The organism is Methylocucumis oryzae (assembly GCF_000963695.1).
In the GTDB taxonomy this organism is placed as follows: Bacteria; Pseudomonadota; Gammaproteobacteria; order Methylococcales; family Methylomonadaceae; genus Methylovulum; species Methylovulum oryzae.
Map to the genome: position 1 here is coordinate 1 of NZ_LAJX01000059.1, position 47,155 is coordinate 47,155.

Consider the following 47,155-nt stretch of genomic DNA (forward strand, 5'->3'; position numbering starts at 1 on the left):
GGACAATACCAAGCCGGGACAGGGTGTTTAGAGCGCAGGTGTCGGCAGCAGGGATGCTGCCGCCAAGCCTACAGGGATGTATTTACGGCGTCCTGCGCTCTGAATGCCCTGTCCCGGCTTAAGTGGGTAGCCCCGAAAACGCGCAACGTGTTCATAGATTGACGGCATAAGAAGTGCGCCTTATTCCAGCTAGGCGCACTCTGTTGATAATTTAGCTTAACAAAAACAACTATCGAGGTTAAAAACGCTGAAATTTGCTAGCATCAGTGATTGCTTTGGCGCGTGTATTTTTACTGTCATTCAAGGCAACTGTTGTGGAGCTGTTATTTCGAAATGCCACTCTAGGGTCAGCACCTGCAATATCTGACATATCCACTTTAAAAAACTCCATCATTACTTGCAATTGTTCTGACTGAGCTGTCATTTGCTCAGCGGTTGCCGCTAACTCTTCACTCGCAGCGGCATTCTGCTGTGTTACATTACTCATATGATGCATTGCCGTTGCAACCTGACCAGCACCGGATGCTTGTTCCTGAGATGCTGCGGTAATCTCTTGCACTAAATCAGATGTTCTGCCAATACTGGGTACAATTTCATTCAATAAGCGCCCTGCTCGCTCAGCGGTACTCACACTGCTGCTCGCTAACTCGCTGATTTCTTGCGCTGCTATTTGGCTGCGCTCAGCTAACTTGCGCACTTCTGCCGCGACTACCGCAAAGCCTTTACCGTGGTCACCGGCTCGCGCCGCTTCAATTGCAGCATTTAACGCTAACATATTAGTTTGGTAAGCAATATCATCAATAATACCTATCCTCTCCGCAATTTGCTTCATCGCCTCAACAGTCAGTTTTACTGCATCACCACCTTCAACCGCTTCATCTCTTGCCTTGGTCGCAATGCGATCAGTAATTTGCGCACTCTCCGCATTTTGGTTAATGCTAGCGCTCATTTGCTCAATACTTGCACTGGTTTCTTCTACGTTGGAAGCTTGCTCACTCGCCGCCTGAGATAAAGACTGCGCAGTTACCCTAACTTGCTCAGCGGCATTAGCTAACTGACTGGCAGCGCTCATCACCTCGCCAATCGTGCTAGATAATCTATGGGCAGTATTATTGGCCGCCTGCCGCAATTGTTCGAGCTGGCCTTGATAAACTTGAGCAATAGTCTGCGTCATATCGCCTTGCTCCATTGCCAATAAAACCCGTTTAACTTCATTTAACGGACCAATGACGGCATCTAGCGTATTATTCACCCCTTCAACAATCTTTCTAAAGTCACCTTGATGTTGATTCACTTCAGCTCTTGTTTCCAAATGCCCTGCAACGGCTGCCTCAGCTAATCTATTAGCATCACAAACTAATAAGTTTACGGCATCAATTGCTTGATTTAAGCTAATAATTAAAGTGTTGAAATCGCCATTATATGTTTCGGTAATTTTAGCGGGGATTTGTCCGCGTGAAATTCGCTGCACATAATCAGCGGCGACGCTTAATGGGCCAATAACGGCATCTAATGTATTATTAACGCCTTCAACAATTTTTCTAAAATCACCTTGATGACGGCTTACATCAGCGCGAGTATCTAAACGGCCTGCAACGGCAGCATCCGAAAGTCGATTTGCATCGCTGACTAACAAATTCACCGCATCAATTGCTTGATTTAAATTGATTTTTAACGTATTAAAATCACCGTTATAGTCATCGGTAATTTTGGGCGGTATTTGCCCTTGAGCAATGCGCGCAACATAATCAGCAGCCACATTTAACGGCGCAATCACAGCATCTAGCGTCGAATTAATGCCTTCAGAAATGGTTTTCAAAAAGCCACTTTTACCCGTTAAATCAATACGTCTCGCTAATTGACCTTTCACAGCCGCATCAATGATATGGTTAATTTCCTGTTCGGCTAAAATTTGTTCGGTGACTTCCTCCCATTCCACTGCCGAGCCTATATACCTTTGCTCATTGCTAAAGACTGGGTTAATCGTCAAATGTAAGTGGTGACCTGCAATTTCTAACTCAGCTTTATGCGTGTTATGTTGACGGGACATCTCTGTCAATATACGTTTTTGATGCTCTGGATGACGATGAAATTGATCAATCGAACTTCCGATTAAATTATCAACATTAAACGTCGGTAATTCTTTGCGTATATCTACTTCGGCATTACGCAACATAGTAGTCACGGCATGATTCATATAAATGATAGTGCGTTCGGCATCGGCAATCATAACGCCCGTTGACACATTATTCAGCGCATTAACAATACGGGTACTCTCAATACCAATACGATTGGATTCGGTCATATTAGCTAATAAATTCATCTGCATGGCATTTAGGCTATGCAATAACGTGCCAAACTCACCACCTTGATGAATATTAAAGCGATTATCGAGCTTGCCCTCAGCCATCCATTTGAACGTGGATAACGCTAAATTTAAAGACTGCAAAATATAGCGCATTAATCCCCAAAAAATGACCGCCAAAATAGCTAAAGCCACAGCAGCAATCATCAACTGTTGTTGCATGGTTGCCTGCCGAACCTCATAAGACTGCTGATTGTTTTCATGAGTTTGCTTATCTGCCAACTGCATCGCATTGGCTAAAGACGCAGAAATCGTTTGCTTAAATACATCTAATTCATCATCAATCGCACTAATTTCAGACATCGGTGCTTTTTTATCTAATGCAGGGAATAGCTTGTTATCAACCCTATCGATAAAACCGTTCAAGGCGTCAACGCCTTGCTTAAGGCTTGCTTGTTCTTCAGCAGATGTATTTAGCGCCAATAACGCTTGAGCATTACGCTTAGCCTCATCTCGTGATTTCGACCAGTGTTGTTTGAGCTGCTCGGTGTAGCCATTGATAATGCCATCAGCGGCAATACTGTATAACTGGTCACCTAAATGAGCGTATTTAGAAATCGTTAGCGTATTTGCGGCGTTTATTAAAACCTGCTCTTGAATATCGCCTAAACGTTGGCCTGCTAACTGAGCGCTTGTCATCAATGCCACAACTAATAACACAACAAACGTAGATGTCGCTAATAACCGAGTCTTTAATGAAAATTGATTAATAATGCTGGCTAAACGGGCAACACCGTGAATTTTAAAAGGGTTAGCAATACGTTTAGCTTTTAAATCAGCATATAACCGTGCAGCCTCATCAACTTGATGGCGTTGTGGTTTGGTACGCACTGATAAGTAACCAACAATCTGTTGGTTTTTAGTCACGGGCGTAATATTAGCTTCAACCCAATAAAAATCACCTGATTTTGCCCGATTTTTAACAATAGCACGCCAGGTTTTACCGGCTTGAATGGTCTGCCATAAATCAATATAGGCTTCCTCAGGCATATCAGGGTGTCGCACAATATTATGCGGTTGACCTATTAATTCTTGTTCTGAAAAGCCTGAGATTTTTATAAATGCCGGATTAGCGCTAGTGATAATGCCTTGTAAATCCGTCGTCGAAACTAAAATCTCGCCATCAGGAAAAGGGATTTCATTTTGTGTGATAGGTAAATTAATTTGCATAGAAAGAAGTTCTTAATACTAAAAATGAAAACAAAAAACTGATGGCGTTCAGCTACCAAACATCAACTATTCGGCTACGCACTTAAGACGGGACACTTTTAAGTTTAGCCAGTAGCGCTAAACCGTCATTCGAGCATGGATTGCCGAGATGACGTTGTTCTCACTTGACTGTCTCGTTCTAAATAGAGCCGAAAAGTCAACATAAAAATTACTATATTAGCATTTTATTAATTCGGCTAAAGTTCAGCATAACAAATAACTAACGAAAATAAAAACATATAATTTATGAGATTTTTTATTATATTCAATCTGTTAAGTTAATGTGACCTAACCATAAATACGCCCTCTTTCATACTTACATACTCAGTGATTTACTTGTCTAAACGACAAAAAACCCAAAAAGACTGATTCACTTTATGATTGATTGGCTTTTCCCCCTCCTCCGGCCACCCGCTTAAGAGGGGACAGTCAAGTGAGAACATCGTCATCTCGGCTCGGCAACCTGCTTAAAGCTTTGCACCCATGGCATCGGAAATGTCAGCCACTGTTGATACCCAGGCGTTAGCTACTGCTATAACGTAACAAAAACCGCTATAATGGCCTACACACTCTTACCAACCGTTGCCCATGAACTTAAGGGAAAACCAAATCGAACAAAGCTTAATTGCTAAGCTCACCGACCTTAAATACACTTACCGCCCCGACATCGGTAACCGCGAAACACTGGAACAAAAATTTCCGCAACAAAGTTGAGGCGCTAAACCGCGTACATCTGACTGATGCCGAATTTGCCCGTCTGCGCGACGGTTGCATCACCGCTGACGTGTTTACCGCTGCCAAAACGCTACGCGAACGTAACACGTTTATCCGTGAAGACGGTACACCGCTACATTATGAGCTGGTTAACCTCAAAGACTGGTGCAAAAACGACTTTGAAGTCATCAACCAGCTACGCATCAACACCGACAACAGCCACCACCGTTACGACGTGATTTTGCTTATCAACGGCGTGCCCGTGGTGCAAATCGAACTAAAAACCCTCCAGGTCAGCCCGCGCCGTGCGATGGAGCAAATTGTCGCTTACAAAAACGACCCCGGCAACGGTTACACCCACACCCTGCTGTGTTTTATGCAGTTGTTCATTGTCAGCAATGAAAGCAATACCTGGTATTTTGCCAACAACCACAACCAGCACTTCAGCTTTAATGCCGAAGAGCGCTTTTTACCCATTTACCAACTGGCAAATGAAGACAACCACAAAATTGCCCACCTGCACGATTTTGCCGACACCTTTCTGGCTAAATGTACGCTAGGCCAAATAATTAGCCGCTACATGGTGCTGGTCGCCAGCGAGCAAAAGCTGATGATTATGCGCCCGTACCAAATTTATGCGGTCAAGGCGATTGTCGATTGTATCCACCAAAACCGAGGCAATGGCTACATCTGGCACACCACCGGCAGCGGTAAAACGCTCACTTCGTTTAAGGCTTCTACCTTACTCAAAGACAACCCGGACATTGAAAAATGCTTGTTTGTCGTTGACCGCAAAGATCTGGACCGCCAAACCCGCGAGGAATTTAACCGCTTTCAGGAAGGCTGCGTTGAAGAAAACACCAATACCGAAACTCTGGTGCGGCGCATGTTATCGGAAGACTACGCCGACAAAGTGATCGTCACCACCATTCAAAAGCTGGGGCTTGCGCTCGACGAAAACAGCAAGCGCAACCAAAACCACAAAGCCAAAGGCAAACAGACCTATAAAGAACGGCTAGATCCTTTGCGCGACAAGCGCATCGTCTTTATTTTCGACGAATGCCACCGTTCACAATTTGGCGAGAATCACAAAGCCATTAAAGCCTTCTTTCCTAAAGCGCAACTGTTTGGCTTTACCGGCACGCCGATTTTTGAGGACAACGCCAGCTATCAACAAATAGAAGGCACAGTCGGCTCACTCAAAACTACCGAAGACATTTTCGAGAAAGAATTACACGCCTACACCATCACCAACGCCATTGATGATCAAAACGTGCTGGGCTTTCACATTGATTATTTCGGCAAAGACGATAAAGCGCGGAAAAAGCCCAAAAAAGGCGAAACACCACCACCCGAAGCGGTTATCAAAGCGATTTTGCAAAAACATGACCACGCGACCGGTTCACGCCGTTTTAACGCGATTTTAGCGACCGCCTCCATTAACGACGCCATTGAATACTTTGAAAAATTCAAACTCATTCAGGCGCAAATGCAGGCCGAAGAGGACAGTTTTCAGCCCCTGAATATCGCCTGTGTGTTTTCGCCACCGGCAGAAGGCAACAAGGACGTTCAGCAAATACAAGAAGATTTGCCCACAGAAAAAGCCGACAACCAAGAGCAGCCCGAACAGAAAAAAGCCGCGTTAATGGCGATTATTGCCGACTATAACCGCCAATACGGAACCAATCACAGCATTAACGATTTCGACCTTTACTATCAGGATGTACAGCAGCGCATTAAAGACCACAAATATTCTAATCAGGATTACCCGCGCAAGCACAAAATCGACATTGTGATTGTGGTGGATATGTTGCTCACCGGCTTTGATTCCAAATACCTCAACACCCTGTACGTTGATAAAAATCTCAAATATCACGGCTTAATTCAGGCTTTTTCGCGCACCAATCGCGTGCTGAACGATAGCAAGCCTTGGGGCAATATCTTGGATTTTCGCTATCAGGAAGAAGCGGTTGATGAAGCGATTCGGTTGTTTTCCGGCAAAGACCAAAACCGCGCCAAAGAAATCTGGCTAGTTGACCCTGCGCCGGTCGTGGTCGATAAACTCAAAGCCGCCGTCGGCAAACTCGAAACCTTTATGAAATCGCAAGGGCTGGACTGTGCGCCGGAGCAAGTAGCAAACCTTAAAGGCGATAATGCCCGCGCCGAGTTTATCAACCACTTTAAGGAAGTGCAGCGGCTGAAAACCCAGCTCGACCAATACACCGACCTTGGCGACAGCCTGCAAACCGAAGTTGTCCAGCTTCTGCCGGAAGACACTTTACGCGCCTTTAAGGGCATGTATTTGGATACCGCGCAACGCTTGAAAGAGCAGCAAAACAAAGGCGGCGATGACGGCGGCACGGTGCAGCAATTGGATTTTGAATTTGTGCTGTTTGCTTCGGCGGTGATTGATTACGATTACATCATGGGCTTAATTGCGAAATCGACCCAAGCCGCCGGTAAACAGAAGATGACCCGCCAGCAGTTGATTGACCTGATTAGTTCCAGCGCGAATTTGATGGACGAGCGCGACGACATTATTGCCTATATCAACAGCCTGAAAGTGGGCGAATCCTTAAACGAAAACGCCATACGCGACGGCTATCAAGCCTTTAAAGCTGCTAAATCGGCGCAGGATTTGGCGGATATTGCGCAAAAGCACGACTTGCCCGCGCAAGCCCTGCAAACCTTTGTGGATGGAATTATGAGCCGGATGATTTTTGACGGGGAGCAATTGAGTGATTTATTCGCGCCGCAGGAGTTGGGCTGGAAAGCCCGCAAGCAAGCAGAGGAAGTGTTAATGGCGGATTTGTTGCCGATGTTGAAAAAACTGGCGCAAGGACGCGAAATTTCTGGGTTAGCGGCGTATGAATAAGCCACCTGCAAACACTGAGCAAACCTTTAACGAGTTGCTGCAACACATCCAGCAGGCGCGGCACAAGATTTTTACCCAAGCCAACACTACATTGATTGAGTTGTATTGGCTGGTGGGCAGAACCATCAGCCATAAAGTGCAAAGTGAAGCGTGGGGGAAAGGCGTTGTCAGCGAATTGGCCCGCTATATTGCGCAACATGCCCCGGACATTAAAGGCTTTAGCGATAAAAACCTGTGGCGTATGAAGCAGTTTTACGAGATTTATCAGGCGGATGAAAAACTCGCCACACTGTGGCGAGAATTGTCATGGAGTCATAACCGCCTCATCATGACACTAAAAGCCAGAGAAGCGCGGGCGTTCTATCTTAATCTGGCGGTTCAAGAAAGGCTTAGCGTGAGAGATTTGGAGCGCCAAATTAATACCGCTTATTTTGAGCGCAGCAAGATGAGCGCAAAACTCTCACCAGTGGCGAGAGAATTACACCCGACTATTGAGCAGAGCTTTAAAGACCAGTACATATTGGAATTTTTGGGTTTGCCGGAAACCCATAGCGAAAACGACCTGCAACGCGCTTTAATCCAGCACATGAAGGCGTTTATTTTGGAGCTGGGCAGCGATTTTATTTTTGTGGGTGAACAATTCCGCCTGCAAGTGGGCAATCAGGATTTTTATATTGATTTACTGTTTTTTCATCGCGGTTTAGCGGCGTTGGTGGCGTTTGAGTTGAAGATTGGCAAATTCTCACCAGAACACATGGGGCAGTTGAGTTTTTATTTGGAGGCGCTGGACAGGGATGTGAAGAAGCCGCACGAAAACCCCAGCATTGGCGTGTTGTTGTGCCACGATAAAGATGATGAAGTGGTGGAATATGCGTTGTCGCGCCATTTATCGCCGACCTTAATTGCGCAATATCAGTTGCAATTGCCGGATAAAGCCTTGATACAAGCCAAGTTGCATGAGTTGCTGGCGCAGGAATGGGAGAGGGATAAGTGAGTAAGCAAGCAAAAAAAGGCTGTGTGCCGGTGTTGCGGTTTCCTGAGTTTCGGGAGGCGGGGGAGTGGAAAGATGAATGTATTTTAAATATTGCTTCAATGAAAGCTAGAATTGGCTGGCAAAATTTAAGACAAGATGAACACTTAAATACCGGTGAATATTTTTTGATAACAGGCACTGATTTTGTATTTGATAGAATTGATTGGCTACACGCAAAATTCGTTAGCTATGAAAGATATATACAAGACCAAAATATCATTCTTAAGGAAGGAGATATTCTTATAACTAAAGATGGTAGTATTGGAAAGGTTGCTTATGTGGATAATATTCAAGATAAAAGAGCAACTCTAAATAACGGAATTTTTAGGATTAGGATAGAAAATGAAAATTCAAAATTTATTTTTTATACCTTTTTGAGTTCAAGATTTAAAATCTTTTTAGATAAATTATCAGGCGGTTCTTCGATTGTTCATTTATATCAAAAAGATTTTGAAAAATATGAAATAGCATATCCAACTATTGGAGAACAACAAAAAATCGCCGCCTGCCTGTCCTCGCTGGATGAACTGATAACAGCCCAAGCCCAAAAACTCGAAGCCCTCAAAACCCACAAAAAAGGCCTGATGCAGCAGCTTTTCCCCGCAGAAGGCGAAACCGTGCCTAAACTGCGCTTTCCTGAGTTTCGGGAGGCGGGGGAGTGGGAAGTTAAAAAAGTTGGTGATGTTTGTGATTTCATCGTACCAGGAAGAAATAAGCCGATTGAATTTAATGGTGATATTCCTTGGATTACCACTCCTGATATAGAACAAAATGGAGTAGTTATTTTTTTCAAAAAAAAATCTGAATATAACAAAAGAAGAGGCAAAAAATATTGGCTCTAAAATAGTTCCTAAGAATTCTATTATTATTTCATGTACAGGAGAATTGGGATTAGTGGCTATTGCAGGTATTGATTTGATTATAAATCAACAGTTACACGCTTTTATTTCTAATGATAATATTGATTTTAGATTTCTTCTTTATTCTTTAACAATGCAAAAGCCATATATGGAAAAAATTGCAACTAAAACAGCCGTTCCATATATGAGCAAAGATAGCTGTAATTCAATTCCAATTATTATGCCTGGAATTTTAGAACAACAAAAAATCGCCGCCTGCCTGTCTTCGCTAGATGAACTGATCACCGCCCAATCCCAAAAACTCGAAGCCCTCAAAACCCACAAAAAAGGCTTAATGCAGCAGCTTTTTCCGGCTGTGGATGAGGTGAACGCATGAACGCATTAACCTCCTTTCACAGTGACATAAAAAACATACTCGAACAGGCACGGCACAAAGCCCGTTCAGCCGTGAATGCCGCCATGGTCGAAGCCTATTGGTTGATTGGTCAGCGCATTGTCGAAGAAGAACAACGCGGACAACACAAAGCCCAATACGGCAAACGGCTCATTGAAGACCTATCGACCGCTTTAACCAGCGATTTCGGCAAAGGATTTTCCTACGCCAATCTGTATAACTGCCGCCTTTTCTACCAAAAAATTTCCCGAACAGGCGATTCTCTACACACTGTGTAGAGAATTAGGCTGGAGCCATTTGCGCTTGATTATGCGGCTTGAATCGCCTGAAGCCATTGAATACTACTGCAAAGAAACCCGCGAACAGCAATGGACGGTGCGCCAACTGGAACGCAATATCAAAAGCCACAGCTACCAACGCTTGCTTGCCACACAAACCGAACCGTCAAAACTGTCCGGCGATTCGCTGCATCTGGAGTTTATCAAAGACCCCTATATGTTGGAATTTCTGCAATTACCCGAAACCGGCCAGTTGAAGGAAAGCAAACTGGAACAGGCCATTATCAACGAATTACAAAAATTTCTGCTGGAACTGGGCAAAGGTTTCAGCTTTGTGGCGCGGCAGATGCGTATCAGCACCGAAACCAGCCATTTTTATATCGACTTGGTTTTTTACAATTATCTGCTCAAGTGTTTTGTCATTATTGATCTAAAAACCAACAAGCTCAGCCATCAGGATATTGGGCAAATGGATATGTATGTGCGCATGTTTGACGATCTTAAACGCGGCGAAGACGACAATCCCACCATAGGCATTATTCTTTGCGACAGTAAGGACGAAACCATCGTCAAATATTCCGTACTGGAAGGCAGCCAGCAGCTTTTCGCTTCAAAGTATCAGCGGGTATTGCCTACTGAAGAAGAATTGATTGCCGAGCTTGCGCGGGAAAAACGTTTTGATTAGCACGCAAAAATGAAGGCGGCATAATGACTGACACAGAAATGCGTAGCTATGGAGGACACGCCATGACCGTAAACGAACTTTTATCCTCCGTGACAACTCTTTCCCACGCCGAAAAAATTCCGGCTGGTGCAAATCGTCTTACAACAACTGGCAGAGGAGGAGGGCATCGTTGCCCAGCCAGCCAATGACTTCGACCCGCGTCAATATTTTGGTATTGCCCATCACACTCGGCAAGCTGTAGATGATTATCTGGCTTCCGCCCGTGAAAGTTGGAATTGATAAGCAAACAAGAGGAATTAACCAATGGAAGCGATTCGTGAAATTCAAACGATAGAAAATGGCGAAGTCCATCTTCAATTGCCTAAACAGTTCTGGGGGCAAAAAGTTGAAATTATCGTTCTTGCCCTGCCGCAACTGGACACACCTTCGCCGGTTCAAAAAAAGAGTTTACGCGGAGCCTTGAAACACTATGCCAATCCTGAACTCATGGCGAAAGAACAAGACGCATGGCAAGAAGCAGCGAGTGAAAAACATGAGCATGGTTGATGCCAATATCATCTTGCGCTACCTCTTGGACGACCATGCGGAATTATCGCCGAAGGCAGCGGAAATCCTTGAACAACAAACCGTGACCTTACCGATAGAGGCGGCGTGTGAAGTGGTGTATGTGCTGCAAAAAGTCTATACAGTTGACCGAAAAACCATTCAGCAACAATTGACGGATTTACTCAATGAAGCACTGGTGACGATGAATAAGCCCGACGTTTTTCTAAAAGCACTCGAATACTACAGCACCAGCAGTCTCGATTTTGTCGATACCGTGCTCTGTGCCTACCACACCGTAGAAAAACAAGAAATTTTCACTTTCGATAACAAACTCAATCAATTTATTCGACGCGCCGACCCATCAGCAGACACTCTATGACCGATCAACAACTCAATCAACTGGGCAGCACACTTTGGAAAATCGCCGATGACCTGCGCGGCGCATGAACGCCGACGACTTCCGCGACTATATGCTGTCGTTCCTGTTTTTGCGCTACCTGTCGGACAACTACGAAACCGCCGCGCAAAAAGAATTGGGGGCGGATTACCCACAACTGGCGGACGATGACAAACGTGCGCCGCTGTCGGTCTGGTATGCAGAAAATGCCGCTGATGCGGCGGAATTTGAAAAACAAATGCGCCGCAAAGTGCATTATGTGATTGAGCCGCAGCACCTTTGGAGCAGTATCGCCGAACTGGCCAGAACCCAGCATGACAACTTACTGCGCACCTTGGAACAAGGCTTCAAATACATTGAAAACCAAAGCTTTGAAAGCACCTTTCAAGGGCTGTTTTCGGAAATTAACCTCAATTCTGAAAAACTGGGCAAAAACTACCCCGAACGCAACGCCAAGCTGTGCACCATCATCAGCAAAATCGCCCAAGGCATTGCCGGATTCTCAACCAATACCGATACACTAGGCGATGCCTACGAATACCTGATCGGCCAGTTTGCCGCCGGTTCCGGCAAAAAAAGCCGGTGAGTTCTACACGCCGCAACAAATCTCCACGATTCTGTCCTCTATCGTCAGCCTCGACAGCCAAGAACCCGCCACCGGCAAAAAGACCAAACTCGACAAAGTGCTGGATTTTGCTTGCGGTTCGGGTTCGTTGCTTTTGAATGTGCGCAAACAGCTTGGAGCGCATGGCATCGGCAAAATTTACGGCCAAGAATCCAATATCACCACTTACAACTTAGCCCGCATGAACATGCTGCTGCATGGCGTGAAAGACTCAGAGTTTGAAATTCATCACGGCGATTCATTGGCTAACGATTGGGATATTCTCAAAGAAATGAATCCGGCTAAAAAACTGCAATTTGATGCGGTAGTCGCTAATCCACCGTTTAGTTACCGCTGGGAGCCTAGCGAAGCCTTGGCCGAAGATTTTCGTTTTAAAAGCTATGGCCTAGCACCAAAATCAGCCGCCGATTTTGCCTTTCTGTTGCACGGTTTCCATTTTTTAAGCGACCAGGGCACGATGGCGATTATTTTGCCGCACGGGGTTTTATTTCGAGGGGGGAGCGAGGAGCGTATCCGCACAAAGCTGCTAAAAGACGGGCATATCGACACCGTGATTGGCCTGCCTGCCAATCTGTTTTTCTCGACGGGCATCCCTGTTTGTATTCTGGTGTTGAAAAAATGCAAAAAACCCGATGACGTGCTGTTTATCAACGCCAGCGAACAGTTTGAAAAAGGTAAGCGACAAAACCGGTTACTGCCAGAGCATATAACCAAGATTGTTGAGACCTATCAATTCCGCAACGAAGAAGCCCGCTATTCCCGCCGCGTTACGATGGCTGAAATCGAACAAAACGATTTCAACCTGAATATTTCGCGTTATGTCAGTACCGCGCAAACAGAAGTCCAAATTGATTTACCAGCGGTGAATGCGGAGTTGTTAGCACTAGAACAAATCATTGCTGACGCTACCCAGCGGCATAATCAATTTTTAATCGAGCTAGGTTTAGCAACGTTGCCTTAAAACCTGCTCAATAAGGCTTTATCCAATACCTCCCCTACCCCTAACTCTCCATTAAAAAACCGCCGCGCCAGTTCGGTATCTGGCTCAGCAGTCGGTGTGATGCCAGGATAGGTTTTAACGATATAGTCGGTTAATTGTTCAATCGTGCTGTAATCGAAAATTATCGCCGTGTTCATGTTGAGTTTTAAGACTTGATTGACCTGCTTGATAAAACCTACGCCTAAGATGGAATCTAAGCCGTAATCAGAAAACGGGATATGGTTTTCTAAGCTGGTTAACGGTGCTTTGAGCGCTTCGCTGAGCGCTTGTTTTATGGCGCTTTGTATAGTTTGAGCAGCATTGTCTTGAGCCTGTACCGTGTTAGGTTTTATGGTCGTTGTTGCTACCGATTCAACGCAGGTGGCAACCGACTTTTGGGGAGTGCACGTCACCAAGCCATCGCTGGTTGCCGCGATGATTTGTTGGCCTAAACGATGTGCCGATTCAGCCGGGAAATACACAGCGCGAAAACCTAGGCTGAGCAGTTGTTGCCGCCAAGCGTTAGGTGTTAAGCCTGGACTGCCGCTCATGCGCAGCTCAGCATCTTGATATAACCACCAACCTTTTAATAAGCCAAAGGTTAAATGCGATAACCAGTTGGTATCGCTGATTTCGTTTAGCAATAACACACCACCTTGATTTAATAACGCTTTTGCATGGCTTAATACTGAGCGAATATCACCGGTGGCATGTAAGACATTAGCCGCAATAACCACATCGTAATGCCCTAATACAAAATCTTGCGTATCGGGTGCTTGTTCTATATTGAGCAAGGCGTAGCGCATAAACGGATGTTGACCGTAATGCTGTTGACCGTGGTGTAAAAAGGCTTTGGAAATATCGGTATACGCATATTGCTCAATATTATCGTAATAAGGCGATAAACGGTTTAACACCATCGCTGTCGTGCCACCGGTTCCGGCTCCGATTTCTAAAATACGCAGAGGACGATTAGAGTTAACCGCTAGCCGTTGTTGAATAAAGGCTTCCGCGCTATCCGCTAACACAGCATTAAAATAATCCACGCGTTGATTTTTTTGATAAATACCAGCGACTTTTTCGGTTGAACCGTTAGGAAATAATACATCCGTTGCCGGTACTTGCCCGGTTAACACGGCAGGTAAGGCGGTTAAGCAATCATCTAATAACAACGCTAAGGCCCTTGTTTCTGCGTTATTGATGAAATAGGCTTTTTCTGTCTGCCAGGTTGGCCAGGCATTAAGGCAGGCGTGTTGGCCTAATTCCGTCAAACGATAACCAGGTTGTTCGTAATGGATTAACCCGGCCTGGTCTAACATGGTCAGGGTTTGCTGCCACCAGCGTTGGTATAACGCATCACGGTGTAAACTGGCTGAATTAAGCACTTCAATACGCGCCAGCACTGCCCGCGCTAACAGGTTTAATAGTTTGGCTTGATCGGGATTATTCAATATTGTCGCCAGCTCTGGCTTTGGCTGTTGGGCGAGTGCTTGTACCGCTTCAGCAAAGCCAGTCTTGCTTTGGGTTAATCCATCAGCTAATCGAATTTGTTGTTGCAACGGGACAGGCATCATCGCGCGCACGGGTTCTGAAGCATTTAAGCATAACAGTTGCCTGCACACGCCTTGGCGTAATAACGCGGTAAAACGTTCTAACGCAGTAAAACCTTGCTCATCGCTAAGCGAGTTAATCGCATAATCCAACGGCCATTCTTCTAACGACGATTGCCAAAAGCCCCAGTTAATCGCACCGACCGGTGGTGTCGCTGACGTCAACTGGGCGGCGGCATGAACAAAACTATCGGCAAAGGTAATACCGGCCGCATACGCCGATAACTGCGCGGCACCTGAAAACGAGAACGCTTGTCCCGATGAAAAATACACTAAAAAGTCTGACACTAATGGCGCAAACGTTTGATAGAAGTTAACCACGCCTTGCGTTTTAACGGTTAGTATTTGGTTAAATTGTGCTTCGCTAGTGTGCGCAATAGAGTTGTCAAAATCGAAAACAATGCCGGAAAACATCGCGCCGTTAATATGGGGATATTGTTGCTGTATCGTTTGTAAGGCCGTCGATAATGACGCTAAATCATTGGCATCGGCTTGTACATAGTATGGCGGTGTCGCAAATGCGTTAAGCTGTGCTTGCAGTTTGCTATCGCTTTCAGGTCTACGTCCTAGCCATATAACCTTGGCTTGATAACGTTGTTGCAATAAACGCGTGATGACTCGACCTACCGTGCCAGCACCGCCTAAAATAACGTAGACACCCTCTGTTATTAAGCCTGTTTCTAAAACATTTGTTGTATTCACTTCCCTGTAACCTGGATACCGGCAATCCATTAATGCCAGGGATGGCATGTAGTAGAGCAACGCAGGAGCAGTTGCCGAACCGGTATGACGACTTGTTTCAGCAATACGGGAAAATAGCATAGGCGTAATGGTTTGCGCATAACGACCACCGCCCCACAGTTTAACCACATCGCCTCTATCGGTGCTCGGCTCAGCGATGACTCGCCGCCATAACGCAGAATCGGTTAAATCCTCAGCGCTTAAGTCAATATTACGCACATGAAAACGATGCTCGCTTTGCGCCAATGCATAAGCTAAGCCTGTAATACCGCCCGCCGTGGGATTAACCAACGTAGGGTGCGCTTTGCGCACCGTTTCGTAAGAATTAACAACGTGCCCGTCTAAACGATAATGGTCTAAGCTGAGTACATAACACGCGATTGCTGATGGTGTTGCAATGGCTTTGAAACGCCTTTAACAGCCTTAACAACTGTATTTCATAACCTTGAGTCGCTGCGGCATAACACTGAGTTAACGATACAAGCGTAGTATCTAGCGCGATAAAATACACCGTAGCAAAACCTTGGGTTTGGCTTAATGCTTGGGTAAACGCTAAAGGCTGGTCAACGTCACAATAGATTTCATCAGCGTGTAGCGCGGGTTGTTCACCAAAACCCAGCACCAACTTAACCGGTTGCACCGTCATGCCTAAGCGCTGATAGCATAAATAAAGCGCATCTGCGTAATGTCTGGCACTGGCCGGATAAACCAACAGTAATGATGACGGTATCGCGAGATTAGTTTGGTCTAGCGCGGGTAACCGTTGCCAACCGGGCAAGTAGCTCACTTTATCCCAATCTGTCTCTACGTTACTCTCGTTCCCACGCTCCGCGTGGGAATGCAGACCTAACGGCTTTATAGTTTGAGACCCAGAGCTTGGCAGCTTCCCCCAATAACGCTCTTTAGCAAACGGATAAACCGGTACACCATAGCCTAAGCTTTTAGGTTTAACAGCATAGAGGGCATCCCAATCTATGCGGTTACCCGCCACCCACAACCCGGCTAACGAGGCCAAAACTTTGTTCGCCGTTAATCGAGCGAGATACTCTTGCCCTTCTTCGGTATCCGTCACTAATTGCGTGTGCTTATCGACTACACCGGTCCAGACATGGCGTGAAACTTGACCCATTAAAAAATCATTGACTGCGTTAATCGCTGCACTAGGCGTATCCGCCAACACCGCTAGTCTATGCGACATCGCTTCACGTCCGGTTTGTAAACGATAACTTAAGCGTGTTAAATCTAGGGTTGGGTTTTGTTGTAAATACGCGATTAGACTTTCTGCATAAGCCTGTAAGCGTGGCGCTTGTTTGGCTGACAACACCAGTAACACAGGCTCCACGCTATTCTGAACTGCGGTATCGTTATTAAATTCTTGCAACACCAGATGCGCATTCGTACCACTAAAGCCAAACGAATTAATGACGGCGAATCTAGGGCTATCCGTTGGCTCAGGCCAATCTTGTAGCGTTGTGTTGATATAAAACGGCGTATCCTCTAAGGTAATATGCTCATTAAGCTGGCTAAAATGCAGCGTCGGCGGTAATTGTTTATGGGTTAAGGCAAGTACCAATTTAGTGACACCGGCAATACCTGCCGCCAACAACGAATGACCGATATTGCTTTTCACGGTGCTTAATGCGCAATAATGCCGCTCAGCGGTTAAGTCCTTAAACGACTCGGTTAACGCTTCGATTTCAATAGGATCGCCTAGCGCAGTCCCGGTGCCATGCGCCTCAACCAGTTGTATCTGCGCTGGATTAATATGAAAACGCTGATACACCTGTTGTTGTAAACGAGTTTGCGCAATGGCATTCGGTGCAGTCATGCCATTAGAACGGCCATCATGATTCACCGCCCAACCTTTTATCACAGCATAGACCGCATCACCATCAGCGAGCGCATCGCTTAAGCGTTTCAATAACACTGCGCCGACGCCTTCACCGGGGACAAAGCCATCGGCACGTTGGTCGAAACTAAAACAACGGCCTTGCGCGGAAAACACATTAGCCGCTGTGCCCATCGCGTAAAATCTTGGGTCTAAAATAATGCTGACACCACCGGCTAAGGCTAAATCACAGTTACCCAATATTAAATTGTCACAAGCCGTTGCAATGGCCACTAACGACGAAGAACACGCCGTATCTAATGCCATGCTAGGGCCTTGTAAATTGAGTAAATAAGAAATACGCGAGGCTAAAAATGCCGTTGCGCCACCGGTCAACTGCTGCACACCATTGGCATTATCCGCCGTTAATCCCGCGTAATTATTTTCGGCACACCCTACGAACACACCGCAGCGGCTACCTGATAAGCTAGACGGCACAATGCCAGCATCTTCTAAACAATGCCAACAGGTTTGTAAAAACAAGCGTTGCTGCGGGTCCATTAACTCAGCTTCGCGCGGCGAGATATTAAAGAAAAATGGGTCAAAACAATCTATGTCGTCTAACGCGCCCATCCACTTACAATTACTCTTGCCCGGCGTCGTCCCGCTTGGGTCGTAATAATCCGAAACATTCCAGCGATTAGCCGGTATTTCCGTCACGCAATCCAGCCCTGCGGCGATATTACGCCAGAATTGTTCTACATTAGCCGCTTTAGGATACTGTCCGGCAATGCCTATGATGGCAATCGCATCTAGCGCATTATCAGACTGGATTTTACTGGCTGGCTTAGGCTGAGCGTGTGGTTCTGGCGCTGGCTCAACGGTATTAGCTTTTACTTGCTTGCTCTGTTGTGGCTCACATGTCCCCAAACTTTCACAAACAGCAGCCGCTGGTAGCGGCTTCAGTTTTGTGACTAACGTGCTTAAATGCTGAGCAAATAGATTAAGGCTAGGATATTTATAAATCTCGGTCGCTTTTAAGCTTAAGCCATATTCGCTATTAATCTTAGTCACCCACATCACGCCGCTAATCGAATTTAAGCCTAAATCATTAAATTGGCTGTCATCATCCATTTGCGTAGGGCTTAATTGCAATTCATCGGCTAAGGTTTGCCGCAACCAATCGCGTATAGGTTTTAGCTGTTTTTCCACACTAGGCAAGACCTGAGTGGTGCTTGGCAGGGATGTTGGCAGCATGGATACTGCCATCAAGCCCTCAGGGATGAGTTCACGGCGACCCCAACAAGCATTACCCAGGTCTGCCTTTAAGTTATTTTCAACCCCAGGCAAGACCTGGGTGGTGCTTGGCGGGGATGTTGGCAGCAGGGATGCTGCCATCAAGCCCTCAGGGATGAGTTCACGGCGACCCCGACAAGCATCGCCCAGGTCTGCCTTAACCAACGGCTTCACCGCCACAATCCCAACATGCTCAAACCCCGCCAACGGCGTGTTTTTAACCTCAGCAAAAAGCTCCGAACCTTCATAGCCCACGCGCTCTATGCTAAAACCCGCCGCCAAACATTCCCGGCTTAAAATCTCAGTATCTAACGGATTAACCGATTTAGGCCCTTGCCGGGCTTGTTCGGTATTTAACAAGCTGTGTACATCGGCAATAAATCCCGGCCATGCTTCGCCTTGCGCTTTGCGTTGTAGATACACTGGCGCATTCACATGCCAATAACCCACATAAGGCGTATCAGTAATGATAAACACCTTACCGCCTGGTTTTAGCCAATGATACATTTTGCTTAAAGTTAACTGTATCGCGTCAGGCGTTAAAAAAGTGCAAGACACGGCTGGCATGAATCGCAGTAAAACGTTCTGGCGCAAAATCCACATCGGGTAACACGCCGACTTGTGTGTTGAAACGAGCTTGCAACAGTGGATTAATGCGCTGGCTTAATAATGCTAAATGCTGAGCTTCCATATCAACGGCTAACACCGTCGCGCCTTGCTCTAGCGCGGCGATAGTCGCAATACCATAGGCGCAACCGATGTCTAAGACTTCGCCGCCGCATTGCCCAGCGTAGCTAGCAAACTCTTTGGAATACGATAATAACGTTTCCAGCATATAGCCGGTGCGGTTTAACGTTGCTACCAAACCATGCACAGGCTCTGGCAATGCCGCTTTTAGCTTGGTGAGCACATCATCATGCTTAAGCACCGATTCTGGCTGTGTGCTTACCTCAGTTAACACGCTTAAGCGAATAGCATTGGGTTTGCTTAACGGTATGGATAACTTAGCGTCAGGTTTTGCCGTTATTAAGTCGTCTAGCCAATAACGCTCTTTAGCAAACGGATACGTCGTTACGCTAATGCGTTTAGGTTGACGCGGATACAGCGCGCGCCAATCGAGCTCCCCGCCCTTTACCCAATGCTGGCATAGCGCTGCAGCATCTTGATGAGTAACACGCGTTTGGACGCCAACACCGGATTTCACACAGCCTCGAAACAGTAAATCCGTGCTTAATGAAGAGGCATTCACAAATGCCGTCAACTTGGCTAAAACGTCTGTCAGAGTGCTTGCCGTAAACGCTAAACGCTCCGCCATAGCACTTCTACCCGTTTGTAACGTAAATGCTAAATCAGCGAGCTGTACAGCCGAATCGGTCGTTATTTGTTGCTGAACCCATACCGCTAACTGCTTGGCATAGCTATGCAACGCATCAGCAGTTCGTGCGGATAAGACAATAATAGCCGGGGCAAGCACGACTGAATCGCTAGGCTGAGCGATATACTCTTCCAGCACAATATGCGCATTAACGCCACCAAAGCCAAACGAGCTAACGCCAGCCCGTCTAGGCTGGTTATCAACTGTTTGCCAAGGCTGGTTTTGATTTAATAAATAAAACGGGCTGTTGGTTAAATCCAGCATGGGATTAACCGTGGTGTTATGCAAATTGCCGATTAAGGTTTTATGTTTAAACTGCAATAAGGTTTTAATCACCCCTGCCACACCGGCGGCCATTTCCAAATGCCCGATATGGGTTTTAACCGCGCCTAACGCACAGCCAGCGTTTTCCTGCCAATCCGTGTCGGTTTTTAACGCATTAAACGCCGCTTTCATCGCGTTAATTTCAATCGGGTCGCCTAATTCGGTACCCGTACCGTGAGTTTCAATAAAACTTACCGTGTTAATATCAACACCGGCTTTACGGTAAGCGGTTTTTAATAACTCGGCTTGTGCTTTAGGGTTAGGCGCTGTTAATGAATTAGCGCGACCACCGTGGTTATGCGCAGTCGCTCTGATAACGCCTAACACGCCATCGCCATCAAGCTCCGCTTGGCTAAGCCGTTTTAACACCAGAATGCCTATGCCTTCGCCCCGCACATAGCCATTGGCTTGGTTAGAAAAGGTTTTACAACGTCCATCTGGGCTTAACATACCGGCTTTGCTAAAGCTAATATGCAGCTCTGGCCCTAAAATCAAATTAACGCCACCGGCAATAGCCAAATCGCATTCGCCACTTTCTAGCGCTTGCACGGCTTTATGAATAGCGACTAACGACGACGAACATGCCGTTTCTATCGCCTCGCTAGGGCCATGCAAATTAAGATGATAGCTAATCCGGTTAGGACCTAACGACGCAATTAACCCCGTTGAGCCGTAGCTATCGGCATGTTCTTGTCTTAGCTTATCGGCATAGGCGCTGTTCGCCGTACCGATAAATAACCCCGTGTTCGTACCGGAAAGCGAAGCCGGATCGTAACCGGCATCTTCTAACGCCTGCCAAACCGCTTGCATAAGTAAACGCTGCTGCGGGTCCATTAGCTTGGCTTCTTTCGGTGAAATACCGAAAAACAACGCATCAAATTGCTCAACATCGTTGATAAAACCACCCCATTTAATATGGGTTTTACCTGGCTCAGTGATAGGGTCACCGTACAAGCTGCGCCAATCCCAACGCTCTGGCGGAATTTCGCTAATAGCATCGACGCCGTTGACTAAATTTTGCCAATACTGCTCAATCGTATCGGCTTTAGGAAACTTACCTGTCATGCCGATAACGGCGATAGATTGTTCGGGAAGTTGTAGGTGCGGATTTATCCGCACAGTGCGAATGAATTCGCAGCTACAATCAGAAACAAGTTGCTGTTCGGCAACAGGCTCAGCGTTTAACTGAGAAAATTGCTGTCCATGCTGAGCAAATAAATACTGGCTTAATTCAGCTACGGTGGTGTATTCAAAAAACAGCGTAGGCGTTAGCATTAAGCCATACGCCTGATTAATCGCATTAGCAAATTCGGTAAATGCAATGGAATCAAAACCGTATTGATTAAACTCGGTATAGGCGTCTAAATCCTCTGCGTCGACTTTTAACAGTTCGGAGATTATCAATAAAAGCGCTTGTTCAAGCGACGCCGTATTTAATTGCTCACCCATACCCCCAACCTCCACCTTATCAGAGGATGGAGTTTGTCCATCTCTGATCGGCTCCTTCTCCGGGTAAGGCGAAGGCTGAGGTGGGGTTATGGCGCTGATTAAGTCAGCATCAGCATGGTTTAATACCATCGCTCTAGCCACACCTGATGCGAGTAAGCGATAAAAAGCCGTTAAACCCGCTTCGGTGGTTAAGCCTTGACGATTAAACTGACCTGCCGTCACCGTCACGTGCATACCACCGTCTTGCCATAACGGCCAATTAACACTCAAGGTTTGGCCTTGGCGTAACCCTTGACGGCAAAGCTGTTGCCGATCATCGGCAAACGCATCTAAAAAGCCATTCGCCGCCGCATAACCGGCTTGGCCGATATTGCCTAGTACCGATGCGACCGATGAAAACAACACAAAGAAATCCAGCGTTAGACCTTGCGTAGCCTGGTCTAAATACTGCGTACCAGCCACTTTAGCGGCGAACACGTCGGTTAACTCGGCGGGTGTTAAATTTAGTAATAACCTATCTTTTAACACGCCAGCGCTATGAATCACGCCGTTTAATTGACCGTAACACTGGATAATATGGCTTATTAACTGTTTTACAGCGGTAGAATTAGCCATATCAACGCGTTGATAATCCATGACCACTGTGTTCGTGGTTACTAAATCTTGGATGCTCGCCTGTTGCTCAGCGCTTAACTCGCTTCGGCCTGCCAACACCAGTGTCACTTGCTTAACATGACGCAGGATTTCTTTGGCAAACAATTGCCCTAAACCACCGGCACCGCCGGTAATTAAATAAACGCCGCGTTCACGCCAAGGTATAGCATAGCTTTCAGGCAATGCTAAACGCTGCCACGCAACGGTATGCGCAAGCGGTTGTTGATGCTGAATCAAACTATGTTGTGGATAACACGCACCCACTTTAAGTTTTTCAGCGATTTGACTTAGGCTATCTTCACGCGCAACGACCAGCAATTGCGCCTGATAACGCGGATATTCCAGCGTTAAGGTTTTAAACAGTGCCGCTAAGCCGGTTAATAACGCCGTTTCGGTGCTATGGCTTAGCAACACTTGCACAAACACGGTTTGTTGTTGCGCTAGGCGAGTAAAGCGTTGCAATTGCTGGAGTAAAACCGTTGCAACGGATTGATACGCGGTTACGCTATCCGGGTTAGTGTTTTGCCAATAATATTCCTCGGCTAACCCAAATTGGCTTAAAGCGGCTTGCTCAACCTCGTTAAAACCGTAAGCAATTAGGAGATTGGGCAGCACCGGTGTATTTAGACTTAACTCCAACGCTTGTTGATAAGGCGTAAATAACAAGGCGTCGTCTTTAGGCTTAGCGGGTTGTGGTAATGGACGCGGCATAAAACCACGCACAGCAAGTAAAACCGCACCCTCGTTATCGCATAAGTCTATATCGTATTGGCTTTGTTTAGCCGTGTTAGGCGTTTGGTTGGGTCGTAAGCTGGGTCTTAGCCAGGCCCAACTCTGTCCATTACAAGGCGTTGATATAATGATTTTTTCTACTGAGAACGGTAATAACGGCGTAGCGGCTTGCTCCAGTGCGGCAAAACCGGTTAAGGCTTGCCAAGCGGAATCTAACACGCCAGGATGCACTTTTCCGTATGTCTCAGTGATGACGGTATTAGGCAAAGCAATTTCGGCTAAGACCTGCTCATCACTAATAGCCAGTTGCACAATGCCTTGATGACTTGGCCCATACGCTAAGCCTAAAGCTTGAAACGCTCGATAACACGCTGCACCGCTACGCAGCTCGCGCACTGTTTGGCTTTTTATCGCGTTTAGCGGTATCGCTGCCAAAGCCTGCGGCTCATCGCTAATAAGTCCTTGGCAATAAACGGTTTCTGGCGCGTCAGCTTTGAAAACCATAAAACTCTGAGCATTATCAGAGCCGCGCGTTAATTTAATCACTAACTCAACCGGTTGCGTGACGATTAAAGGCCGTAACCATACGACATTGCGTAATACTGATGCGCCGGTAGCGGCGGTGACGAACGCAATATAAGCCGCACCCGGTAGAACCGGCTGACCTAGGACATAATGGTCGCGTAAACAGGCTTCATCGCCTGATAACACAATACGATACTCGCTAGCGCTTGCGGCCGGTTTTGGCTCTGACGACGTGTTTTCTGTTACCCAATAGCGTTCCTCTGCAAACGGGTATGACGGTAAATGTAAACGTTTAGGTTTTTGTTGCTGCTGATAAAGTCCTGACCAATCGAGTTCAGCACCGTTAACCCAAGCCGTTAATAACTCGTGGATAGTATGCGTGGAATCGGCTTTAAGCTTAGGAGCACCGCTAAGACCCACAGAGTTGGCTTGTGCGTAGTAAATCCCTGGTCCAGCGTGTTCAAAGCTGTGGGTAAACGCGGTGAGCTTAGCAACCAAGTCTGCCATGGTTTCCGCGACAATGCCTAAGCGCTGAGCTAGCGCCACCCTACCCGTTTGCAGTGTGTAAGCCAACGCCGTTAAGTGCTGATTATCAAGCTGTTCGCGCTGAATATGCGCGATTAAGCGTTGTACTAAGACCAACAAATTAGCCTGTTTACGCGCTGATAACACGATAGCTACCGGCGTTATCGCCAGCGACGGTTTTTCTATAGCTGCGTAATGTTCTAACACCAGATGCGCATTCGCCCCGCCAACGCCAAAACCGCTGACGCCCGCCCGCAACGGTTGACCTTCGGCGGCATACCAAGCACAGGTCTCGCGCACAGGATAAAATGCACTAGCCTCTAAGCGTAAATACGGATTTAACTGCTGTAACTGCGGATTACCAGGGATAGTTTTTGCCTTCATCATCAACAACACTTTAATGACGCTGGCAATACCCGCTGCCGATTCTAAATGGCCGATATTGGCTTTCACTGAGCCTAACGCACAAGACGGCTCAGCCGGTTTAGCTAAACCTTGTTGTTGATAAAGTTGGTTAAACGCGCTGACTAACCCTTCGACTTCAATAGGGTCGCCTAAAGCTGTACCGGTACCATGCGCTTCGATATAACTCACGCTGTTAATAGGCACACCGGCACGTTGGTAGGCCGAGATTAATAACGCGTGTTGCGCTAAGGGGTTCGGGGCCGTAGGCGATGTCGCTCTACCTCCGTGGTTTTCCGCACTGCCGCGAATCACCGCATAAATTGCATCACCATCGGCTTCTGCTTGGGCCAGCCGTTTTAACACGATGGCCCCTACGCCCTCGCCTCGGCCAAAACCATCCGCTTTGGCATCAAAGGTTTTACAACACCCATCAGGGCTTAACATACCTGCTTGTTGAGCAAGTTGGGTAACTGTCGGTGTTAAGATTAAATTAACCCCACCTGCTATCGCCAGCTCAGCATGGCCTAGACGTAAACAATCAACGGCTCTATGAATTGCAATTAATGAGCTAGAACAGGCTGTATCTATCGCCTCGCTAGGCCCAGTAAAATTCAATAAATACGAAACCCGATTCGCCACGGCAAAATTAAACACCATATCGGGCTTATGTTTATCCTGTTGCGCCTCGGTTAATAACTCCTGATAATCGCGCGTGGTAACGCCAACGAACACACCGGTATGACTGCCTGATAAGCCTGCTACCGAGTACCCCGCATCTTCTAACGCAGCCCACGTGCTTTGTAAAAACAATCTAAGTTGTGGGTCTAATAACGCTGCTTCGCGTGGTGATACGCCAAAGAGTAAAGGGTCAAAACAAGCCACATTGTCGATAAAACCGCCCAGTTTAATGAGGTTTTCATCGTCGCTTTGCCACCAAGCCGTGCGGTCTTTGGGTACTTCGCGAATACACACCTTTTGGTCTATTAACAATTGCCAAAACTCATTAACATCGTCAGCGCCGGGGAAACGCCCGCTCATGCCAATAATCGCAATCGCTGAATCTAATGGAGTAGCCGGTAGCTGAGGACTAGAATCGACGGTTTTAGGCGTAACAGCTTCAGGTAGCACATGAGCCGCAAATTCTGGCGCATGTTCATGAAAATAGTCGCTTAATGCGCTCAGCGTAGGATAGGCATAAAACAACGTAGGCAATACCTCTAAGCCATAACGTTGATTGAGCCGGTTAGCTAATTCAGTAAAACGAATTGAATCATAACCGTATTGCGTTAACTCGGTATCCGCATCGATTTGATCCAGCGTTAATTTTTGTTGCTCAGCAATCATGCTGGCCAGGCGTTGTTTTAGCTCGGTTGTCTCTGGCTTTATTGGCGGCTGTTTAAGCGACTTAGTGCTATAGGCGCTAAACTGTAACGCCAACTCACCCTGCTCAGTGAACAACGCTATATCGTATACAGCTACTTCGCCCGTCATAGCTAAGCGAGGCCTCACATGCACCCAAGCGGCAACACCTGGCCGTTGAAAAATCTTAAGTTCGGCTAGGGTAAATGGTACACGTGGTGCATCACCACCACCATGTCGCATCGTCCACACTTGCGCGGCTTCAAACACGCCGTTGATTAAGCACGGATGTAAATAAAATTCAGCCGCTTGCGTTAATAGAGCGGGTTTTAACACCAGTTTAGCTACCGCTTCGATAGGATTATCGCGGTATTCACTAATGACTTGAAAACCACTCGCTTCGCTGGTTTGCTTACCATAAGCGCGTAACGTCAGCGCTAACACTTCATCAGCATTTAGTAACTCCGAACAGCGCGCGCGTAATGTGACTAAAGCATAGTCTAAAACAGGTTGTGGTAGCTGCTTTAACTCAAGCTTACATTGAAAATGCACTTGGCTTTGCTGCTCAGTTTGGCTAGAAATAACGCAATCATAACCGGTAGGCGTTGGCGTTAATTCTGTTAACACGGTTACTGGTTTATCGGCAACGCTTAACGGGCTAAGCCAAACGGTATTGCTGAAAACACATTGTTCGGCAACGTGGCATTCTGTCAGCGCCGCCTGCACCATTTCTAAATACGCCACGCCGGGCATGATGTTAGTTTGGTTGATTTGATGCTGAGCTAAAAAGAATTCTTCGCCCGTAAAACAACTGCTAAAACGCAAATCTTGGCCTAGGCGTTGATGTAGAAGCGGATGTATCTTTCCCTCGACCGCCATGCTTGGAGTACAAAGCTTGCTTTGTACACTGTTCGCACCTGAGCAAGGCAAGCTTTGCACTCCCTCTGGCTTCACCCAATACGGCTCTTTGGCAAACGGATAACCTGGCAAAACGCGCCCGTGTTAATGTCAACCCGTTAAATAAATGCGCGACCGAAACAACATAGCCTTGGCAAAATAGCTCGGCTAATTGCGCTAATTGGTCTAAATAAACTAAAGCCTCGCTGTCATCGGCTGAAGCCAACTGCTCAGCATAAGCTTGTAAGCCTGGTTGTGCGCTAAACCTAGGCGAGACCACGGCTTGATAAACCTGAACTAGCCTCTTATCTGATAAAACTGCGTTAAAACTTCCGTTAATTGCTCTACGCTAACAACCACTAACGCCAGTCTATGCGCGAAATGATGCCGTCCTACCAATAAACTGTAGCTCAACGTGGCTAGCGCATCGTTGCCCGGTTTATGTTGTACTAAATACGCAGCGACAGCCTTGACGCGTAATCGCAATGCGCTTTCGGTTTTAGCCGATAACACGAATAAATAGCCTGGTTTTATAATGACTGGCGTAGCCGGTGCGCGGTATTCTTGTACAACGACATGGGCATTGGTACCGCTCATGCCAAACGCACTCACCGCACCTAATCTAAGCTCGTCGGCGTTAACCTGCCAAACCTTGGTTTGTTTATTGACATAAAAGGGGCTGTTAGGCCAATCGATATGCGGATTTTCGTCTGTGCAATGTAAACTCGCGGGGATTTGTTGCTGCTGTAACGCCAACGTTAAATTAACCAGATTCACTAAACCCGAAGCGGCAAAACTATGACCGATATTGGTTTTATTCGACGTTAATGCACAATACTGAGTTTGGTCGGATTGCTGTTTAAACACTTGCGTTAATGCATTGACTTCTACTGGGTCACCTAACGGCGTGCCGGTGCCATGCGCAACGATATAGCGAATGTCTTTCGCCTGAATACCGGCACGACGGTAAATATCATTAATGAGTTCAGCTTGGGCTAGGCCATTAGGCGCGGTAATGCCATTGGTTTTACCATCGTAATTAAGTCCGCTAGCGCGAATCACGGCAATAACGGGGTCGCCATCCGCTTGGGCTTTGGCTAAAGGTTTTAACACCACAGCCACAACCGCCTCACCGGGAATCATGCCATTGGCATTAGCACTAAATGCCCGACACTGGCCGTCTTTAGCCAACATTCCAGCTTGAGTTAACGCGTTAAAACTCTCCGGCAATAGCATTAAATTAACCGCCGCTGCGACAGCCGCATCGCATTCATTGAGTTTTAAGCTCTGGCAAGCTTGATGCACCGCGACTAACCCCGATGAACAACTGGTGTTTATCGCCATGACCGGTCCGCGTAAGTTTAAGAAATAAGCGAGTCGAGTCGCTAAAACACCTGTGTGATTGGCCGTTACACTGGCATCATTGACTAGCCGTTGATATTCGCCTTCTTCGACGCCGACAAACATGCCAATTTTTTGCTGTGCCAGTTGTAACGGACCTATAGCCGCATCTTCTAACGCATTCCACGCCTCTTGCAATAATAAGCGTTGTCTAGGGTCTATGGTTTCGGCTTCAGCCGGTGAGAGCTCAAAAAATAACGGGTCAAATTCAGCAACACCGTTGATAAAACCTGCTTTTAATCCGGCCGTAGCTGAACCTCGTTGACTAGGCATCTCGCCTACCGTATTGACACCGTCTTTAAGATTTTGCCAAAATTCGTCTACCGTATCAGCGCCGGGAAAACGTCCGCTCATGCCGATAATTGCGATGGCATCATCGGTGTTTAACGGCATAGCCTCAACAGGCTTCATCGTGTTTATCGTTCCCACGCTCTGCGTGGGAATGCCGCCTAAACCGCTCTGCGGTTCAGAGCGCTGCTTATAGCAATCTTCGATAGCATTACCGTGATTCTCTAACAAATACGCGCTTAACTCGGCTATCGTCGAATAACCAAAAAACACCGACGGCGTGAGGTTAATACCAAAATACTGGCTTAACTGCCTCGCAAACGCGGTTAAGCCCATAGAATCAAAACCAAAATCGGCTAAATTCGTAGTCCTATTTAGACGGTTTTCGGCCAGATTTAAATGCTCGGCAATCATTTGCGTTAAGCGTTGTTCAACCCGTACTTGCAGCGAAACCGGCTGAAATGTTGTCGTTATTTTCGCGTCTGTCACACGCTCAGGCAGCGCCGAGACCGACTTAGCGCATGGCGTAACACCTAATAACCGGTTTATCTTACTCGCATCGCCCACCATAAGCAGATACGGCGTATCCGTGGGCTGGGTTAATAAATAGTCAAATACCTTTAGCCCTTGTTCAGCAGTTAATAGCGCTTGTCCTGACATCCCTAAATATAAGCGTGTGCTGTCTTCACTGCCTAACGACATACCCTCCGATTGCCATAACGGCCAGTTAATCACTAGGGCATTATGATAACGCCCGTAAGCCAGTTGAAACCGGTTCGCTACCGCATACGCACAAGAGCCAAAATCACCTAATAGCGCCGAACTCGATGAAAAATACACGGTAAAATCTAGCACTTCGTCTGCTAAGACCTTGGCTAGCACTTGAGTACCGGTTATTTTAGGCCGTAACACTTGCTCAAAAGCGTTTTAACGATAACGCCGGTAAACTCGCCTCACCCGCGATACCCGCCGCATGGAATACGCCATTAATCGCACCAAAACGCTGTTTAATCGTCAGCCAAACCTTAGAAAATACCTCCGCATCGGCTATATCAACAGCATAATAGTGATGCTGACCGCCGTAAGCGCTTAACTCAGATAAAGCCTCAGTGATACGTGCCGATTGTGGTTTACGGCCTACTAACACTGTATTAGCTTGGTAAGTTTTCGCTAAATAACGGGCAAATATCAGCCCTAAACCACCGGCACCACCAGTAATCAGATAAGTACCACCGGTTTTAAGCACGCTTAATGAAGGTCCTGGTGAAAGTGGTGTCATCGCAGGCAAAGCTTGCAGCCTACAACGATAACAGGTGTTTTGGCGATAACACGCGCTGACCATAGTCTCTTGTTGTAATTCTTGCGCCACGACTTCCCAATGTTCAGAGCGCTCATCGACGAGTAACACCGCTAAACACATAGTTTCAGGCAATACCAAACGCGCTGAGCGCTCAAACCCTAACCAAGCTTCTAAATAACTGCGTTCAAGCGTATCTCGATAACAACCTGCTAATAACACCTTAGCCACAGTCAGTTTGCTGGCTAATAACGCTTTTAATACCGCCGCTATCGCTAAGGTTTGTTGGTCAAAATCAGGCGCTATTGAGGTGGTTAATGACCAGGCGCAAACCACCGCATCAATACGTTGATGGTGGGGTTTCAGTTCGGCAAATAGCTGTTGATAAATGGATTCGTCTGTTAACGGTACGATAAACTGCGTCTCGGACACGCGTTGATAAACACTGCCCGGTGCTACGATGATGATAGTTGCCCCAACTAACGCAACAGGTTTAGCAATATCATCGACAAGACACAAGACTGTTGATAAAGCTTGCGTTAGCCCTTGCTTAACGGGTTCGGCCTGCCATGTCTCGGTAAATAACAATAATTCAGCATTTTGAGTTTGCACCGGTTTAGGCATAGACTCAGGTTGTGACAGCATAACCTCTTTACCCGCCCAATACCGTTCACGCGCAAACGGATAACCGGGTAACACACATTTACGCAGCTTGGTATTAAACAATCCCTGAGCTGAAATCGAATACCCTTGGCAATAAAATTGCGCTAAACCGTGCAATACCTCGCCATAACGCGCTGGCTGGTCACGCAAACCATGACTTTGCGTCAATAAATGCTCAATACAAGCAACCAGCGCCGGTAACACGGCAAAATCACGCGCAACAACGCCACGGCAACCGCTGTTGCTATCATCAACCAAGGCTGTTAATGCCTCGGCTACGCTAGTCACTACAACAGCATAGCGGTAATTAAAATGATGCCTACCGGTTAATAAGGTGTAACTGACGCTGGCTAAAGATGACTCGTCGGCACCGAGTAAAAACGCATGTAATTGTTGGATTTGCAGCGTTAAAGCCGCTTCAGTTTTTGCGGATAACACCAATAAATAACCCGGCCAGGTTTCGGCAGGCGTGCTAACAGGCGTATATTCTGCTATCACCACATGCGCATTCGTCCCGCTCATGCCAAACGCACTCACCGCGCCTAAACGAGGCTTAGTTGAAGCCCAAGGTTTAAGTTGTTTATTGACATAAAACGGGCTATTCACCCAATCGATATAGGCATTTTCTTGCTCGCAATACAGACTGGCTGGAATCTGTTGTTGTCTTAACGCATGGACTAGCGCTGTGACGCTGACCAAGCCTGATGCGGCAAAACCATGACCAAAAGCCGGTTTTGTTGACATTAAGGCGCAGCTCGCCGTTTGTGCATTAGCTGCGTTAAACACCTCGGATAATGCCGTCACTTCTACTGCGTCGCCTAGCGCCGTGCCCGTACCATGTGCAATAACACAGCCCATATCGGCCGGATTAATACCGGCTTTGCGGTACACTTTATGCAATAACGTCGCTTGTGCAGCACCGCTGGGAGCTGCCATGCCATTGGTTTTACCGTCGTGATTAACACCTATGCCCTTAATAACCGCTAAAATCGGGTCGCCATCGAGTTCTGCTTGTGCCAACGGTTTTAACACTAGCGCAACCACCGCTTCACCTGGAATCATACCTTGCGCGCGCTGATCAAAGGCATAACATCGGCCATCGGGCGAGGTCAATCCAGCTTGAGCTATCGCGACATAGCGCTTTGGCGTCAGCATCAAATTAACGCCAGCGGCAATGGCCACCTCACATTCTTGGTTATTAAGGCTTTGACAGGCCAAATGTAACGCGACTAACGATGACGAACAGGCCGTATTAACGGCTAATACCGGCCCATGTAAATTCAGACAATACGCTAAACGCGCCGCTAACACGCCATTATGCGTAGACATGACGCCTGGATGTTTGATTAAGTCCTGGTAATCACCTTCTTCGACGCCAACAAACATCCCGACTGTTTGCTGAGCTAAATGTTCTGGCCCTAACCCTGCGTGTTCTAAACTACGCCAAGCTTCTTGCAATAATAAGCGCTGCTGCGGGTCCATCTGCGCCGCTTCTTTAGGCGAGATTTCAAAAAATAACGGGTCGAATTCATCAACGCCAGGCAACAACGCACTCCATTTACAATTGGTTTTATCAACGTCTTGTAACGGGTCGCCATATACCGCTTGCCAATCAAACCGGCTACTCGGAATTTCGCTAATCGTATCGCTACCTTGTGCTAATAATTGCCAAAATTCATCACTGTCACGTGCATTCGGAAAACGCCCGCTTAAGCCAATAATGGCAATCTCTTGTTGTGTTGACTGAGTTCTAGCCGTGATTACTGGCGGGTCGTAGCTCGTAGGTTTTGTATCAACAACAGTTTTTTTGTAGGACTTCAGGCGGCGCCTCAATCAAAAGCTCGCTGCAATCATTGAGTAAATAACGCGTTAACGCGTTGATATTAGTTTGTGAGAAAAACACGGCGGGGCTAAAGCTAATGGCGTAATGCTTAGCAATAGCCCTAGCCAATTCAGCTAACGTAATGGAATCAAAACCAAAATCGATAAAGTTGCTGTTAATATTGATTCGGTCTAGCGGTAGTTTTAAGACCGTGTGAACTAAATGTTTTAACTCAGACTGTACGCGTTGTTCTGGATGCAATGAGGTAGTTAATTTGGTTTCTACGGTAGCCACGGCAGCAATAACCGACGGCGCGGGTCTATTAACCGATTCTGTAATAGTATGCGCCCAACCATAACGTTGTTGTTCAAACGGGTATCCGGGTAAATTTAACCGTTGTACCGGTTGGTTATGATACAAAGCCTGCCAATCAACATCGTTACCCGCTAGCCAGGTTGCTAACAATTGGTGTTGATAACCCATGCCAACCTTATTGGTTTCGAACTCGCTTTGGGTAACACTGTTTTGGTACGCAAAGCGTACCCTACCATGCTCTGATTCTTGGGTAATGGGTTCGTAGGGTACGCTTTGCGTACCACAAGAAGCCAAATAATCACTTAGCTGTACGGCTAATTCAGGTAGCGACGCAGAAACAAACCCTAAGCGATACGTCAATGCTTCCCGTCCTGTCTGCAAGGTATACGCTAAATTAAGCAAACTGTGTTTAGGCTGGCTTTGCCAAGTAGGTTCTTTAATCGTTTGCCATAAGCGTTGTACGACTAAACGCAAGCGCTCAGGCTGTTCAGCCGATAACACGATACATACGGGTTCACTCGCTGGTGTTGTCTCAGGTTTAGCAACAGCGTCTAAATACTCAGTAAGCACCGCATGAGCATTAGCACCACCGGCACCGAATGACGATAAACACGCCACGCGTGGCTGCTCTATACCGTCAAGCACCGGCCTAACCCAAGGCGTTAACTGTTGCGGTAAATAAAATGGCGTCGCAGTAAAATTAATATTCGGATTGACCTCTGCGCTATGTAAAGTCGGGGCTAGTTGTCCGTGTTTTAATTGCAACAGAATTTTACTTAAGCCAGCCATACCTGCGGCCGCTTCACAATGCCCAATATTGCTTTTCACCGAACCTAACGCACATTGCTCTGGTTGCTTACCCATCGCTTGAAAGGCTTTCATCAAGCCTGTGACTTCAACCGGATCGCCTAATGCCGTCCCGGTACCATGCGCTTCGATATAACTAACCGCGCGCGCATCTATCTTGGCTTGCGTTAACGCCTCAGCAACAAGCTCAGCTTGAGCATTCGGATTCGGCACGGTAAAGCCGTGGGTTCTGCCATCGTGATTAATGGTCGTCGCCTTAATCACCGCATAAATGGCGTCACCGTCGCGTTGAGCATGGCTTAACGGTTTTAGCATCACAGCGCCTACCCCCTCACCCGGCACAAAACCATCGCCACCCGCGCCAAAACTACGGCAACGACCATCGCTAGCGACATGGTGAGCTGAGCTAGCAAGCGATATTTATTCGGATGCAACGATAAATTCACTCCACCAACTAGGGCCGCTAAACACTCGCCCCGGCGTAAACTCTGCACCGCTTGATGCAATGCTGTTAATGATGAAGAACACAAGGTATCAACAGCCAAACTAGGCCCGTGCAAATCTAGCGTATATGACACCCGATTAGCGATTGAACCATAAACCGACCCTAGCGATTGCTCACCGCTAAACAATTGATATTCGCCATACATGACGCCGACAAACACGCCAACTTTACCGGCAAAGACACGTTGTAAACTGGCTTTGTTATAACCGGCATCTTCTACCGTATGCCAAGCGGTTTGTAAAAACAAACGTTGTTGCGGGTCCATGCTCTCCGCTTCGCGTGGCGAAATCTTAAAAAACAGCGCATCAAAACTCTCAATATCCGATAAAAAACCACCAAAACGGCATAAATCAGCATAGCGCGAGTCATTGTTATCCCAGCGCTGTTTAGGTACTTCGGTAATACAATCAGCCCCTTGTTTAAGCTGTTGCCAAAATGCCTCTAAATCTTGCGCACCTGGATAACAACCGCTGACGCCAATAATGGCAATATCATCGGCTAAATAGAGCGCGTCTTGTGCCTGGCTTTGACCATCAGGTTGAGTCTCTAAAACGGCTTGTTGGGGTGTCGCTAAATTTAATAACTGCGCTAAACCCAAGCCATGCTGCTGGTAAAAATACTGGGCTAAGTCTTGTAAGCAGTGATATTCAAAAAACAACGTCTTAGATAACTCACCTAAATCTCGCTCTAAGCGCGTGGTTAATTGTTTAATCAACAATGACGTTAATCCGTATTGGTCAAAGCCTGCGTTTAAGCGTAGCTGAGACAACGGTATTTCCGAAACTTCTGAGAAAACGGTTTTCAGATAGTCTTGTACTTGATTTAAGGTTACAACATGTGTTTCAGAGACAGGAATAGCAACCGGTTCCGGCTTAGCGCTAGCCGCTTCAGGCCAATAAGCCGTCGTGTTATCGAAAGGATAACCCGGTAACGCCACGCGTTTACGACCAGCTTCTGTAAGACCTTGCCAATCAAACTTAGCGCCCTTAACCCAAGCCTCCGCCAGTTCGGATAATGTTAAACGCGCCGGATTTTTTAGCTCGTTAACAGTATCTAGCGCCTGTCCGATAAACAGCTCAGCATTAGAGTCACGCCGTATTAACCAAGCCGATAGTTTCTGTTGTAACTCGCTATGGCTACTAGCAATTACGGCCAAACGCTGCGTCATAGCCACCCGTCCTACCTGGAACGTATAGGCTATATCAGCTAAATTAGGCAAGCCCGTCGTCATCGCTTTGGTTAAAAATTGCTGGAATCGGGTAACAAGTTGCATAAGTTGTGGCTCCGTAGCCGCCGATAACACGATTAAGTGCGCTGCTTCAGCGCGATTAGCCAACGTTGCAGGCGTTGTGCGATATTCCTCTAATACGGCATGAGCGCTAGAACCGGTTGCACCAAAGGCATTCACTAAGGCTCGTCTAGGCTGGTCCGATGACCAAGGCATTAGCGCATCGGCCAAACGTAACCGGCTGTGTTCTAGTTGTAATAACGGATTAAGCGGTTGCTGACTTAAGCTTGGAAAAATATGACCGGAATGAAATTGCGCGAGTACTTTAGCAATTTGTGACATGGCCGAAGCCGATTCTAAATGACCGATATTGGCTTTAACACTGCCGAAATAAACCGGCTTAACGTCTTCATCCTGTTTAAACACTTGTTTTAATGCCGCTATTTCCGCCGCATCGGCCAGGCTAGCCCCTGGCGCGGCAGCTTCGATATAACTAATCGACGCAGCCTCTATACCCGCAGCCGCGAAGGTTTTAGCAATCGCTTGCGCTTGTTTTTCCGCATTAGGCGCACCATAGCGTAGCGAATGCCCGCCATGACTAATACCGGTGTTTAATACCGAGGCATGTATCGTGTCACCTTGCTCTTCGGCCTTCAGCAAAGGCTTTAACACTAATACGCCTACTCCTTCACCGGCCACCCAACCATCGGCGTGTTGGCTAAACGGTAAACAGCGGTTGGAATGACTGAGTAAGTCTAACGATTGTAATAAGGTTTGATGATATGGATGGCTGAGCAAATTAACCCCAGCGACAATCGCCGCGCCACACTCACCGTTTCGCAGTGCGGTGACAGCATGATGCAACGCGGTTAACGCAGACGAACATGAGGTATCGATGCTAAGACTAGGCCCATTAAAATCAAAAAAATACGACAAGCGGTTGGCTAACGATGAGCGCACCGAGGTCGGCGGCATAGTCAAACCTTGTTGCCATTGCCCGGTGCCATAATGCTGATAATCATCCCACATCGCCCCAATTAACACGCCTACTGTACCGGCTACTCGATTAAGCTCAGCAGCGGTATAGCCTGCATTGTCTAAGGCCGCCCAAACCTGTTGCAATAATAGACGTTCTTGCGGGTCTAGGGTTTTCGCTTCTTTAGGTGTGATATTAAATAACGCCGCATCGAAACTCGCTATATCCGTTAAAAAACCGCCAGTGTTGCGAAAACGTTTTTGTTACATCGGCTGCAATTGGTCGCCGGTAATCGCTTTCGCTATTAAATTCAATCGCCGTAAATGCCGTTTTACCGTGTTGTAATAACTGAGCAAACTCGGCTAAGTCTTCAGCACCCGGATAAACACCGCTGATGCCAATAATCCCTATTGCTTGCTGCTGTGATTTCGATAGCGCACGACGTTGTAAAAACGGCCAAAACGCTGGTAACGGCGTATTCACCGCGCCTATCACGAAACTATGCAATAACTCATCATCAGGAGTTAACGTAAAATCGGCGCGTATTTTATCGAATAACAGACCACCGATAGGACACAAACCTAAGCCAAACTCAGCTTGCCGTTCTAGCAACAATTGTCCTATCGCACCAGCTTCTAACAACGCAGCAAATACTGGCTCACGTTTGTTGGCAAAGATAAATAACACTGCTTTCGCCTGACTGGCATGTTTACGATTAAACGGCGTGTAACAGCTTTTTATCGGCTGGGATAGCTGGGAACAAACCGGTATTAAACCATGCGCCGCTAAATCATAACGATAAAGCCCCGATGCCAGCTCGCTAACACCTTGTTCTTGCGCGTACAGATAAAACTGCAAGCTATTGGCTGCGGTAAGTTTAGTAAATAAATACGCATCAAGATTCACCGACTGCGGCCTTAGCAAACTCAGCAAACCGCTTAATGCCGATAGCGGTATAGTCTGGTCTAAATAATCCCGTTTAGCCGCGCGCGCACCATACCATTCAAGCGCTACTGGACTATCGTCTAGCGCCAGCGCCGTACCGGTACACGGTCTTAACTGCCTATGCTGCTCATGTAACTGGTCGCGTTGTTGCTGGCTAGGAAAACTAACCGCGTGTCCAGCCGCACCAATCACTGATTCAATCCCCGCTAAACTCACTTGACCGAACGCGGTTAAACTCACATCCAGCACCGGTGCAGGCTGCGCCCAATCGGCTAAGCCACCGATTAAACAATGCATAAATTGCTGGCTAGGCTCTAATTGAAATGCCTCGGCAATGACCGCAAAGCCAGACACCGCGACTGGCAATAATGCTAGCTCTAGCTCAGCTTGGCGACTTTGTAGCATTTGTGCCAGGTAACCGGCTTCTAATACCGATAACACTTGGCCTAAGCCTTGATAAATCGGTGTAATCGCGGCCAACTCTGCGATTAAAAACAAGCCGAATTGAGCGTCTGCAGCTAAATCTACGTTAGCAAACGCATGTTCTAGCCCATGCTGAGTGCTGATTAAATGAAGCTGATGCATCACCGGATGGTAATAATAAATCCCCGCCGGTATGTCGTGTACGGCATCGTCTTTAAGCCAAACATAGACTTGCACTGGATTTAAACCACCTGCCGACGAATACAAATACTTAGGTTTACCTTGAACGTCGCGTTGTTTTAATAACGACAATAACTGCGCGAGCTTAGCTTGAGATAACGCGGATGGTTTAGAGGCTAACGCTGGACGACGATAAAATGCGGGTTCAAACTCAAATGTCGGTAAATTAATTATGCTTGGCTTAACCATCGTCAAGCCATAAGGTGTTGTTTTTTCTTGTTGAATAGTCGTTGTTAGCGCTGCCGACAATGCCGCTACCGTAGGCGTCGCTAAAATGGCGTCAAGCGCAATCGTTACGTTAAATTGCTGACGGATACGTTCAACTAGGCGCACCAACGTAAACGACGTCGCACCGGCATCAAATAAATCATCGTGCTCAGTCAAGCCCGGAATCGAGAACACCTCAGCCGCTAACGCTAACAGTGCTTGCTCAAGGTTTATTGCTTGTTCAACCGAGTGTTCAGCCAGATAACGACTCAGCGCGGCTAACGTAGGCTGTTGTAAAACCACCTCAATCGGTATAGCAATCCCAGATGCCGCCCGAATCTGCTCAATTAAACGCACTAGCGTAAACGACGTCGCGCCAGCGTCGAATAAATCATCATCGGGTGATAGGCTTAGATTAAGCACGTCTTGCGCTAGGCGTAACAGCTGAGCTATCGCTAAGCTAGTGGATTTAAGCTCAGGCTTAATCGCACCTACTGGGATGGACTGAGGTATGGGCCAAGGTAACGCGTCTCTATCGGCTTTACCATGCGCCGTCACCGGCAACGCTGCCATGAACACCACATGATTAGGCACCATGTATTCAGGTAAAACGGCTTTAACATAGTCTCTAACCGCCTTCGCCGTTAAATCAGTATCAACACACTCCAAATAAGCGACTAATTTAGCATCGTTTAATGCTTGATCTTTAACCAGTACGACAGCGTCATTAATCTGCTCATGTTGTCTTAAACACGCCTCGATTTCGCCTAACTCGATTCTAAACCCGCGTACTTTGACTTGAAAATCTAACCGGCCTAAATACTCGATATTGCCATCGGGTAACCAACACGCTTGGTCACCGGTTTTATACAGCTTAATTTTAGACCACGGTACTTGAATAAATTTTTCTGCCGTTAATTCAGGCCGGTTTAAATACCCTCTCGCTAAACCTACGCCGCCTATATGCAGCTCACCGGCTTGACCAGCAGCAACAGGATTTAATTCAGCATCTAAAATCCATAGTTCAATATTGGCTATCGGCTTACCTATCGGGACTTTTTTTTATCGGGGCGTTTGTTGGCACGGCCAATAACTGACATCGACCGCCGCTTCAGTCGGGCCGTATAAATTATGTAGCTCAGCGGGTAGAGTCTCTAAGCATTCACTCATTAATTCATAGCTTAACGCCTCACCACTGACAAAAATCCGCGTTAAACTCGTACAACCGGATACACCGTCTTGCTTAAGAAAAAATCTAAGCATAGACGGCACAAAATGACACACCGTTACTTTTTTGTGTCTGAATTAATTCAACTAAATAAGCGTTATCCTTATGCCCTTCCGGCTTAGCAACCAGCAAACACGCGCCAGACAACCACGGTAAAAAAAATTCCCAAACCGAGACATCAAAGGTATACGGCGTTTTTTGCAAAATAGTATCGTCAGCATTAATCCGATATTGCTCGCGCATCCACAACAACCGGTTAACAATCGCTTGATGCGAAATCATGCAGCCTTTAGGCAAGCCAGTAGAGCCTGACGTGTAAATCACATAAGCCAAATGCTCTGGATTAAGCTTAATAGCAGGGTTAGTCTCTGGTTCTTGTTCAAGATAAAACCTTTCGCTATCTAAACAAAACAATGTCTTACCTTCGGCAAGTTGAGCTACACCCGGTAATAACGCTTGCTGCGTTAAAATAACCTCAACACCGGCATCGGCCAGTAACAATGCCATACGCTGCTCTGGATAATCGACAGACAACGGCAAATAAGCGCCGCCTGCTTTTAAAATCGCCAATAACGCCACCGGCAATTCCAGCGAGCGCTGCATGACGACTCCCACCAACGTATCCGGCTTAACCCCTAAACCGATTAAATAATGCGCACATTGATTAGCTTTACGATTTAACTCAGCATAACTCAGCGTTTGTCCGTTATAGCTCAACGCCACCGCATCAGGCGTTAACAACGCTTGATGCTCAATTAACTCATGCAAACAATGGCTTATCTGAGTTGGCTTTGTTTGATAAAGACTTTCCGCTGAATCCGGGTTAGCAAAAAACGAATGCGCACGCTGTTGGCTTAATACGTTCATAATCTCACATCGCTGAAGTAACGGCTGGTAACTACCAGAGCTGGCTTTAGGCTGGGTATAGTAACCACAAAGCCGCTTGCCTTCAATCAAGTTAAGAGAGATTCATTTAAAGTTAATATTGGCTGTATAAAAATAATTTTAGAACTATAATTTTTGTAAAAAAATTGATATGTAACACAGTTAATAAATCATCCTTTGTAATCAACTTATTTTTTATGCTACATTTTTTACATGTTTTTTTACAGCATCAATCAGCTGCGACCTAAAATTTATTACGATATTTTTAGCAACTTAAGGAAATCATTATGGCTATAACCAACGAAGACTTAGCTACATTAATAACAGAAATGAAACAAGACCAAGACAAAAAATTCAAGGAAATAAATGAAAAACTTGAAGATTTTGATAAACGCTTAAAAGCCAAAGAAACATTTCCAACTCCACTTTACGGATGTCCTAATCGGTCTAGTTCAATTAATGAGCATTCAGTTTCTCAGCCTACACGCTCAAAACGTAGCATTTTCTGATAAGTTTTTAGAAGCGCTTAGTTTTATTATTAAGCGCTTCAAGCTAACTAAACAAATTAGTTCTTAATTTCAGGGAACGAATTAGTCGTAATTTCACTAAAAAACACAGGTTTTCCACTGTCCATTCTCAGTCTTAGCGTCGTGTTAATATGTGTAACACTCCCCCAAAACTCTTCTGGTAGAAGTATCATCTTCTCTACTAACTCCCTAGGTGTTGATGCGCACCATTCATAAATGTAATCAAAACGACCTAATGTTTTAAAATGATTTGTAAAGTCATTATTGGTTTTGATAAAACTTCCAAGATCCATTTCAAAAGGATACTGTTCTGACTTATCACAAATACACATTCCAGTAACAGATTGAAGATCTATTACTTGCCCGCTTTTATCAACTTTAAACAATAACACACAAGTTATACTATCCATAGTTTTTAGCTTCAAAAAACCTTCTTCCCAAAACTTATCTGGCGCATCATGCCAAGTTACAAAAATTGCATCTTCCCAACCTGAGCTGAGCATCAACCTGAACCTGAAGTTTTTTGTTTTTAACTGCTCTGCTAACCAATAGACTTCCCATCGATACCGAAACTTAATGATTGATACCTTACCCCATACATCACGATTAGCCTTATCATTAACACATAAGTCTAGCACTGTCCGCGTATTAGTTAATGCGGTCAGCTTTTTAGTCTGTCTTGCCGTACATTCACCAGCTGTAATCCCTTTTTGAAAATGAATAAAGTCAAAATGACCAGTAACAAAATACAAGCCATTTTTTTGTGGAGTATTTCCTCGTTCTTCATTAATTTGGTTACCGTAAGAAAATTTCTCTTCACCAGATTTACCATACCTTTTAGGCATTTCGATTTTTTCCCCGAATAATTTTGGATTATTTAATGAATTAAGAGCTTCTTGATAATAGTCATACACTTCCTTTGAAGCGTTTTTTAATGTTTTAGATTGCTGCTTAGTGAGCGAACCAAAAGTAAACATACCAATACTCGCACCATCATCCTGAGTATGCATCTCGACAAGTAATTTGTTTACTCTTTGTCCCATAAAGCTGTCCGTTAAATTCATGAGCTCATTATAAAAATCGTACTCCACTGCTATTTTCTTTTCAAAATCCGAATTATAGAATTTTTGATAACGAATCTGTGTTATGAAATCCTGCAACTTACCGATTTTTTTAAGTTCTATTTTTATTTTATCTAGTTTGCAAGAATAGGTGTTATTGCGATCAAATCTTTCGTCAAATAATGGCTTAATTATTTTCCCTTGATCCTCCTCAAGGTAATCTGCATACGCAATATTTAGTTCATTTCGAGCAAGTATCCATTCCAATGCCAGTCTAAACGCAGCGCTGCCGTCATTACGAATATAATTAGCGTAAGCAAAAGTAAATGTCCTTATATCTTGTTCTTTTAGCGCTAGTTCCATGATAATTCGTTTCGACAAATACCATTTGATATGAAAAGGCAAATATTCAATACGAAGCATGCTTTTATCACTAGCATCATAATCTTTACCGTATTCGCATTGGCCACTATTTGTAAAAAACCTTTTGTCAAAATTCTTGACTACAGGTGTAATTACCTTCGTCATAAACTCCGAGCTAATAGAATATTTTGTTGATAAAAATTTATATTTTTTTACTATATTTCTACTATCTCCTTGATATTTAACAATAGTTTTGTAAACCCAATCGTTCAATTCCTCACGATATTCCCAAAGTTGCTCATGCCGTTGTGTTGTTCGCTTCGTCGTGAAAACTAATTTACCGCCATGTTGATACCAATTTATTCCTTTTTTAATGGCCTCTAGCCACTGTTTATTCATTTCTTTTTTACAACTTTCTTCGTGTATGTTTTCCAAGCTGTCTATAACGAGCTTAAGCCTAGCCTGCCAGAAATAACGATCTTGCTCTGGTGATTCTAAATCGTATATTGGCTGCTTAGCCCACTCCTGTAGAGAAATAGAAGGGTCCGAGTAAAAAAACTGCCCTGAACCTTGCCCTAAAATTTGCATTGTCAGTGCTGTTAGGTACGGAACTCCGGCTAGTGTTATCGCTATCGAATCGGCCCAGATTTCCTCAGTAAATTCATTCCAAAAACCAGAACGATTCCAACCTAAACTCTCTGCCGATTCTTCCAAGCTATTTACTGCTTTTTTTGCGATTCTTAAAAAACAAGCCTTGGTCATTGGCAAGTTTCATTATCCCAAGCAAACTGCAAATGAGCGCATTCATGATAAAGCAAGGGATAAAGCTGGGGCATTTCTAAATAGAAAAACGCACTTCTTACGCTACCAAAATGATAAACATCTTCTGATTTAACGCCATTACGAACTTTAAAATAAGTAAGCATACTAGTCGGTGTATGAGCCCATGAATGAATAAATGAGCTTAAGTGACGTGTTTCCCTAAGCTTATCTGCATCTAAAGGATTTTCTTTTAACTGATTAACTAAGATATTGGTTTCCCAATCAATATGACGACTATATTCAGACAAAAATCGCCCGTGTAAAGACGAATTCCAACGACGCAATAATGTGGGCTGAGGTGGAACAGCAGGCTTAGTTTCTAAAATTTGTATCAATTTTTCATGGGCATGTTCTAAGCTAACAATATATTTTCCTAGAACGTCATGAATCAAATGTCCGCGCAATGCAACAAACCAAAACCATGTTTCTTTTTGACTATTTCCTTCCCTTGAGTCATCTAAGTCCTCATAATAAAATTTAAGAAAACACTCAAAACGCTCTCTAACCTCATTCCTATGTTCTAACAAGCCATTGACTAACCCACCTAAATAATCATAAAGCGCCATCATAGAACGCATAGATGGTGTTTTACTTAAATATCTTCCGAGCAATATTTCTTAAATCCCGCCACATTACCATCAGCGCGAGACTTATCGATTTTAAAACCGCCTTCATATTGGACAACTTGTTGCAAATGCAAGCACTCTTCTATCAATATACTTAATCGGCGATTAATATCATCAAAAAGCATCCAGCCAAAACGCGCTAACAAATGTTCACTCATAAAATTCCAAACGAAGTAAGATAAATTGCAAGTAAGGTCGTGTTAATAAGCACTAATAACTTCTCAGTTTCAACGCCATAGCTTCCGATAAACGGTTGTTTTAATTCTTTAAGTGTTATTTCGTGCCAAGATTCAGTTTTAAAATCCCAAACAAAAATGGGTAAGTGGATGCTAAGATACTGGTCACGACTTTTATCCAACCAATACGCAAGTTTTTGAATTTGTTTGGAATGAAGCCAAATAGACCAACCCCACCATAAGATCGCTAAAAATCGAAAAACGACTTTTATTTGTTTAGGTATATCATCGGCAGGAATACTTTTAATGGGATAGTATTGAACAAGAATCGCTAATAAGAGTAATAAGAGCGCATACACCAACAACTGGGTCTTATGCAAAGCAAAACTCACTTTCAACTTAGTCGAATAGTCTGCATCGCCTAGGTAATTTAACAAAACCGCTCGAATGATGTTAATCTTAAGCCCGACTAATTCATCTTTATTTAGCCATGTGTCCAACGTCACCCGGTCATTTTTTATATATCGTGGATGTAATAATCTGGTTGCTAAATAGATTGTTTTATTACCCTGCTTAATAATTTTAGGTAGCTCAGAATTGTCTTTTATAATCAATAAATTGAATTCAGTTAGTACACTAGTATCTGTTATTAATAAAAATGAAGGAATTGACAAGAAAAAATGGAATAAATAAATCAAAATTATCTAAAATCCACTCAGAAATTAAACAAAATCCTTTGATATTCAACAGAAAATATAAATAAAAAAAATAAGCATAAACGCAAAGGAAAACTAAAAAAGTCAACACAACTAATATGTAGTAACTGACAGGACGATTAATATAAAGAGAAAGGATATGTTGTTTGTAACTTGAGAGCTGCGGGGTAGTGCCGATACTAGTAATATTTTCTTCTCTTGGTTCAATAAAAAACTGGTCTTCCATAATAGAAATCAGCACAATAAGTGAATAAAAATGTTAAATATTTCCATTATAGATGGAAAACTCAGTTTTTCAATAATCATAAACAACTCAAAACATCATAACCCTAACTGCATTTTACCCAGGTATTTTGACTTTAGCCTCGCATTGCTTGATTGTTTTATGACATGAGTAAAGGAGTATGCCTATAAAGAAATACTTACCCTAGACAACCCGCAGCAGCTTAACCTAAGCCAACCTTTTACCTTTTATGAAAGGCAAAAAAGTCGAAGTATTAGTGATTGCTAATACAATCCATCGTGTTTGAAGCCCAAGTATCACTGCCATTACGTTAACAAATAATGACAGTGAAGCAAAACCTGGGCAGCGTAATCACTGAGCAACAAACTGCCCAATCAAATCCACTTCACCGCCGTCTGCTCTGCCCGCGTAGCTTAAAATAGGCAGTGCGGTAAATAACTTATCGCCATCCGCCCGCATCGCCGCTTTAGCTTGTTCATACTGCTGTTGCCAACGCGGGGCAAAATCGCCTATTTCACCTTTGCTGCCCGCGCCTCCGCTAAGCATTAAGGCTTTTAACGCGCTACCCGGATTGATAAAACTGACTAATTGCGCCGATAAATAGCGTTGTTTTTCTTGCCCTTTTTGCCAATCCAACGGGCTTAAGGATTGTTTAGCGCACGCATCTTTTAAGCGGGTCAACAAATTGGCAGATGTGGCGGCTAAAAATACACTACCTCCGGCACATTCTTCGGCTAAATCAGGATGTTGTAAATATTGTCGATAGCCTGGTGCTGCCTGTGGTTTATCAGGGTTTGCGATAATAATCCCAATATCGCCATCTGAATTCTGACCATCAAAATCCCAAACCAACGCAATACCGCCCGCTTGTGCAGGCTGTTGAGGTTTTGCCAAACTCGTAGCACTTAGGTTGCGCCAATCATTCGCGGTTAAGGTTGGCGGCACTTGATAACTGGCCGCCACCGCAGCAAAAGCATCGTGGGGAATACTGGCTAATACACCGGCAAAAAGTTGGTCGTGCAAAGGCTTTTGCCATGCACCAGCGGGTAACGTTAACCGACCTAATTCGTCATCGAGACTAAAGCCCAGTCGTATAGGCGCTTGTTCAGAACCAGTAAACACTGGAATTAAATTCTGAACTAACGCCTCAGCCCGCAACGTGATGCTTAGCGGCTCTGATAACGGCTGTTGCGGCTTCTCTAAACTCGCTAACACGTTTAACAGCGCTTCTAAACTTTGCGCCCAATACAATCTGCGTTCGTATTCTGTTAAAAACAAATTTTGAGTACCAATACGCATCGCCACGACAGGCTGGTTTAATTTTTCTGGTTGAAAACCTTTATTAGCCAACACGCCCAATAAAACCGGCAAAGCTTGTTCGGTAAATTCAGCTTTACGCCGTTGATAACTCAATACCCAACCTTTCCTACCATGCGCTAAATCATAATGTAGCTCAGCATCGGCTGCTAACGCATCACGTAATATCAGCGTCAATAACTCGCCTTGTAACCCTGTTAACTGCAATTGCTCGGCTTTAATTTTCATACTATTAATCCAACCAGCCAATAAACCTTGCACAAAACGGCTATCGCGTAAGGTCTTCACGTTTGCGTTGCTATCCCACCATTGCAACACTTTGTCACCATCATTAAAGCTAAGTGTCGCTAAAATAGGCGCTTTACGCACATACCACACCGCATGTCTAGGACAGGTATCCGGGTATTTATCCCAAGCGCTGACTTCTGTTGCAGCGCTGTTATCACCACCGATTAAACGGGTACAGGTATCGTCTTTTCCAGGTGGAGCGGGTTCGTCACTGCCAAATAAGGTATTAGCCCCCGCAATGACATGATTATCCGCATCGCGGAAAACTATCGTCAACGGTAACACCGGCATACCGACTCTAAGCATTTGTGTTAACGGTGTTTTGGCGTAATCGCGATACAACCAAATCCCCGCTGTTGCGGTTAATGCGCTTAACACAACAGCAATAATGACTATACGGACTGTGGGCGTAACCGTTTCCATTCATACACTCCTAGAAAAAAAGGATTATTGTCGCTGGGCATCCAAATCGGATCCGGCGAGTTCATTAAATCGGTTACAGTCACAACCCGTACCTGGCCGTCTTCACCTAACGCGCCATTATGGTATACCGCGAGTTCTTGCCGTGGCGTGTTAACAAACAACATAAGATGATACGGTTGCTCAACATCAAACGGTTTTTGATAAACCAATAAATCGCCGCTATTAGCATCTGCTAAGCGTTTAGATTTAAAACGGAAGTTATAGCCTAGCAACGTTTCCGCATCAGCAAAAAAACCATAACGCGGTTGATTATCGGTAGTACCGACTTGCCAGATTTTAGGAAAACTGGGGAATAGTTGCCGGGCTTTAGGCGATAAACTGGCTAAATGCAATCGAGTCGGCAAACCTAGCTTGCTTAACCGCACACTGTCGCGCGGTTCTAATGCTGTACGATAAGCAAAACGAATCAACCCGGCACAATCGCGTTGCTTAGGCTCCCACAACGGGCTTAACCCCTTGGCTTGTGCTAACGCAATATTCGTCACCACCTCTCGCAACGCTAAACCATCCGTATCCGGTAAATACGCTTCTTGCTCCTGCTCCTCGCCTTCGCGCGCAGGCTCATGCTGAATATAATCGCGAATTTCAGTCGGCATATCGCGCTCATTATCTTGGCTAGGCA

At 45.6% G+C, this 47,155-nt stretch carries 28 protein-coding genes and 1 pseudogene; 11 read left to right on the plus strand and 18 right to left on the minus strand.

Annotation, left to right across the window (positions count from 1 at the left end; genetic code table 11):
• Window positions 1-238 precede the first annotated feature (238 nt).
• The gene (locus VZ94_RS28235; RefSeq protein WP_052700279.1) at window positions 239-3,535 is read right to left on the minus strand and encodes a methyl-accepting chemotaxis protein; all 3,297 of its coding nucleotides are present in this window, start codon (window positions 3,533-3,535) and stop codon (window positions 239-241) included.
• Between the two features lie 664 nt (window positions 3,536-4,199).
• On the opposite strand from VZ94_RS28235, the gene VZ94_RS06775 reads away from it, so the two are divergent.
• The 10 genes from VZ94_RS06775 to VZ94_RS28260 all read left to right on the plus strand — a co-directional run bounded on the left by VZ94_RS06775 (window position 4,200) and on the right by VZ94_RS28260 (window position 12,942).
• Window positions 4,200-7,163 (plus strand): type I restriction endonuclease subunit R, encoded by a 2,964-nt coding sequence (locus tag VZ94_RS06775; RefSeq protein WP_239649696.1) that lies wholly within the window; start codon window positions 4,200-4,202, stop codon window positions 7,161-7,163.
• Between the two features lie 34 nt (window positions 7,164-7,197).
• Window positions 7,198-8,157: a PDDEXK nuclease domain-containing protein gene (locus VZ94_RS06780; protein WP_239649697.1), complete on the plus strand. Its 960-nt coding sequence runs from the start codon at window positions 7,198-7,200 to the stop codon at window positions 8,155-8,157.
• Window positions 8,154-9,038 (plus strand): restriction endonuclease subunit S, encoded by an 885-nt coding sequence (locus VZ94_RS30350; protein WP_052700280.1) that lies wholly within the window; start codon window positions 8,154-8,156, stop codon window positions 9,036-9,038. The genes VZ94_RS06780 and VZ94_RS30350 overlap by 4 nt, the downstream gene beginning before the upstream one ends.
• 1 nt (window position 9,039) lies before the next feature.
• Window positions 9,040-9,432: a restriction endonuclease subunit S gene (locus tag VZ94_RS30355; RefSeq protein WP_275575157.1), complete on the plus strand. Its 393-nt coding sequence runs from the start codon at window positions 9,040-9,042 to the stop codon at window positions 9,430-9,432.
• Window positions 9,429-9,728, plus strand: a complete 300-nt coding sequence (locus tag VZ94_RS28245; RefSeq protein ID WP_275575155.1) for a DUF1016 N-terminal domain-containing protein — start codon at window positions 9,429-9,431, stop codon at window positions 9,726-9,728. Before VZ94_RS30355 ends, VZ94_RS28245 begins: the two co-directional genes overlap by 4 nt.
• Before the next feature lie 19 nt (window positions 9,729-9,747).
• Window positions 9,748-10,413 carry a PDDEXK nuclease domain-containing protein gene (locus VZ94_RS28250; RefSeq protein WP_275575156.1) on the plus strand — a complete coding sequence of 222 codons (666 nt, stop codon included), beginning with the start codon at window positions 9,748-9,750 and terminating at the stop codon, window positions 10,411-10,413.
• Window positions 10,414-10,716: 303 nt separating this feature from the next.
• Window positions 10,717-10,959 carry a hypothetical protein gene (locus VZ94_RS25485; RefSeq protein WP_045778658.1) on the plus strand — a complete coding sequence of 81 codons (243 nt, stop codon included), beginning with the start codon at window positions 10,717-10,719 and terminating at the stop codon, window positions 10,957-10,959.
• Entirely contained in the window at window positions 10,946-11,338 is a 393-nt protein-coding gene (locus VZ94_RS06810) for a type II toxin-antitoxin system VapC family toxin (protein ID WP_045778659.1), read from the plus strand. The genes VZ94_RS25485 and VZ94_RS06810 overlap by 14 nt, the downstream gene beginning before the upstream one ends.
• A gap of 64 nt (window positions 11,339-11,402) precedes the next feature.
• Window positions 11,403-11,942 carry a type I restriction-modification system subunit M N-terminal domain-containing protein gene (locus VZ94_RS28255; RefSeq protein ID WP_239649698.1) on the plus strand — a complete coding sequence of 180 codons (540 nt, stop codon included), beginning with the start codon at window positions 11,403-11,405 and terminating at the stop codon, window positions 11,940-11,942.
• A complete protein-coding gene (locus VZ94_RS28260) occupies window positions 11,911-12,942 on the plus strand; it encodes a type I restriction-modification system subunit M (protein WP_239649699.1) in 1,032 nt (343 codons plus the stop codon). Before VZ94_RS28255 ends, VZ94_RS28260 begins: the two co-directional genes overlap by 32 nt.
• On the opposite strand, the gene VZ94_RS06820 is transcribed toward VZ94_RS28260, so the two are convergent.
• The 11 genes and pseudogenes from VZ94_RS06820 to VZ94_RS22410 all read right to left on the minus strand — a co-directional run bounded on the left by VZ94_RS06820 (window position 12,939) and on the right by VZ94_RS22410 (window position 39,892).
• A complete protein-coding gene (locus VZ94_RS06820) occupies window positions 12,939-15,623 on the minus strand; it encodes an SDR family NAD(P)-dependent oxidoreductase (RefSeq protein WP_045778660.1) in 2,685 nt (894 codons plus the stop codon). The genes VZ94_RS28260 and VZ94_RS06820 overlap by 4 nt on opposite strands.
• A gap of 13 nt (window positions 15,624-15,636) precedes the next feature.
• On the minus strand, window positions 15,637-18,993 hold the full coding sequence (locus tag VZ94_RS22375; protein WP_192828604.1) for a type I polyketide synthase: 3,357 nt from the start codon (window positions 18,991-18,993) through the stop codon (window positions 15,637-15,639).
• Window positions 18,968-26,662 carry an SDR family NAD(P)-dependent oxidoreductase gene (locus VZ94_RS22380; protein ID WP_082081433.1) on the minus strand — a complete coding sequence of 2,565 codons (7,695 nt, stop codon included), beginning with the start codon at window positions 26,660-26,662 and terminating at the stop codon, window positions 18,968-18,970. The genes VZ94_RS22375 and VZ94_RS22380 overlap by 26 nt, the downstream gene beginning before the upstream one ends.
• Window positions 26,598-26,960, minus strand: a complete 363-nt coding sequence (locus VZ94_RS22385) for a hypothetical protein (RefSeq protein ID WP_052700284.1) — start codon at window positions 26,958-26,960, stop codon at window positions 26,598-26,600. The genes VZ94_RS22380 and VZ94_RS22385 overlap by 65 nt, the downstream gene beginning before the upstream one ends.
• A gap of 17 nt (window positions 26,961-26,977) precedes the next feature.
• Window positions 26,978-29,281: a beta-ketoacyl synthase N-terminal-like domain-containing protein gene (locus VZ94_RS30360; RefSeq protein ID WP_052700285.1), complete on the minus strand. Its 2,304-nt coding sequence runs from the start codon at window positions 29,279-29,281 to the stop codon at window positions 26,978-26,980.
• A gap of 4 nt (window positions 29,282-29,285) precedes the next feature.
• Window positions 29,286-32,162, minus strand: a complete 2,877-nt coding sequence (locus tag VZ94_RS22395) for a type I polyketide synthase (RefSeq protein ID WP_052700286.1) — start codon at window positions 32,160-32,162, stop codon at window positions 29,286-29,288.
• The gene (locus VZ94_RS06835; protein ID WP_082081435.1) at window positions 32,122-33,615 is read right to left on the minus strand and encodes a phosphopantetheine-binding protein; all 1,494 of its coding nucleotides are present in this window, start codon (window positions 33,613-33,615) and stop codon (window positions 32,122-32,124) included. Before VZ94_RS06835 ends, VZ94_RS22395 begins: the two co-directional genes overlap by 41 nt.
• Window positions 33,616-33,624: 9 nt before the next feature.
• Window positions 33,625-36,206: pseudogene (locus VZ94_RS06840) on the minus strand (beta-ketoacyl synthase N-terminal-like domain-containing protein); the annotation flags it as partial.
• The gene (locus VZ94_RS22400) at window positions 36,178-38,847 is read right to left on the minus strand and encodes a phosphopantetheine-binding protein (RefSeq protein WP_439097708.1); all 2,670 of its coding nucleotides are present in this window, start codon (window positions 38,845-38,847) and stop codon (window positions 36,178-36,180) included. The gene VZ94_RS22400 and the pseudogene VZ94_RS06840, both read right to left, overlap by 29 nt.
• 12 nt (window positions 38,848-38,859) lie before the next feature.
• Window positions 38,860-39,060 carry an AMP-binding protein gene (locus VZ94_RS33110; protein WP_052700288.1) on the minus strand — a complete coding sequence of 67 codons (201 nt, stop codon included), beginning with the start codon at window positions 39,058-39,060 and terminating at the stop codon, window positions 38,860-38,862.
• Window positions 39,053-39,892, minus strand: a complete 840-nt coding sequence (locus VZ94_RS22410) for an AMP-binding protein (protein WP_131655486.1) — start codon at window positions 39,890-39,892, stop codon at window positions 39,053-39,055. The genes VZ94_RS33110 and VZ94_RS22410 overlap by 8 nt, the downstream gene beginning before the upstream one ends.
• A 305-nt stretch (window positions 39,893-40,197) precedes the next feature.
• On the opposite strand from VZ94_RS22410, the gene VZ94_RS06850 reads away from it, so the two are divergent.
• On the plus strand, window positions 40,198-40,419 hold the full coding sequence (locus VZ94_RS06850) for a hypothetical protein (protein ID WP_045778663.1): 222 nt from the start codon (window positions 40,198-40,200) through the stop codon (window positions 40,417-40,419).
• A gap of 56 nt (window positions 40,420-40,475) precedes the next feature.
• Here the strand turns inward: VZ94_RS06850 and VZ94_RS06855 are convergent, their stop codons facing one another.
• The 6 genes from VZ94_RS06855 to VZ94_RS06880 form a co-directional block, all read right to left on the minus strand.
• Window positions 40,476-42,629, minus strand: a complete 2,154-nt coding sequence (locus tag VZ94_RS06855; protein WP_131655487.1) for a hypothetical protein — start codon at window positions 42,627-42,629, stop codon at window positions 40,476-40,478.
• Window positions 42,620-43,261, minus strand: a complete 642-nt coding sequence (locus VZ94_RS06860) for a hypothetical protein (protein WP_157844866.1) — start codon at window positions 43,259-43,261, stop codon at window positions 42,620-42,622. Before VZ94_RS06860 ends, VZ94_RS06855 begins: the two co-directional genes overlap by 10 nt.
• 14 nt (window positions 43,262-43,275) lie before the next feature.
• The gene (locus tag VZ94_RS06865; protein WP_045778666.1) at window positions 43,276-43,467 is read right to left on the minus strand and encodes a hypothetical protein; all 192 of its coding nucleotides are present in this window, start codon (window positions 43,465-43,467) and stop codon (window positions 43,276-43,278) included.
• The gene (locus VZ94_RS06870) at window positions 43,464-43,985 is read right to left on the minus strand and encodes a hypothetical protein (protein WP_131655489.1); all 522 of its coding nucleotides are present in this window, start codon (window positions 43,983-43,985) and stop codon (window positions 43,464-43,466) included. Before VZ94_RS06870 ends, VZ94_RS06865 begins: the two co-directional genes overlap by 4 nt.
• 811 nt (window positions 43,986-44,796) lie before the next feature.
• Window positions 44,797-46,473 (minus strand): hypothetical protein, encoded by a 1,677-nt coding sequence (locus tag VZ94_RS06875; protein ID WP_045778668.1) that lies wholly within the window; start codon window positions 46,471-46,473, stop codon window positions 44,797-44,799.
• On the minus strand, window positions 46,443-47,155 hold a 713-nt coding region (locus VZ94_RS06880), incomplete at its 5' end, for a DUF1175 family protein (RefSeq protein WP_045778669.1). The genes VZ94_RS06880 and VZ94_RS06875, both read right to left, overlap by 31 nt.

Coding starts and splice junctions, on each gene's coding strand:
- VZ94_RS25485 (WP_045778658.1), top strand. CDS start 10,717: ATGGAAGCGATTCGTGAAATTCAAACGATAGAAAATGGCGAAGTCCAT.
- VZ94_RS06860 (WP_157844866.1), bottom strand. CDS start 43,261: ATGCGTTCTATGATGGCGCTTTATGATTATTTAGGTGGGTTAGTCAAT.
- VZ94_RS22410 (WP_131655486.1), bottom strand. CDS start 39,892: ATGAACGTATTAAGCCAACAGCGTGCGCATTCGTTTTTTGCTAACCCG.
- VZ94_RS33110 (WP_052700288.1), bottom strand. CDS start 39,060: ATGCTTAGATTTTTTCTTAAGCAAGACGGTGTATCCGGTTGTACGAGT.
- VZ94_RS06865 (WP_045778666.1), bottom strand. CDS start 43,467: ATGAGTGAACATTTGTTAGCGCGTTTTGGCTGGATGCTTTTTGATGAT.
- VZ94_RS28235 (WP_052700279.1), bottom strand. CDS start 3,535: ATGCAAATTAATTTACCTATCACACAAAATGAAATCCCTTTTCCTGAT.
- VZ94_RS22380 (WP_082081433.1), bottom strand. CDS start 26,662: ATGGCGGTCGAGGGAAAGATACATCCGCTTCTACATCAACGCCTAGGC.
- VZ94_RS06875 (WP_045778668.1), bottom strand. CDS start 46,473: ATGGAAACGGTTACGCCCACAGTCCGTATAGTCATTATTGCTGTTGTG.
- VZ94_RS28245 (WP_275575155.1), top strand. CDS start 9,429: ATGAACGCATTAACCTCCTTTCACAGTGACATAAAAAACATACTCGAA.
- VZ94_RS06850 (WP_045778663.1), top strand. CDS start 40,198: ATGGCTATAACCAACGAAGACTTAGCTACATTAATAACAGAAATGAAA.
- VZ94_RS06810 (WP_045778659.1), top strand. CDS start 10,946: ATGAGCATGGTTGATGCCAATATCATCTTGCGCTACCTCTTGGACGAC.
- VZ94_RS28255 (WP_239649698.1), top strand. CDS start 11,403: ATGAACGCCGACGACTTCCGCGACTATATGCTGTCGTTCCTGTTTTTG.